The sequence below is a fragment of the Rhodopseudomonas palustris HaA2 genome, assembly GCF_000013365.1.
Taxonomy (GTDB): Bacteria; Pseudomonadota; Alphaproteobacteria; order Rhizobiales; family Xanthobacteraceae; genus Rhodopseudomonas; species Rhodopseudomonas palustris_J.
The window spans coordinates 3482720-3540390 of the sequence record NC_007778.1 but is presented as its reverse complement, the minus strand read 5'-3'; the positions used below and the strand labels follow the sequence as shown (position 1 = coordinate 3540390).

53 protein-coding genes and 3 pseudogenes (2 of these 56 running past the window's edge) are annotated in these 57671 nt (G+C 61.6%); 33 read left to right on the top strand and 23 right to left on the bottom strand.

What is annotated here, in order from left to right:
- Positions 1-318, top strand: partial view of an aldehyde dehydrogenase family protein gene (locus RPB_RS15665; RefSeq protein ID WP_011441989.1) — the final stretch only. The gene continues 1074 nt to the left of window position 1, outside the view; only the last 318 of its 1392 coding nucleotides appear in the window; its start codon lies beyond the left edge, outside the window; the stop codon is at positions 316-318.
- A 23-nt stretch (positions 319-341) separates the two neighbouring features.
- On the opposite strand, the gene RPB_RS15660 is transcribed toward RPB_RS15665, so the two are convergent.
- Both RPB_RS15660 and RPB_RS15655 read right to left on the bottom strand, forming a co-directional pair.
- The gene (locus RPB_RS15660; protein ID WP_011441988.1) at positions 342-1259 is read right to left on the bottom strand and encodes an alpha/beta hydrolase; all 918 of its coding nucleotides are present in this window, start codon (positions 1257-1259) and stop codon (positions 342-344) included.
- 12 nt (positions 1260-1271) lie between these two features.
- Positions 1272-2225 (bottom strand): amidohydrolase family protein, encoded by a 954-nt coding sequence (locus tag RPB_RS15655; protein ID WP_011441987.1) that lies wholly within the window; start codon positions 2223-2225, stop codon positions 1272-1274.
- A gap of 98 nt (positions 2226-2323) precedes the next feature.
- On the opposite strand from RPB_RS15655, the gene RPB_RS15650 reads away from it, so the two are divergent.
- The 8 genes from RPB_RS15650 to RPB_RS15615 all read left to right on the top strand — a co-directional run bounded on the left by RPB_RS15650 (position 2324) and on the right by RPB_RS15615 (position 10369).
- Complete coding sequence (locus RPB_RS15650) at positions 2324-3265, top strand: FAD binding domain-containing protein (protein WP_245258238.1); 942 nt, start codon at positions 2324-2326, stop codon at positions 3263-3265.
- Between the two features lie 10 nt (positions 3266-3275).
- A complete protein-coding gene (locus RPB_RS15645; RefSeq protein WP_011441985.1) occupies positions 3276-3746 on the top strand; it encodes a (2Fe-2S)-binding protein in 471 nt (156 codons plus the stop codon).
- Positions 3743-6046: a xanthine dehydrogenase family protein molybdopterin-binding subunit gene (locus tag RPB_RS15640; RefSeq protein ID WP_011441984.1), complete on the top strand. Its 2304-nt coding sequence runs from the start codon at positions 3743-3745 to the stop codon at positions 6044-6046. Before RPB_RS15645 ends, RPB_RS15640 begins: the two co-directional genes overlap by 4 nt.
- A gap of 147 nt (positions 6047-6193) precedes the next feature.
- Positions 6194-6829 carry a TetR/AcrR family transcriptional regulator gene (locus RPB_RS15635; RefSeq protein ID WP_245258237.1) on the top strand — a complete coding sequence of 212 codons (636 nt, stop codon included), beginning with the start codon at positions 6194-6196 and terminating at the stop codon, positions 6827-6829.
- Between the two features lie 260 nt (positions 6830-7089).
- On the top strand, positions 7090-7920 hold the full coding sequence (locus RPB_RS15630) for an ABC transporter ATP-binding protein (RefSeq protein ID WP_011441982.1): 831 nt from the start codon (positions 7090-7092) through the stop codon (positions 7918-7920).
- Entirely contained in the window at positions 7917-8702 is a 786-nt protein-coding gene (locus tag RPB_RS15625) for an ABC transporter permease (protein WP_011441981.1), read from the top strand. Before RPB_RS15630 ends, RPB_RS15625 begins: the two co-directional genes overlap by 4 nt.
- A 34-nt stretch (positions 8703-8736) precedes the next feature.
- Positions 8737-9831 carry an ABC transporter substrate-binding protein gene (locus tag RPB_RS23850; RefSeq protein ID WP_011441980.1) on the top strand — a complete coding sequence of 365 codons (1095 nt, stop codon included), beginning with the start codon at positions 8737-8739 and terminating at the stop codon, positions 9829-9831.
- A gap of 94 nt (positions 9832-9925) precedes the next feature.
- Positions 9926-10369 (top strand): CoxG family protein, encoded by a 444-nt coding sequence (locus tag RPB_RS15615; RefSeq protein ID WP_011441979.1) that lies wholly within the window; start codon positions 9926-9928, stop codon positions 10367-10369.
- A gap of 108 nt (positions 10370-10477) precedes the next feature.
- Here the strand turns inward: RPB_RS15615 and RPB_RS15610 are convergent, their stop codons facing one another.
- The 7 genes from RPB_RS15610 to RPB_RS15580 all read right to left on the bottom strand — a co-directional run bounded on the left by RPB_RS15610 (position 10478) and on the right by RPB_RS15580 (position 18916).
- Positions 10478-12826: a xanthine dehydrogenase family protein molybdopterin-binding subunit gene (locus RPB_RS15610; RefSeq protein ID WP_011441978.1), complete on the bottom strand. Its 2349-nt coding sequence runs from the start codon at positions 12824-12826 to the stop codon at positions 10478-10480.
- Between the two features lie 3 nt (positions 12827-12829).
- Entirely contained in the window at positions 12830-13324 is a 495-nt protein-coding gene (locus RPB_RS15605; protein ID WP_011441977.1) for a (2Fe-2S)-binding protein, read from the bottom strand.
- A 28-nt stretch (positions 13325-13352) separates the two neighbouring features.
- Positions 13353-14213, bottom strand: coding sequence for an FAD binding domain-containing protein (locus RPB_RS15600; protein WP_011441976.1), 861 nt, complete (start codon positions 14211-14213; stop codon positions 13353-13355).
- 122 nt (positions 14214-14335) lie between these two features.
- Positions 14336-15115 (bottom strand): ABC transporter permease, encoded by a 780-nt coding sequence (locus RPB_RS15595; RefSeq protein ID WP_011441975.1) that lies wholly within the window; start codon positions 15113-15115, stop codon positions 14336-14338.
- Positions 15116-15119: 4 nt separating this feature from the next.
- Positions 15120-15947, bottom strand: coding sequence for an ABC transporter ATP-binding protein (locus RPB_RS15590; RefSeq protein WP_011441974.1), 828 nt, complete (start codon positions 15945-15947; stop codon positions 15120-15122).
- Entirely contained in the window at positions 15944-16879 is a 936-nt protein-coding gene (locus tag RPB_RS15585) for an ABC transporter substrate-binding protein (protein ID WP_198135116.1), read from the bottom strand. Before RPB_RS15585 ends, RPB_RS15590 begins: the two co-directional genes overlap by 4 nt.
- A gap of 255 nt (positions 16880-17134) precedes the next feature.
- Positions 17135-18916, bottom strand: a complete 1782-nt coding sequence (locus RPB_RS15580) for an FAD-dependent oxidoreductase (protein ID WP_011441972.1) — start codon at positions 18914-18916, stop codon at positions 17135-17137.
- Between the two features lie 252 nt (positions 18917-19168).
- On the opposite strand from RPB_RS15580, the pseudogene RPB_RS15575 reads away from it, so the two are divergent.
- A pseudogene (locus tag RPB_RS15575) lies at positions 19169-19557 on the top strand (ATP-binding protein); the annotation flags it as partial.
- A 243-nt stretch (positions 19558-19800) separates the two neighbouring features.
- Here the strand turns inward: RPB_RS15575 and RPB_RS15570 are convergent.
- A complete protein-coding gene (locus RPB_RS15570) occupies positions 19801-20268 on the bottom strand; it encodes an Lrp/AsnC family transcriptional regulator (protein ID WP_041798283.1) in 468 nt (155 codons plus the stop codon).
- Between the two features lie 216 nt (positions 20269-20484).
- Between RPB_RS15570 and RPB_RS15565 the strand changes: the two genes are divergently transcribed.
- From RPB_RS15565 to RPB_RS24220, 13 genes and pseudogenes are all read left to right on the top strand, one after another.
- Positions 20485-21702, top strand: coding sequence for a PLP-dependent cysteine synthase family protein (locus RPB_RS15565; RefSeq protein ID WP_011441970.1), 1218 nt, complete (start codon positions 20485-20487; stop codon positions 21700-21702).
- Between the two features lie 40 nt (positions 21703-21742).
- Positions 21743-22912, top strand: a complete 1170-nt coding sequence (locus RPB_RS15560) for a M20 aminoacylase family protein (RefSeq protein ID WP_011441969.1) — start codon at positions 21743-21745, stop codon at positions 22910-22912.
- A 202-nt stretch (positions 22913-23114) separates the two neighbouring features.
- The gene (locus RPB_RS15555) at positions 23115-23978 is read left to right on the top strand and encodes a VOC family protein (RefSeq protein WP_011441968.1); all 864 of its coding nucleotides are present in this window, start codon (positions 23115-23117) and stop codon (positions 23976-23978) included.
- Positions 23979-24041: 63 nt separating this feature from the next.
- On the top strand, positions 24042-25055 hold the full coding sequence (locus RPB_RS15550) for a quinone oxidoreductase family protein (protein WP_011441967.1): 1014 nt from the start codon (positions 24042-24044) through the stop codon (positions 25053-25055).
- Positions 25052-25489 (top strand): PaaI family thioesterase, encoded by a 438-nt coding sequence (locus RPB_RS15545; RefSeq protein WP_011441966.1) that lies wholly within the window; start codon positions 25052-25054, stop codon positions 25487-25489. The genes RPB_RS15550 and RPB_RS15545 overlap by 4 nt, the downstream gene beginning before the upstream one ends.
- Before the next feature lie 76 nt (positions 25490-25565).
- Positions 25566-27173: an ABC transporter substrate-binding protein gene (locus RPB_RS15540; RefSeq protein WP_011441965.1), complete on the top strand. Its 1608-nt coding sequence runs from the start codon at positions 25566-25568 to the stop codon at positions 27171-27173.
- A gap of 20 nt (positions 27174-27193) precedes the next feature.
- Positions 27194-28162: an ABC transporter permease gene (locus RPB_RS15535; protein WP_011441964.1), complete on the top strand. Its 969-nt coding sequence runs from the start codon at positions 27194-27196 to the stop codon at positions 28160-28162.
- Positions 28163-28164: 2 nt separating this feature from the next.
- Positions 28165-29016 (top strand): ABC transporter permease, encoded by an 852-nt coding sequence (locus RPB_RS15530; RefSeq protein ID WP_011441963.1) that lies wholly within the window; start codon positions 28165-28167, stop codon positions 29014-29016.
- Position 29017: 1 nt separating this feature from the next.
- Entirely contained in the window at positions 29018-30022 is a 1005-nt protein-coding gene (locus RPB_RS15525) for an ABC transporter ATP-binding protein (protein ID WP_011441962.1), read from the top strand.
- A complete protein-coding gene (locus RPB_RS15520; RefSeq protein WP_041798282.1) occupies positions 30000-31031 on the top strand; it encodes an ABC transporter ATP-binding protein in 1032 nt (343 codons plus the stop codon). The genes RPB_RS15525 and RPB_RS15520 overlap by 23 nt, the downstream gene beginning before the upstream one ends.
- On the top strand, positions 31028-32566 hold the full coding sequence (locus tag RPB_RS15515; RefSeq protein ID WP_011441960.1) for a class I adenylate-forming enzyme family protein: 1539 nt from the start codon (positions 31028-31030) through the stop codon (positions 32564-32566). The genes RPB_RS15520 and RPB_RS15515 overlap by 4 nt, the downstream gene beginning before the upstream one ends.
- On the top strand, positions 32563-33327 hold the full coding sequence (locus RPB_RS15510; protein WP_011441959.1) for an SDR family oxidoreductase: 765 nt from the start codon (positions 32563-32565) through the stop codon (positions 33325-33327). Before RPB_RS15515 ends, RPB_RS15510 begins: the two co-directional genes overlap by 4 nt.
- A gap of 455 nt (positions 33328-33782) precedes the next feature.
- A pseudogene (locus tag RPB_RS24220) lies at positions 33783-33980 on the top strand (transposase); the annotation flags it as partial.
- Between the two features lie 18 nt (positions 33981-33998).
- Here the strand turns inward: RPB_RS24220 and RPB_RS24650 are convergent.
- A complete protein-coding gene (locus tag RPB_RS24650) occupies positions 33999-34319 on the bottom strand; it encodes a transposase (protein ID WP_041798281.1) in 321 nt (106 codons plus the stop codon).
- 720 nt (positions 34320-35039) lie between these two features.
- Here RPB_RS24650 and RPB_RS15500 point away from each other — a divergent pair.
- The 6 genes and pseudogenes from RPB_RS15500 to RPB_RS24215 all read left to right on the top strand — a co-directional run.
- Positions 35040-35543, top strand: coding sequence for a hypothetical protein (locus RPB_RS15500; RefSeq protein WP_011441958.1), 504 nt, complete (start codon positions 35040-35042; stop codon positions 35541-35543).
- The gene (locus RPB_RS15495) at positions 35544-36389 is read left to right on the top strand and encodes a hypothetical protein (RefSeq protein ID WP_157038836.1); all 846 of its coding nucleotides are present in this window, start codon (positions 35544-35546) and stop codon (positions 36387-36389) included. It abuts the gene before it with no gap.
- A 26-nt stretch (positions 36390-36415) separates the two neighbouring features.
- Entirely contained in the window at positions 36416-36868 is a 453-nt protein-coding gene (locus RPB_RS15490; RefSeq protein ID WP_011441956.1) for an STY0301 family protein, read from the top strand.
- A 376-nt stretch (positions 36869-37244) separates the two neighbouring features.
- Positions 37245-37802 carry a hypothetical protein gene (locus tag RPB_RS15485; protein WP_011441955.1) on the top strand — a complete coding sequence of 186 codons (558 nt, stop codon included), beginning with the start codon at positions 37245-37247 and terminating at the stop codon, positions 37800-37802.
- A 5-nt stretch (positions 37803-37807) separates the two neighbouring features.
- Positions 37808-38611 carry a hypothetical protein gene (locus tag RPB_RS15480; protein WP_049824695.1) on the top strand — a complete coding sequence of 268 codons (804 nt, stop codon included), beginning with the start codon at positions 37808-37810 and terminating at the stop codon, positions 38609-38611.
- Between the two features lie 36 nt (positions 38612-38647).
- Positions 38648-38785: pseudogene (locus RPB_RS24215) on the top strand (IS5/IS1182 family transposase); the annotation flags it as partial.
- Positions 38786-39081: 296 nt separating this feature from the next.
- Here RPB_RS24215 and RPB_RS15470 read toward each other — a convergent pair.
- The 12 genes from RPB_RS15470 to RPB_RS15415 form a co-directional block, all read right to left on the bottom strand.
- Positions 39082-39372, bottom strand: coding sequence for a hypothetical protein (locus tag RPB_RS15470; RefSeq protein ID WP_011441953.1), 291 nt, complete (start codon positions 39370-39372; stop codon positions 39082-39084).
- Between the two features lie 106 nt (positions 39373-39478).
- Positions 39479-39949 (bottom strand): hypothetical protein, encoded by a 471-nt coding sequence (locus tag RPB_RS24645; RefSeq protein ID WP_011441952.1) that lies wholly within the window; start codon positions 39947-39949, stop codon positions 39479-39481.
- 79 nt (positions 39950-40028) lie between these two features.
- The gene (locus RPB_RS25180) at positions 40029-40160 is read right to left on the bottom strand and encodes a hypothetical protein (protein ID WP_283804829.1); all 132 of its coding nucleotides are present in this window, start codon (positions 40158-40160) and stop codon (positions 40029-40031) included.
- Positions 40161-40371: 211 nt separating this feature from the next.
- A complete protein-coding gene (locus RPB_RS15460) occupies positions 40372-40689 on the bottom strand; it encodes a hypothetical protein (protein ID WP_011441951.1) in 318 nt (105 codons plus the stop codon).
- Positions 40690-40985: 296 nt separating this feature from the next.
- Positions 40986-41639, bottom strand: a complete 654-nt coding sequence (locus RPB_RS15455; protein ID WP_011441950.1) for a response regulator transcription factor — start codon at positions 41637-41639, stop codon at positions 40986-40988.
- Positions 41632-44037 carry a HAMP domain-containing sensor histidine kinase gene (locus RPB_RS15450; protein WP_011441949.1) on the bottom strand — a complete coding sequence of 802 codons (2406 nt, stop codon included), beginning with the start codon at positions 44035-44037 and terminating at the stop codon, positions 41632-41634. Before RPB_RS15450 ends, RPB_RS15455 begins: the two co-directional genes overlap by 8 nt.
- 621 nt (positions 44038-44658) lie before the next feature.
- Positions 44659-46245 (bottom strand): AAA family ATPase, encoded by a 1587-nt coding sequence (locus RPB_RS24210; protein WP_011441948.1) that lies wholly within the window; start codon positions 46243-46245, stop codon positions 44659-44661.
- Positions 46242-46649: a DUF6634 family protein gene (locus RPB_RS15440; RefSeq protein WP_011441947.1), complete on the bottom strand. Its 408-nt coding sequence runs from the start codon at positions 46647-46649 to the stop codon at positions 46242-46244. The genes RPB_RS24210 and RPB_RS15440 overlap by 4 nt, the downstream gene beginning before the upstream one ends.
- A gap of 459 nt (positions 46650-47108) precedes the next feature.
- Entirely contained in the window at positions 47109-47888 is a 780-nt protein-coding gene (locus tag RPB_RS15435) for a hypothetical protein (protein WP_011441946.1), read from the bottom strand.
- 10 nt (positions 47889-47898) lie between these two features.
- A complete protein-coding gene (locus tag RPB_RS15430) occupies positions 47899-48468 on the bottom strand; it encodes an RNA polymerase sigma factor (RefSeq protein WP_011441945.1) in 570 nt (189 codons plus the stop codon).
- Positions 48469-48727: 259 nt separating this feature from the next.
- Positions 48728-49099: a hypothetical protein gene (locus RPB_RS15420; RefSeq protein ID WP_041798276.1), complete on the bottom strand. Its 372-nt coding sequence runs from the start codon at positions 49097-49099 to the stop codon at positions 48728-48730.
- A 944-nt stretch (positions 49100-50043) separates the two neighbouring features.
- Positions 50044-51669, bottom strand: coding sequence for a Fic family protein (locus tag RPB_RS15415; protein WP_011441943.1), 1626 nt, complete (start codon positions 51667-51669; stop codon positions 50044-50046).
- A 1260-nt stretch (positions 51670-52929) separates the two neighbouring features.
- On the opposite strand from RPB_RS15415, the gene RPB_RS15410 reads away from it, so the two are divergent.
- The 4 genes in view from RPB_RS15410 to RPB_RS15395 are tightly spaced (each overlapping or abutting the next) and all read left to right on the top strand, a layout consistent with a single transcriptional unit that may run on beyond the window.
- Positions 52930-54477, top strand: coding sequence for a type I restriction-modification system subunit M (locus tag RPB_RS15410; protein ID WP_011441941.1), 1548 nt, complete (start codon positions 52930-52932; stop codon positions 54475-54477).
- Positions 54474-55709 (top strand): restriction endonuclease subunit S, encoded by a 1236-nt coding sequence (locus tag RPB_RS15405; protein ID WP_011441940.1) that lies wholly within the window; start codon positions 54474-54476, stop codon positions 55707-55709. Before RPB_RS15410 ends, RPB_RS15405 begins: the two co-directional genes overlap by 4 nt.
- A complete protein-coding gene (locus RPB_RS15400; protein ID WP_011441939.1) occupies positions 55710-56915 on the top strand; it encodes an AAA family ATPase in 1206 nt (401 codons plus the stop codon).
- Positions 56908-57671, top strand: partial view of a type I restriction endonuclease subunit R gene (locus tag RPB_RS15395; protein ID WP_011441938.1) — the 5' portion only. The gene runs 2353 nt beyond the window's last position; 764 of the gene's 3117 nt are visible here — the first part of the coding sequence; the start codon lies at positions 56908-56910; its stop codon lies off the right edge, out of view. The genes RPB_RS15400 and RPB_RS15395 overlap by 8 nt, the downstream gene beginning before the upstream one ends.

Here is a 57671-nt window from a genome sequence, read left to right as displayed (position 1 = left end):
GCGCGGCTCATCCGCGAGGAGGTGTTCGGACCTGTCGTCGTGGTGCTCCGCGCCGCCGATGTCGACGATGCCATCCGCATCGCCAATGATTGCGAATTCGGCTTGCAAGGCTCGTGTTTCACCGCGAGCCTGTCGACCGCGTTGCGGGTCGCGGACGAGGTGCGTGTCGGATCGCTGTGGATCAACGAGGCCAGCCGGTTCCGGCTCGACAACTATCCGTTCGGTGGCATGGGCCGCTCGGGCGTCGGCCGCGAAGGGTTACCTTATGCGCTGGAGGAGTACACCCAGCTCAAGTTCACCGGAATGCGCGGGGTATAGTCCCGGTGTGCGGAGCAGGCGCGTCAGCTCGTAGACCGGATGAAATCGAGGCACGCGCGGCCGAGCGCGTCTTCGGCGGTGTTGAACTGGCCGATGATCGAGGTGTGGTTGTGGCCCTTGAGCCACATGAAGGGCGGCGCCTTTCGCTTCGCCGCGGCGAGCCGATAGGCCAGCTCGAAGCAATACACGTCGATCAGCGGGTTTTCGAATTCCGCGCAGGCGATGAAGGTCGGCGGGCTCGTTGCGTCGACGTGGTTGACCGGCGAGACGTCCTCGTGGACCGCGGCATCGCTCCCGTAATATTCGGCGACTCGGAGCGCGTTGGGGTTGTGGGCGTGGCTATCGGCGCGTACGCGGCCGCTGATGATCAGCACGCCGGCAAGCCCGTGACCGCCATCGGCCTGGTGCCGGCGGTCGAACGCGTAGCTGCCGACATGTGCCCCGCCGGCCGAATGACCCATCAGGAAAATCCGTTCCGGGTCGACTCCAAGATCCGTTGCGTTGGCGCGCATCCAGGCCACGATTTTGGCGATGTCGCGCGTCGCCCCGGGATAGCGCGCCTCGGGCGCCAGGCGGTAGCCGGCATTGATGCCGACGATGCCGTGCCGCGCGAAGTAATACAGGACGTTGGCGTAGATTTCGCTGCTGCGATCGCGTCGTCCTTCGGTGAACGCGCCGCCGTGAACGAAGATCAGCCCCGGCCGCGGCGTCTGGGATGGTGAATGCGGCCGATAGACGTCGAAGGCCTGGCGCTCGTGCGGGCCATAGGTGATGTTGGGCTCGACGTCGACGCCTTGCTTCGGCGAGTGCTTCAGCAACTCGCTGAACTCGTCGATCATCAGCTGGATGTGGCCTTTGGTGTTGGTCGCCCATTTCGGGCCGATCTCCGCCATCAGCGCGCGGAGTTCAGCCGGGATGTCCGGAGGCGCTACGTCCTGCATCGTCGTTTCCGGCTAGAGCTTGAGCAGACGGCGGGCGTTGCCGCCGACCAGCTTGCGTTTGTCGTCCGGTGAGATCTGCAACTGCTGGACCCAGTCGGTGCCGTCGCGGTTCACCACATAGGGGTAGTCGACCGCGAACATGATGCGATCGATACCGAGCTCCAGCATCGTGCAGATCAGCGCCGGCGTGGAGAAGAAGCCGCTGGTCGTGACGTGGAAGTGATCGCAAAATTGCTTGCGGAAGTCGAGTGGCGTCTGACCCGGCCGCGCCAGGGCCTGGTTGATCCGCCACAGCAGGAAGGGCAGGGTCTCGCCGAGATGGCCGAGGATGATCTGCAGCCGCGGATAGCTTTCCAGCGCGCGGCTCAGGATCAGCCGGATCGCCTGGGTCGCGGTTTCGACGGTGAAGCCCCAGGCCGGCCGGATCACGGTCGGAAATTCGCGCGCGTAGTCGTCGTAATAGTATCGCGTGACGTCCGCGTGGGGGACCGACGGATGCAGATAAATCGGCACGTCGAGCTTTTCGGCGACCTCGAATATCGGCCAGAATCGCTTGTCGTCGATGAATAGGCCGTTGGTCAGGCCGTGAATCATCGCGCCCTTGAAGCCGAGGTCGCGGACGCAGCGTTCCAACTCGCGCGCCGCGGCTTCGGGCGCCGGCGTCGGGAGGGCGGCAAAGGCGGCGAACCGGTTTGGAAAACGCGCGCAGGCTTCGGCAAGCCGATCGTTGACGCGCCGCGTCAGCTCGGGAGCGACATCCGGCGGCAATTTCTGCGCGGCGGGTGCGCCGTGCGACAGCACCTGCACGTCGATCCCGGCCTCGTCCATCGCGCGCAGCCGGACGTCGCCGAGTTCTGTCAGCAGCGTCGAGAAAGGCGAAGCGTTCTCCCCGGCGGGAAAACGAGCGACCATCTCCGGGTCCCAATAATGTTCCTCGATCGCGATCACGGGCGTCTCGTTCTGCATCTGAAAACCTTCGCGTCTTCGCTGTTGCGGCCGGACGATATCGATTGCATTGGCGTGTGATCATCACAAGGTATTCAAGTGTTGACCATATAGTCAACATGAGACACACTCGCGAATGCCGGGATGGTCGGACACGTGTTCGCACGTCTCTAGCGTGCGTGACAATCACCATCGGAGCCATCATGAAGCCACCGGCCTTCGACTATGCCTCTCCCAGTTCGATCGCCGAAGCCGTCGACCTGCTCGGTTCCCGCAACGGCAACGCAAAGGTGCTGGCGGGCGGCCAGAGCCTGATGCCGATGCTGGCCTTTCGACTGGCTGCGCCGGAACTGCTGGTCGATCTGAAGCAGCTGAAGGGCCTCGACCGGATCGATATCGGCGCCGACGGCGTTCGTCTCGGCGCCAAGGTGCGGTGGCGTGACATCGAGGCGGATCAGCGGCTGGCCACGGCGCATCCGCTGTTGTGCGAGGCGATCAAGCACGTCGCGCATTATCAGATCCGCAACCGCGGAACGGTCGGCGGCTCGTTGGCGCATGCCGATCCGTCCGCCGAAATGCCCGGCGTCGCCATCACCTGCGACGCGGAGCTGACGATCGTGGGCCGCGCCGGAACACGCGTCGCCAAGGCCGCGGACTTTTTCCTCGGTGCGCTCGAGACCAGCCTCGCGCCGGATGAGATCCTCACCGAGGTTCGGTTGCCGCCGTGGCCCGCGGCGCGGCGCTGGGGCTTCCTCGAATTCGCCCGTCGTAAGGGCGATTTCGCGATGGCGGGCATCGCGCTGCACTACGATTTGGACAACGACGGTCGCATCGTCGACGCGCATGTCGGCGCGATCGGGGTGGCCGATCGGCCGCTCCGATTGCCGACGGTCGAGCGCGTGCTCAACGGCGGCGTGCTGGACGAGGCGCTGATTGCGGCCGCTTCGACTGCGCTCCGCCAATCGATCGATCCGCCGACCGACATCCACGCGCCGGGCGCCTATCGTGCCTCGCTCGCAGCGACGCTGCTGGCGCGGGCGCTCGCCAAGTCCGCCGCCTAAGGAAACCCGCATGCACGTCCAATTCAAACTCAACGGCCAGCCGGTCAGCGCCGAGGTCGAGCCGCGCACCACGCTCGCCGACTGCATTCGGAACGATTTCGGCCAGACCGGCACGCATCTCGCCTGCGAGCATGGGGTTTGCGGGGCCTGCACCGTACTGGTGAACGGCGAAGCCGTGCGCGCCTGCCTGATGCTCGCCGCCCAGGTCGAAGGCGACGCCGTCACCACAGTCGAGGGGCTGTCGGGCGATGAACTCACGCCGCTGCAGAAAGCCTTCCGCAAACACCATGCTCTGCAATGCGGATTCTGCACGCCGGGCTTCATCACCACCGCGCATGCGCTGCTGAGCAGCGAGCCGGACGCGAGCGAAGAGCGGATCCGCGAGGTGCTGTCCGGCAACCTCTGCCGCTGCACTGGTTACGTCCCCATCGTCGACGCGGTAATGGAAGCGCGCGCCGCCTATGCCGAGGCGCAGCGATGAGCATGACGAAGGTCGCCAATTCGTACATTGGTCGCCCGATGGAGCGGGTCGAGGATCTGCGCATGGTGCGCGGGCGCGGCACTTATGTGGCCGACGTCAACCGGCCGAACCAACTTTATGCGGTCGTGCTGCGCAGCTCGGTGGCGCACGGCATCATCAGATCGATCGACGTGTCCGCTGCGCTGGCGCTCGACGGCGTTCACCGTGTCCTGACGGCGAACGATTTCGGCGCCGAGGTGCCGGTGATCCCGCTGCGCTTGCAACCGCTGCCGCAACTCGAGCCGTTCCATCAGCCGGTGGTGGCCTCGGGCAAGGTCCGCTATGTCGGCGAACCCGTCGCGGTGGTGATCGCCGACAGCGCGGCGATTGCGGAGGATGCGCTGGAGCGGATCGTGGTCGACATCGACCCGTTGCCGGCGATCGCCAACCGACAGCAGGCGGAAGCGATGGACGCGGTGCTGTTCGAACAGCATCAGTCGAATGTCGCCATCACCTGGACGGCGTTTCGCGGCGACGCCGACGACGCGTTCGAGACCGCCGACTATGTCCGCCGCGATCGCTTCAAGATCCAGCGACACGCGGCGATGTTCATGGAGCCGCGCGGCTTCGTCGCCGATTGGGATGCGGCTGCCGGCAAGCTCACCGTCTGGGGCGCGGCGAAAACGGCGTGGTACAATCGTCGCGTGCTCGCCGCGGCGCTCGGGCTGGCGCTGGAGGCCGTCGACCTGATCGAGGTCGATGTCGGCGGTGGCTTCGGCTCGCGCGGCGAATTCTATCCGGAGGACTATCTGATTCCGGCGGCCGCCAAGATCGTCGGGCGGCCGGTCAAATGGCTCGAAGATCGCCGCGAACACATGATGAGCGCCAACCACGCGCGCGATATCGAATGCGACGTCGAGTTCGCGATGTCGAAGGAGGGGCGCTTCATCGGCCTGCGTGGCCAAATCTGGGCCGACATCGGCGCCTATGTCCGCACTAACGGATCGGTCGGCCCGCGCAATGTCGCGCAATACATGTCGGGGCCGTACGCGATCGAGCACATCGATCTGAAAAGTTCGATGCTCACCACCAACAAGACCCCGTCGGGGACCTATCGCGGACCCGGGCGCTTCGAGACCGATTTCATTCGCGAGCGCATGATCGATCTGGCGGCTCGCGATCTGAACATCGATCGCGTCGAGCTGCGGCGGCGCAATCTCGTTGCCGACGCCCAGATGCCGTATCCGCTGGCGTCGATCACCCCCTATGACAGCTCGACCGAGCTCGACAGTGGCGACTACCACGCCGTGTTCGATCGCTGCCTGAAGGAATTCGCCTGGGCCGACAAGAAGCACCTCAGCGGCAAGCTGATCGATGGCTACTATCACGGGCTCGCCGTCGGCAGCTTCATCGAGGGCGGCGCTGCCGGCCCGAAAGAAGAGGTGCGGCTGGTGCTCGAAATTGGCGGCGGGCTGACGGCCTATCTCGGCTCGTCGTCGGTCGGACAAGGGCTCGAGACCATCATGGCACAGATCGCCGCGGACGCCACCGAGATCGCCTACGACAGAATCACGGTCCGCCACGGCTCGACTACCGACGTCAAGGACGGCTACGGCGCCTACCATTCGCGCTCGACGGTGATGGGCGGCTCGGCGATCCTGCTCGCTGCCGAAAAGCTGAAGCTGTTGATCCGGCAGACGGCTGCCGCCCGCTTCGGCTGCTCGCTGGAGCAGGTGACGATCGACGGCGAAACCGTGAGGCATGAGGCCAAGCATCTCGCGTTCGCCGATCTGGTCGAGACGCCGCTCGAAGTCGAGGCGGAATTTCTCAACAAGAAATACACCTGGGCCTACGGCACGCAGGCGGCGCATGTCGCGGTCGACCCGGGCACCGGACACGTCAAGGTTCTCGACTACATGTCGGTCGAGGATGTCGGCCGGATGATCAATCCGCTGACCTTGCACGGGCAGGCGATCGGCTCGATCGTGCAGGGGCTGGGCGGAACGTTCCTGGAGCATCTGGTCTACGACGATGAAGGCCAACTGCTCACCGGTTCATTCGCCGACTATTTGATGCCGACCGCCTCCGACTTTCCGAATATCCGGTCGATCACGCTGGAACTGAAGCCGTGTCCGAACAATCCGCTCGGCGCCAAGGGGGCGGGCGAAGGGGGGCTGATTCCGGTCGGCGGCATCATGGCCAACGCGGTTGCGGACGCGCTGTCTCACCTCGACGTTCAGCCGATGGAGCTGCCGCTGTCGCCGCCGCGAATCTGGCAAATGGTTCAGGATGCCGAGGGCAGGATTCGTGCAAAGTCCTAAGTTCGATTGATTTTTCCTCGCGGCCCAGCATAGTTGCGGACGGGCAGGGCCGCCTATTTCGGCCGCCGCTCGGCCATGGAGGATAGCGGCTTGGCGCGCAGAAGCAGTGATCCGGCTCGCGTTCGCGAGAAGATACTCAAGCTCGCCATGGAGGAATTCGCTCGCACCGGCTTCGACGGCGCGCGGGTCGACCGGATCGCGGAGCGATCCAAGGTCAGCAAGAACATGCTGTATTACTACTTCAAGTCGAAGGAAGGGCTGTTCGTCGCGGCGCTGGAGCGGATGTACGAGGAGGTGCGCGACCAGCAGCGCGAGCTGTCCGTCCGCGCCCATGACCCGATCCTGGCGATGAAGCAACTCGTCGAACACACCTTCCAGGCGCTCGAGAGCAATCCGAACGCGATCCGGCTGATGAACGAAGAGAACAAGCAGCGCGGCCGGTTTCTGCGAAAATCCAAGCGGATCCGCGATCTCTACAATCCGCTGGTGGAAACGATCAGCTTCATCCTCGAACGCGGCCGGGTGGAAGGCGTGTTCCGGCCTGGCCTCGACTCGGCGGTCGTCTACATGACGCTGTCGTCGCTGTGTTATCATTATCTGTCCAACCGCTACACGCTCGAAATCGCGTTGGGCAAGGATCTCGCCTCGGCAGCCTCGCGCAAGGCCTGGGTCGAACACGTCGGCAACATCGTGCTGCTGTACTGCACAGCAGAAGTGCCGAGCACGACCGCGGCGAAGACCGCCGTGATGCGGCAACGCGCGACGTCCGACGCAGACGCGTAGTCTTTCAACGCACATGAATGCGGTCCGTGCGGCGCGTGCCGCTTCGGCATGCGACTGTGACGCCGTGCGCGCTGCGCGGCGTCCGAATTAGCAGTCGCTGCCCAGATTCGATGCACGCTTGATACATGCCTTCGACGTAAGACTTTTGACTAGACAAGTCCTGCGAATGACAGTTAACGGAATAGTCAACAACGGTCGCTCGCGCGAGAGCGAGCCTTGTCTCCGGTTCGGTCGGCTCCAACGCATCGCAGGAACTCACGATGGCCGCTGTTCAACCTTTGCGAAGCGGGATTTCTGCTCTGCCGGAGCAGCGACCGATCATCGAGATCGGTGGTCTGGAGAAGAGGTTCGCGACCCGCTCCGGCGATATCGTCAATGCGCTGACCAAAGTCGATCTCACCATTCGCGAGAACGAGTTCGTCTCGGTGGTCGGTCCGAGCGGATGCGGCAAGACGACGCTGCTGCGGATCCTCGCGGGCCTGGAGCGCGCGTCGTCGGGCGTCGTGCGATGCGACGGCACCGAGATTGCCGGCCCGCGCCCGGATGTCGGCGTAGTGTTTCAGCAGGCGACGTTGCTGCCGTGGAACACGGTGCTGTCGAACGTGATGCTGCCCGCACAGCTCAAGCACGACAAATCCGCGGAGGCGGTCGCGCAGGCGGAGCGCCTGCTCGCATTCATGGGGCTTCGGGACTTCGCGCAAAAGTACCCGTTCGAATTGTCGGGCGGCATGCAGCAGCGCGTTGCGATCTGCCGCGCCTTGATGCGCAACCCCCGCATCCTGCTGATGGACGAGCCGTTCGGCGCGCTGGACGCGATGACTCGTGAGTCGATGAACATGGAGCTGATGCGGGTATGGTCGGAGGAGCGCAAGACCGTAGTGTTCATCACCCACAGCATCCCGGAGGCGGTCCTGCTCGGCGACCGCGTGGTGGTGATGTCGCCGCGGCCGGGGCGGATTTCTGAGGTGATCGACGTCGATCTCGGTCGCCCGCGCACTCTTCACACGATGGCGACTCCGCGGTTCGGCGAGCTGTGCGACCGCATCCGCGCGATCTTCGGTGCGCAATCGATGACGGCGACCTCGCTATGAAGTCCAGCCGGAAGACGTCTCATCTGTTGCAATCGCTGCTGTTGGCGGTGCTGTTCGTCTCTGTCTGGGAAGGCTGTTGCCGGCTGTTCGGCATCTCGCAGCTGGTGCTGCCGCCGCCCAGCGCGATCGCGGTCCGGCTGCAGTCGCTGGTGTTCGGCGGAACGATCTGGCCGCATCTGTGGGCGACATTGTTCGAGATCCTCAGCGGCTTCGTCCTCGGTGTGCTGGCCGGTCTCGTCGTGGGCGCGCTGATCTCGCTGATTCCGGTGCTGGAGCGGCTGATCTATCCGTATCTGGTGGCGTTGCAGACCCTGCCGAAGGTGGCGATCGCGCCGCTGTTCATCATCTGGTTCGGCTACGGGCTCACCTCGAAGGTGGTGATCACCGCGCTGGTCTGCTTTTTCCCAGTGCTGGTCAGCGTGATCGCGGGCTTCCATTCCACCGACAAGGACCAGCTCGACATGATGAAGGCGTTCGGGGCGACGAAATGGCAGACGCTGGTGCGGCTGCGGATTCCGTCGGCGCTGGTGCTGATCTTCGCGGGGCTCGAGATCGCGGCGGTGCTCGCCGTGATCGGTGCGATCGTTGGCGAGTTCGTCGGCGCGCAGGTTGGTCTCGGCTATCTCGTGGTGACGCTGAACTTCAGCCTCGACGTCGCTGGCGTATTCGCGGTGCTCATCGTGCTGTCGGCGATTGGCCTGGCGATGCACGCGATCACCCGCTACGCCGCGCGCCGCTACATTTTCTGGATCAGGCGCAGCGATGCGCCGGTGATTCCCTGATCGAGCCGTCATCCATCCTGCATCGGAGATAGACATGCCTGGCCTGAATTTCGGACGAACTCTGGTCGCTGTGGTCGCGAGCGTCGCCGTCTGCCTGGGCGGCGTCGACACCGCCGCAGCGCTCGAGAAGGTGCGGGTGCTGATCCCGGTGAGGAACATCGACGAGGCGTTCTCACCCTTCGTGGTCGCGAAGGAGAAGGGCTACTTCGCCGAGGAGGGCCTGGACGTGACCTTGATCGCGGTTGGCGGCTCCAATGAGTCCGCCATTCAAGTCTCAGCCGGCAATGGCGATGTCGGCGCGGCGTCGCCCGGCGAGGCGCTGGTCGGCATTCAGGCCGGCAAGCTCGACGTGCGCTATTTCTACAGCCTTTACTATCAGAATATCTGGCACGTCGCCGTGCTGCCGGACAGTCCGATCAAGGCCATCGCCGACCTCAAGGGCAAGAAGCTCGGCGTGCAGTCGCTCGGCAGCGCCGGCACGACGTTCGGCAAGGCGTTCGTGCAGCAGGCCGGCCTCGATCCGCAGACAGACGTCGCGTTCCTGCCGGTCGGCGTGGGTGCGCAAGCGGTGACGTCGGTCCGCCAGAAGTTCGTCGACGCGGTGGTGTATTGGGACGCCGCGCTCGCCAAGTTCAAGTTCTCCGGGCTCGATCTGCGCGAGGTCCCGGCACCGGAAGGAATCCGTTCGCTACCGGACGTCGGGCTGCTCGCCACCAGCGACACGATCGCCAAGAAGCCGAAGATGCTGATTGGCGTCTCCCGCGGCGTTGCCAAGGGTTACGACTACTCGATGGCCAATCCGAGGGCCGCAGTGCTGATCACCTGGAAGGCGTATCCGGAGGCGAAATCGAAGAATCCCGACCCCGCGGCTGCGCTCGAGGAAGGCATCACCGTCAATCAGGCGCGGCTCCGCATCTGGAATTCGCCGAAGACCGAGGATCAGCACGGCCGCCTGATCGAAGCGGATTGGCAGCGCTTGGTCGATTTTTTCGTCGCCCAGAAGGTGCTGCCGGGGGCAGTTCCGGTGGACCGCGTCATCACCAACCAGTTCGTCAAGGATGCCAACAGCTACGACCGCCAGGCGGTGATCGCCGACGCCAAGAAGACAGACGTCTCAAAGCTGGACTGACGAGTCGTCGAACGCGCGCGACGCGAGGGACGTGAGCAAGATCTCTCGCGTCCGGGCGGACGGTGCTCTCGACGCATGATTGAGGACATGATTGATGGCAATGACGATGAGCGGCGAGTATCTGCTCGAGGCGCCGCGGGAGACGGTTTGGGAAAGGCTCAACGATCCGGCCGTGCTGAAGGAGTGCATTCCCGGCTGTGAACAGCTGGAGCGGACCGACGACGGCTTCGACGCGGTCGCGAAGATGAAGGTCGGGCCGGTGTCCGCGCGGTTCAAGGGCAAGGTAAGGTTGAGTGATCTCGATCCGCCCAGCGCCTACAAGATCTCCGGTGAAGGTGAGGGCGGAGTCGCCGGCTTCGCCAAAGGTGGCGCGTCGATGGCGCTGACGGAGCACGAAGACGGCACGCTACTGAAATATCTGGTCGAAGCTCACGTCGGCGGTAAAGTGGCTCAGCTCGGCCAACGGTTGATCAACGGCGCAGCGAAGAAGCTTGCTGACGAGTTCTTCACGAAATTCGCCGCCATCGTTCAGCGTTGAGTGCCGCTGAGGTGCGGCGATGCCACTTGCCGGGCGCCGCCGCTGCGTGTCTCGAAGACCACGGGAGCGGCGCCACATGAGCGAGATCTGGCGCCCTGGATTTGGTGATTATCCGAACGCTGTGACGATGTGCTCAGGCCTGATCGGCGTCGAATTGAATTCGACCTTGAGGTGAGAGAGTGCATCGGAGACCGCATTGGCGATGACCACCGGCGGCGCGATCGCGCTACCTTCTCCGACGCCTTTCACGCCATAGGGATTCAGCGGCGAGGGGAAGTGCATGTGCTTCAGCTCGAAATGCGGCACGTCGCTCGCGCCCGGTACTAGATAGTCCATGAACGATCCAACCAGCAACTGGCCTTCCGAATCGTAGCTTAGTTCCTCCAGCAGCGCGCCGCCGAGGCCCTGCACGGCGCCGCCGTTAATCTGCCCGTCGACCAGCATCGGATTCACCACCACGCCGCAATCATGCACGATGACGTATTTCTCGATCTCGACGCGGCCGAGTTCGACATCGAGCTCGACGATCGCGGCGTGCGTCGCGTAAGCCCAGGTCACGGTCGGCGGCTCGAAGTAGGCGGTTTCCTCCAGCCCCGCTGAAACACCGGCGGGTCGCTTGTTGTCCCAGCCGGGCATCGCCGCTTTGGCGATGCGGGCGAGGGGAATCTCTCTGCCCGGTACGCCGACGAGGCCGACGGTTCCGTTGCGCAGCTCGAGGTCGGCCGGCGAGCATTCGAGCATGTCTGCTGCGATCGCGAAGACCTTCTTCTGCAGCGATTGGCTCGCGGTGTGGATTGCGCCCGACAAGTTCACGGTGCTGCGGCTCGCGATGGTGCCGAAGCCGATCGAGATCACGCTCGTGTCCGCCAATGCTACGACGACGTCATCGGGTTGAACCTGCCAGGCATCCGCGACGATCTGCGAGAAGATCGTTTCCATGCCTTGTCCCTGCGGGCAGGCGCCGCCTGCGAGATAGATCTTGCCGGTCGGGTCTACGCGGACGGTAGCGCTTTCGAACGGTCCGACGCCGGTGCCTTCGACGTAGCATCCGAGTCCGAGGCCGAAATATCGACCTTGCGCCCGTGCGGCCCGCTGCCGATCGCGGAAGGCGTCGACACCTCCTAGTGCCGCCAATGCCTGGCGCAGCGATTCCGGATAGTCGCCGCTGTCGTAGACGATCGGCTCGCCGTCCCGGTAGGGAAGGCCGAGACGATACGGCATCTCGGAAGCCGGAATCATGTTGCGCATGCGGACGTCGGCCGGATCGAGGCCGAGTTCGGCCGCGATCAGATCGATCACCCGCTCCATCGCGAACGTCGCTTCGGGGCGGCCGGCACCGCGATAGGGCGCGTTGGGCACTTTGTTGGTGGCGACGATCTTCGATCGCACCGCGAAGTGCTCGAATTTGTAGGGGCCGGGCAAATGCACCGCAGTGTTGTAGGCGATGCCGGAGCCGATCGGATTCCAGGCGCCGCAATCGACGAGGAATTCGTCCTGGAACGCTAGCAGACGACCGTCGTCGTCGAACCCGAACTCTACATCGTGGGTCTGGTCGCGGGAATGGCAGGCGCTCATGAAATGCTCGTGCCGATCCTCGATCCATTTCACCGGGCGGCCGACTTCGCGCGCAAGATAAGGAATCAGCAATTCTTCGGGATAGACGTGGCCCTTGACGCCGAAGCCGCCGCCGACGTCGAGCGCGACGCAGCGAATGCGAGCTTCGGGCATGCCGAGCACCGTCGACGCCTCGCGGCGGAGCCAGTGAATGACCTGGCACGCCGACCAGATGTTGATCGAATCCGTGCGTGCGTCGTAGTTGGCGGCGACGCCGCGGCCCTCCATCGGGATCGCGGCGTAGCGATGATGATAGAAGCGGCGCTTCATGCGGTGCGGCGCGTTCGCCAGCGCTGTCTCGACGTCGCCTTTGGCAATGGCGAAATCGCCGATCAGATTGGTGTCGTATTGTTCGTGCAACACGGCGCTGTCGCGGGTGAGCCCGGCTTCCGGATCTACCACGGCCGGCAGCGGCTCGATCTCCATGGTCACCAGCTCGGCGGCGTCTTCAGCGAGGTAGCGGCTCTCTGCGAGAATGACCGCGACGGCCTCGCCGACATGCCGGACCTTGTCGTAAGCGAGCAGCGGTTGCTGCGGATTGAGGAAGGTGTGCTGGACCCGCGTCGTCCATTTCTTCGGCAGCGACAGTTGCGTGTCGGGCACGGGTGGCAGCAGCTTGGCGAGATCCGGCCCGGAGATCGCATAGACGACGCCCGGTGACCGCAGGGCGCGCGACAGATCGACCGATTTGATCCGGCCATGGGCGACCTGGCTGCGAACGAACGCCGCGTGCAGCATCGACGGCAGCTTGAGGTCCGCGACGAACTCGCCCTTGCCGGTCAGAAGCCGCTTGTCTTCGCGCCGCGGAACCGACTTTCCAATGAATCCGCCCGTCTCGGCCATGGTCTACGCTCCCGCCTTTGCGTCGCCGCGCATGGCCGCAGCCGCTTCCAGCACCGCGGTGACGATGTTCTGATAGCCGGTGCAGCGGCACAGCACCGCCGATAGCGCCTCGCGCACTTCCTGTTCGGTCGGGGAAGCATTGGTGTTGAGAAAATCGATCGCGGTGGCCAGCATGCCCGGCGTGCAGAAGCCGCACTGCAGGGCGTGGTGATCGTGAAACGCCTTCTGGACCGGATGGTACGCGCCCGCCTGCGACAACCCTTCGATCGTCACCACGTCGGCGCCGTCGGCCTGCGCCGCCAGCATGATGCAGGAGCGCACCGCTTCGCCGTCGACCAGGATGGTGCAGACGCCGCAGACGCCATGCTCGCATCCGACATGCGTCCCGGTCAGGTTCAGGTGATCGCGCAGGAAATCGGCCATCAGCGTCCGGGACTCGCAATGGCCCACATAACTCTTGCCGTTGACCTTGAGCTTGACCTCGATTGATCTCGACATCGTTCGTTGCTTTCCGGCAGTGGGGCTATCAGGCTTGTTGTTTGGCGCGCTGCAACACCCGCCTGGTCAGCACCTTGGTGAGGTGCCGGCGATAGCGTTCGCTGCCGTTGCGATCGGCACTTGGTTCGACGGCCTCGGAGGCGGCCTTTGCGGCGCGCTCGATCGCTGCCTCGTCGAGCGCTGTGCCTTCGAGCAATTGCTCGGCTGCGCGCAGGCGGCTCGAAGCCGGCGACACGCCGGCGGTCGCCAGTCGCGTACTCCGGCAAATGCCATCCTGCATCACCACCATCGCGGCCACCGCTGCGATCGCGAAATCTCCGCGCCGTCGCGAGAATTCCTCGACCGCAAACCGCGCTCCTTGCGGCATCACAGGCACGCGGATTTCGACGAGCATCTCGTGCTCGGCCAGGCTCGTGGTCATGGCATCGACCACGAAATCGGCCGCGGAGCTGGTTCGTTCGCCGTGCGGTCCTCGCACCAGCATCTCGCCCTCCAGCACCTGCAGCACCATCGGAATCTCGGCGGAGGAATCCGCATTGGCGAGCGACCCGCCGATCGTCCCGCGCGAGCGGGTGGGGAGATGGCCGACCATCTTGATGGCCTCGTGCAGCAGCGGAAGGTCACGCGCGATGACGGGCGAGAACTCCAATGCGCGCTGCCGCGTCATCGCGCCGATCCGGACATGCCTGCCGTCGGCTTCGATGAAGGCGAGGTCGGGAATCCGGTTGAGATCGATCACCACTTCGGGCGCGACCAGGCGAAAATTCATCATCGGCAGCAGCGTCTGGCCGCCGGCCAGCAGCCGCGCGTCGCTGCCGTGCTGTTCGAGCAGCACCAGCGCCTCCGCGATCGTGGTGGGAGCGTGATAGTCGAAAGCCGCGGGCTTCATGCAGGTTCCAGCAGGAGTGACATCGAGGACTCGAAGTGGATCGTCACGGCGCTTCGGAGCGCCGCTTTCGTGGAGGGACGGGCGCGCTCAGCCGTGATCGACCGGATTTATCGCCACCGCGATCAGTGTCCCGTTTTGGCGCGCTGCGAGACGTGCCAGGGGAGCATCCAGCGCTCGATCCATTCGATGGCGAAGAACATGATCGTGCCGAGGATGCCCAGCACCACGATCGCCGCGAAGGCGCGCGTGCTGTTGAAGGTCGCTTGGCTGGTGAGGATGACGTAGCCGAGCCCTTGTTCTCCGGCGACGAACTCGCCGACGATCGCGCCGATCAGCGCGAATGAGACGCCGATCTTGGCGCCCGCGAACAGGCTCGGCAGCGCGTTGGGAAAGCGGACCTTCATCATGATGTCGAGCCGCGAGGCCCTCGCCGATCGCGCGAGGTCGATCATGTCGTGGTCGATCGCCCGCAGGCCGACGGTGGTGTTGATCACGATCGGGAAGATCGCGATGATCGCGGCGATCGCGATCTTCGGCGCGCCGCCGGTCCCGAGCCAGATCACGAACAGCGGCGCCAGTGCGACCTTCGGGATCGAATTGGTCGCCACCAGCAGCGTGTAGAAGGTGCGATCGATGAAGCTCGACGACACGATGGCGATCGCAGCCAGCACGCCGCCGATCAGCGCGATCAGGAATCCGGCCGTGGTGACGTACAGCGTGTACAGCGACTGCCGTCCGAAAAACACGGGATTGGCGACGATGTCGGCAATCACGATGGACGGCGCGGGCAACAGGAAGGCGCGGATCCCGAACAGGTGAACCGACAGTTCCCAGATCGCGGTGAGAACCGCCAGCACCACGACGATGGTTCGCGCGGGCTCCGTCCTGCGCCAATAGCTCACACCATTACTCAGCTTTGACGAGCCCCATCGATGCGAAGAGATGACGGATGTGCTGGACATATTTGCCGAAGTCCTCGGTTTGACGAATGCTGAGCGGGCGCGGTCGCGGAATATCGATCTCGACGATCTCGGCGATCCGGCCGGGATTGCGCGCCATCACCACGACGCGGTCTCCGAGATAGACGGCCTCGTCGATCCCGTGAGTGATGAAGACGACGGTCTTGCGCGTCTCGTACCACAATCGCTCGAGTTCCGCGTTCAAGTCGTCGCGGGTCATCGCGTCGAGCGCGCCGAACGGCTCGTCCATGAGAAGCAGGTCTGGATCGACGATTATTGCGCGGCAGATCGCCACGCGCTGGCGCATGCCTCCGGACAGTTCCCACGGAAAGCGCTGCGCGTAGCCGTCGAGTCCGTACTCGCGCAGCAGCTTGAGCCCGCGTTCGTGATAGTCCTTGCGCCGCAGTCCCTTGAATTCGACCAGCATCAGTACGTTGTCGAGCACAGTGCGCCAGTCGAACAGCACGTCGCGCTGGAATACGATCGCCATATCCTCCGGCGGCGCGTTCACCGGCTGATTGCGGATCGAAATCGATCCGGCGCTGATCGGCTGCAGGCCGGCGATGCATTTGAGCAGCGTGCTCTTGCCGCACCCAGACGGGCCGACGATGCTGATGAATTCGCCGGCCTTGATATCGAGATTGATGTCCTTCAGCGCGGCGATGGGGCTCTCGGCGCCATAGCTTTTGTCGACGTCGGTGATCGAGATGTAGGCGGAGCCGCCAGGGGCGCCGAGCCGTTCGACCGACCGGGCACCGGCAGGCCGCGCCGTCATGCCCCGACCAGATCGTTGGTGAAGAATCCGGAGACGTCGGCGTCCGCCTTGGCCTGACCGGCTTCCGCCATCATCGCGATCGTGGCCTTCCAATCGGCAGGCGACTGCCAGCCGAGCGGCTTGCCCTTGGTGTTTTCGGTGTCGACGAACTCCTTGCAGAGTGCGGTCTGCCCCTTGAGGATGTCGAAGTTGAGCTGCTTGTCCGGACGGTTGGCGATGATGGCGCGCACGCCTTCGTCGATGTGGGACGGGTCCGCGAAGATGTAGTCCCAGGCCCGACGCTGATTGGCGACGAGCTTGGCGAGCAGATCCTTGCGTTTCGCGAGCGTCGCATCGGTGGCGATCAGACCGTAGCTCGGAAACGCGATGCCGACATCGGCCGCCAGCAGCGAGCGAGCAGGCCGGGCCTGTTCGACATAAGGCTCGCCGAATTCCTTGAGCGACATGAAGCCGTCCGCCGCGCCCGACGCATAGGTCGAAACCATCGCCGCCGGCGACACCATGACGACATTGACCTTGTCGGGTCCTTCGCCGCGCGAAAGGCCGATGCGCTTCAAGTACACGTCGACGAACGGCGCCCAGGGGCTGTTGGCGAAACAGACGATCTTCTTGCCGGCGAGGTCCTGCGGGGTCTTCGGCCCGGCCTTGGCGTCAACCAAGGTCGCGAGATCGCCCTTGCGCAGGAAGCCGGCGAACGACGTGACGGGCAGTCCCTGCGACCGCGCGATCGCCAGCATCCCGAGCTGAACCAGTCCGACATCGACATTGCCGGCGGCGACCAGATTGATGGTGTTGAGCGTGCCGGTTCCGTCCTGCAGGTCGACGTTTAGGCCGTCTTCCTTGAACCATCCCTTCGCTTTCGACAGATGCAAACCGGAGTGCACCCCCCAGGGTGCGAAGTCGACGCGAACCGACAGGGGTTCGTCGGCCAACGCCCGTCCGCTGCGCAGCACAAACGGAGCGGCGAGAGCGCCGCCGATCAGTGTGCGGCGTGACAGGCGCGCGTTCGATCCGGAACTAGCGGGCACGGCTCCCTCCCCAAACAACCCAGTTGATGGTGATTTCACGGACTTCGAGATCGTCATCGGATCACCTTGCCTCCATCCTATGGCTTGACTGTCTAGTTAGTCAACTCATGTCCACCTTGCTAAGCAACAACCATGCCATAGAAGAGATCAGGCGAGACGTCATGCCGCAGCGGCCGGCTCAGTGCCTGCGGTGACGCGGCTCGCGATATCCCGAATCGCGATATGCGCGAATACGATCGCCGGGCCCAAAGTGATGCCGGGCCCGGGATAGTTTCCGCCCATCACCGAATGCATGTCGTTGCCGCAGGCGTAGAGCCCTTCGATGCGGCTTCCATCCTGACGCAGCATGCAGGCGGTCTCGTCGGTCACGAAGCCTGTCGCAGCGCCGATATCGCCGGGGAACAGACGCACGGCGTAGAACGGCGCGGTCTCCAAGGCGCCGAGGCACGGATTCGGCCCGTGGCTCATGTCGCCCGCGGTGATACGCTGATAATCGGTCGATCCACGGCCGAAGTCCTGATCGATCCCGGTTCGGGCGAACTGATTGAAGCGGCGTACTGTCTCGGTGAGGTCGGCGGGTGAGATGCCCAATTTGGTGGCAAGCTCGGCGAGAGTTTCGGCACGCGTCAGGTAACCATCCCTGATGAACAGAGCGCGACCCCAGCGACCCGGCCTCACGATGCCGAGTCCATATTTCCGCAGCGCCGTCTCGTCGGCGATCAGAAATGCCGGGATCGACGGTGAGATTGGATCGGCGTCGAGCATCGCCTGCGTGAAGGGATGATAGGACAGGGCCTCATTGACGAAGCGGCGTCCGCTCTGGTTGACGGTGATCGTCCCCGGCCGTCCGCGATCGAAGATGAAATGAGGGAACACTGCCGTCTCGCCGTCGGCTCGCTTGCGAACCGACACCGGCGCCCAGAACGCGCTGTCGCGGTCGTCCGCTCCGTAGTGCGCGCCCAGTTCCGACAGCAGATCGTGCAGCTGTCCGGTGTGCCCCGGCGCGCCTGGGCAGTACTGCGCCACGGGCTTTCGAAGCAGCTCAGTCCGCAGGCGCGGATGCCGGTTGAAGCCGCCGGTGGCACTGATCAGGCCGCCGCGACAGGTCAGCGTGCGGCTCAAGCCGCCCTGCACGATCGTCACTGATAACGGACCGCCATCGCGCGTCTCGATCGCCGTGACCGACGTGTTCAACAGCATCGGCACTGCGCGATCCCGCAGCGACAGCAACAGCCGTGCTGTCAGCGCATTGCCCATCATCAGCCGCGTGCCGCGACGATGCGAGCGGCGATCGATCGCGTGCCGGGCGAGCAGGGCGGCAGAGTGCCGGAACGCCTTCCAGGAGCGGCCGGCTGCGAGGAAGTTCAGCACGTCCTCCTGATTGACCATCATGCCGCCAAGCACCGTGAATTCCGGGATCGGTTCCCGCACCAGATCGAACAGATCGCCGAGTTTGCGGCCGTCGAACGGCGCGGCCTCGAGGACGCGTCCCTTCAGCGTGGCTCCCGGCAGGTCGCTGTTGTAGTCAGGGTGCAATTTGCGGGCGCGGAATTGCACGTGGGAATGCTGCTCCAGATCGGCGACCGCTCTCGGTCCGTCGGCAAGGAACGCCAGGCGCATCGATTCCGGAGATTCCTTGCCGACGGAATGCCGCAGATAAAGAGCGGCCTTGTCGATGCTGTCGTCCGCGCCGACTAACGCTGCGTGATGCGTATTGGGAATCCAGGCGCTGCCGGCCGAATAGGCGCTGGTGCCGCCGATCCGGTCGGTACGCTCGACCAGCAGCGGCTTCAGCCCGGCCATCGCCGCGAACAACGCCGCCGACATTCCCGCCGCGCCGGCGCCGACCACGATCACGTCGAATGAGCCGCTCTCGGCGATGTCGCCGAGCTGATGAGGGCTCGCAATTGTCCTGACGGTCCGATCCACAACTGCCCTCATGTTGTTGTCCTGTTGAATGGGTATTCAACAGAAGTCTTCGGTCGAAGGCAATCGCGGGTCGGGAATTGAGGCTGATTGTGATTTTTCATGGAATAGGGACCCCGCTACGGGGCTGATTTTCATCCAATCGGGACCCCGGTCGCGACGGGTCCACACTGGCCTTCAGGACATCTGGAGGCCGCGATTGGGATGCTGGTTGTGGAGACGATCGCCAAGACTCGCCGGGGCGTATTTCAGCCAAGGCTCAAGGACACGCCGATCAACGAGATGCTGGTCCGCGACCTCGCAGGCCGCGGCTTCATCGCCAGCAGCGCAACGTCGTGCTGATCGGCGGCACCGGGACCGGCAAGACCCATCTGGCGATCGCGATCGCCCGCAATTGCATCCGCGCCGGCGCCCGCGGCCGCTTCTTCACCACCGTCGACCTGGTCAATCGGCTGGAGACCGAGGCCCGCTCCGGCCGCCAGGCGAGGCTCGCCGACTATCTCACCCGCCTGGACTTCGTCATCCTCGACGAACTCGGCTATCTGCCCTTCGCCCAGGCCGGCCAACTCCTGTTCCACCTGATCAGCCGGCTGTACGAACGCACTTCGATCATCGTCACCACCAACCTGGCGTTCGGCGAATGGCCGACCATGTTCGAGTCCCTCTCTCGCTACAAATTTTATACACACTCCGTGTCTTGAATGGCCCGCCGTTGCGGGCTTTTCGTTTTGCGGTTGGCCTTCCGCGCCGGCTGCTGCAGCAGCGCGGGTGGTTTCGGGCGACCATCTCGGCGACGCGGCCGTTCAGGCCCTGCGAGGTGAGCGAACGCAGCGCCGGCCGCCGAACGCAGCCAGCGTGCCGCACGCAACTGGCGCGGAGCCAGTCACAACCAGCGTGCCTCAGCGTCCGATCGGAAGCGGCCGGCCGTCGATGATGGCTTCCATCGAGAAGTACGACGTCACGGTTTCCAGCTCGGTCTTGTTGATGATGGTCTGATACACCTTGTCGTAGTTGCCCATATCGCGGGCGGCAATCTTCAACATGTAATCGAAGTCTCCGCTGATCCGATAGAACGCGACGATTTCTGAGATCGATTCGATCTGCGCCCGGAAGCGCTTGAGCCATTCGGCGGAATGCCGCCGGGTTCGAACCATCACGAAGACAGTCATCGGCACACCGACGGCTTCCTGTGAGACGCGTGCGCCGTAACCGGTGATCGCGCCGCTCGCCTCGAGCGCCTTCAGGCGCCGCCAGAACGCATTCTGCGACAGACCGACTTCCTCCGCGAGCTCGCGTTGCGAACGCGAAGAGTCAGCTTGCATGGCGGCAAGAATGCGAAGATCGATTTGATCGATTTTTTGGGTCATTATTGGGTCAAACATACCAAATTGAGTCTGCTAGATGGTAAAATAAGTGAACATTCTTGCCATTTCAATCATTAATCTCACCCCCATGATGGCCGCTGCAGCAAGCGACGCAGCGACCTCGGGGCGATGATCGAGGCGTACCTCGTCTCGCCGATGCAGACGTCAGGCGTTCGCGCCTGGCTCGCTGTTCCGAAGGCGCTTGGGGTGCGTGGACTGATGACGATTATTCAAGTTGCGACAGCGCGAAATCTTCCCGCGGAGCCCAAGCGGGTCTTGGGTCTGTTCGGCGGTGAGATCGCCGAGCAGGAGTGGGTGAGAAACGCTGTCGACATTCTCGAAGCGGATGCGAGGCGCTCGGCCGACACGCATCTCTTCAAGCTGCGCTTTCCGGGCCTCGACGGCATCGACGTCTATTTCAAGGACGAGAGCACGCATCCGACCGGCAGCCTGAAGCATCGCATGGCGCGGTCGCTGATCATGTTCGGACTGTGCAATGGTTTGATCGGACCGGGGACCGCTCTGGTGGAGGCGTCATCGGGGTCGACGGCCGTATCGGAAGCATACTTCGCCGAGCTGCTCGGCCTGCCCTTTATCGCCGTGGTGCCGCGTTCAACGTCGCGCCAGAAGGTCACGGCGATCGAACGGTTCGGCGGCCGATGCCACTTTGTCGACAGGTCGTCGGAGGTTTACGGCGCGGCCCAGATGATCGCCGCCGATCTCGGTGGTCTGTATCTCGACCAGTTCACCTATGCCGAGCGCGCGATCGACTGGCGCACCGGCAATATCGCCGAGAGCATCTTCAAGCAGATGGCCGGCGAGCGTCACCCGGTGCCCGAATGGATCGTGATGAGCACCGGCACGGGCGGCACTTCTGCGACGATCGGCCGCTACATTCGATTCAGCAGACAGAAGACGCGGCTCTGCGGAGTCGACGTCGAGAACTCCTGCTTCTTCGAAGCCTATAAGTCGAGCAGCCGCACCGCCAATTGCATCCGTGGCTCGCGCATCGAGGGCGTCGGACGTCCGCGCGTCGAGCCGTCCTTCGTGCCCTCCGTGATCGATCAGATGATGCGAGTCCCCGATGCCGCGTCGATCGCTGCGACGCGGGTGCTGACGTCGCGGCTGTCGCATCGGGTCGGCGGATCGACCGGCGCCAACTTCATCGGATTGTGCTGGTGCGCGGCCGCGATGCTGCGTGAGGGGCTTTCTGGATCGCTGGTGACTGTTCTGTGCGACGACGGCGAGCGTTATTCGGACACGTACTACAACGACGACTGGTTGAAAGAGCAGGACATCGTCATTGCGCCCTATGTCGCGGCGATCGAGCGGTTTCTCGACTCCGGCGTGTTCGAGATGCCGGCTGATGGCGCGGGATTTGAATGTGCGAGCCGGCCGACCCCACGCGCGCGCAATGCGAGCGAAGACGGCGTGTGAATTTGACCTTGCTGTGATTGGCGAACCTCAGGAACCTCAAATGCCGATTGAGAACTGGACCGCGCGCTACCTGGACGAACTCAAGGAGTTTCGTCACGATCTGCACCGCAACCCCGAGTTGCTGTACGACGTTCATCGCACCGCCGAGCGGGTCGCGGCGCGGTTGCGCGAAGCCGGCGTCGACGAGGTGCACGAAGGCATCGGCGGAACGGGCGTCGTCGGAATCATTTACGGCCAATCGCGTAGTTCCGGCCGGATGATCGGGCTGCGCGCCGATATGGATGCTTTGCCCATTCTCGAGGCAACTGGCGCGGAATGGGCCTCGCAAGTCCCCGGCAAGATGCACGCATGCGGCCACGACGGCCACACCACCATGCTGTTGGGTGCGGCGCTTGGCCTCGTCGAGAGCCGGGCCTTCGACGGCGGCGTCGCGCTGATCTTCCAGCCCGCCGAAGAAGGCGGTGCGGGCGCCAAGGCCATGCTCGATGATGGCCTGCTGCAGCGCTTTCCGATCCAGGAATTCTACGGGATGCACAACCGCCCGGGACTTCCCTTGGGGACGTTTGCGACGGGCCCAGGGCCGCAAATGGGTTCGGTCGACGAGATCATCATCTCGATCGAAGGTCGCGGCGGCCACGCCGCTCAGCCGCATGCCACGGTCGATCCGGTGGTCGTTGCCGCGGCGTTGATTCAGGCGACTCAGGCGATCGTCTCGCGCAATCTCGATCCACTGCAATCCGCGGTTATTTCGATCACACAGATGACCGCCGGTGACGCGTTCAACGTCATTCCTCAAACGGTGACATTGCGCGGCACGGTTCGCACGCTGGACGAGCCGACCCGCGACATGGTTGAAAAGCGGCTGCGCGAACTCACCGAGAGTATTTCGGCGGGGTTCAGCGCTGTCGGTACGCTGTCTTATCTGCGGCACTACCCTGTGATGAGAAATTCCGAAGTCGGCGTCGACCGCGCGGTCGCGGCGGCCGGAGAAGTGGCCGGCGTCGCGCACGTCGACGCCACAATGGCTCCGACGCTGGGCGGCGAGGACTTCGCGTTCATGCTGAACGAGCGGCCTGGCGCGATGATCATGATCGGTAACGGCGATAGCGCCCCGCTGCATCATCCGCGCTTCGATTTCAACGACGACGTCATCCCGTGGGGCTGTTCGTATTGGACCGCCTTGGTCCGCCAGCGCATGCCGTTGGTCTGAACGCGGTGCATCGAAGAACGGACATTCTGAAAAATGCAGCGCGCAGAGATCGTCTATCTCGGAACGCCGACAAATTTGGAGAACAGCGTCCTCGGATTTTTGCGATACCTCGGCGGCCTCCGTTCCTTGGGTAGGAACGAGTCGATGGCAACCGAACAAGAATGACTGCCGCATCACCCAGCCAACAAAAAAAGGAAGTCGAATGACTGACGTAGAGGATGGTCATCCGCGCAGACTGCCCGCCGAGCTCGATCATGTCATCGTGCTTGTTCACGGTGAGCTCGATCAAGCAGCTGCGGCCTACCAGGCACTCGGCTTCTATCTGACACCGCGTGGTCACCATTCGCTGGGGTCGTCCAACAATCTCGCGATCTTCAACAATAACTATCTCGAGCTGCTTGGCTACGAGCCCGGAAAGAAACAGCAGCGCCCCGAACAGTGGCACGATCCAAAAGGACTGTCCGGCATCGTCTGGCGCTGCCCAGATCCGGCCTGCGCGCAACTCAACGCGTCGCACGCCGGCGTGACCGCCGAAACGCCGCTCGATTTCGTCAGGCCGGTCGAGACCGGTGCGGGAACGTTCGACGCGGCATTCACGGTGCTGCATTTGCCGAAGCTCGGTTTCGACTACGGGCGGACCTTCTTCTGTCACCATAAAACGCCCGAGCTGGTGTGGCGTCCGGAATGGCAGACGCATCCGAACGGCGTGCAGAACATCTCCGAGTTCGTTTTCTGCGGCGACGATCCGCGTTCTGCGCTCGGTCTGTTCGAGCGGATGTTCGGCCCGGGGCTGCTGAAGGAGATTCCTGGCGGTTACGGCTTCGACGCAGCCGAAGCGCGCGTAGTCGCGCTGACGCGCGAGGCTGCGACGCAGCGTCTCGGAGCCGATGCGCCGCTTCCCGAACCAGGCAAGACGCAGATGATCGGGCTCGGCTTCAAGACCGCGTCGATCGCGCAAGCACAGGCGGCATTGCAGGCGGGCGGCGTGCCGTTCACCGCAACTGATGGCCGCTTGCGCGTCGGGGCGTCGTCCAGCTTCGGCGTGGTCATCGAGTTCTCTGAATAATCCAAGCCACCGCCTCCGGCGCGCCAGAGCGCCGCAACAGACAAAGCGAAAAAGGAGAAATGAATGCGTGCAGTGCTGCTTCGTGACCACGGCGGTCTCGACCAGATGGCTCATGTCGAGGATTTCGCCACTCCGGAGCCCGGCGAAGGCGACGTGCTGATCAAGGTCAAGGCGACGTCCTACAATTATCACGACATCTTCACGCGCCGCGGGATGCCCGGCATCCGCATTCCAATGCCTATCATCATGGGAATCGACATCGCCGGCGAAGTCGCTGCGCTCGGCGCGGGGGTCGAAGGCTGGAATGTCGGCGACCGCGTGTTGATCGATCCGATCAACCGGGTCGAAGGCGGTTTGATGGGCGAAACGCGCGATGGCGGTCTCGCCGAATACTGCGTCACGCGTGCGCACCAGCTGATCGCGCTGCCCGACGATATCTCGTTCGAGCAGGCATCGTGCCTGCCGGTGGCGTACGGCACCGCGCTGCGGATGATGACCACCATCGGCCATGTCTCGGCGGGCGAGAAGGTGCTGATCCTCGGCGCGTCCGGCGGCGTCGGCATCTGCTGCGTGCAACTCGCCAAGGCGGCGGGCGCCTATGTGATCGCCTGTGCTGGATCGGCGGAGAAGGGCGAGCGCCTGATGGAGATCGGCGCCGACGAGGTCATTCTCTACAACGAAGTCGACTTCATGCAGGAATGCCGCGCCCGCCACGGCAAGCCGCGTGCCGGCAAGGCTTCGAAAGGGGCGGGGGTCGACATGGTCGTCAACTTCACCGGCGGCGACAGCTGGGTGCCTTCGCTGAAGTGCCTGCGGAAAGGCGGCCGGCTGGTGACTTGCGGCGCCACCGCGGGGTTCGATCCGACCGAGGACATCCGCTTCATCTGGACCTTCGAACTGCAGATCCTCGGTTCGAACGGCTGGGAGCGCGAGGACATTCTCAAGCTGTTCGAGCTCATCCGCGCCGGCAAGATGAAGGCCGTCATCGATCGCACGTTCCCGCTCGAGGGCGCGATCGAGGCGATGGGCGTTCTCGAAGACCGCAAGGTGCTCGGCAAGCTCGTGGTGACACCATGAGCACCGCCGCGGTGAAGACGCTCGGCATTGCCGAGCTGCAGGTGATGGCCGACCGCGCCCCTTTCATCGCGTTCTGCCAGTTGAAGGTGACGGAGGCCGATATCGAGCAGCAGGTGCTGACGATGGAGGCGCCATTCCGTCCCGAATTCGAGCGTGGTCCGGGCACCAAGCAATGGCATGGCGGACCGCTGGCCTCGATCATCGACACCGTCGGCGATTTTGCGATCGCGATGCTGGTCGGCGGAGGCATCCCGACGATCAATTTTCGGGTCGACTATCTGCGCCCCGCCGTCGACACCAAGCTCGTCGCCAAAGCGACGGTGCGCCGCGTCGGCCGCACGGTGGGCGTCGCCGATATCGATCTATTCAACGACAAGGGTGTCCTGGTCGCGATCGGCCGCGGATCCTATGCGATCCCCGCGTCGGTCAACTGATCTTCAAATTATCCCCGCCGAGCGCTGCTCGGCGGCCAACTGACAACGTCCAACAGTTAGGGATCGGAGATTCGAGATGACTAGCCACATCAACAGACGAGTGTTTCTGGGTACGTCCGCCCTTGCGGCGATCGCCGCCGGAACGTCACTTTGCTTTCCACCTGCTGCACTCGCGCAGGAGAAGCCGAAGAAGGGCGGCGTGCTGGTAGCGACCTGGGGTGGCTTCGAGCCGCAGGCCGTGTTCGTTCCCGGCGGCGGTGGCTCCAGCCCGCTGATCAGCTCGACCAAGATCCTGGAGCCGCTGCTGCGCCAGGACAGCCAGGCCGGCTTCCTTCCCGTGCTGGCCACCGAGGTCAAGCCTTCGGCCGATTTCAAGTCGTACGACATCGTGCTCCGTAAAGGCGTGACGTGGCACGACGGCAAGCCGTTCACCGCAGACGACGTGGTCTTCAGCATCGAAAAATACTGGCTGCAGACGATCGCCAAGGCGGCGCTGAAGAATTTCTCCGGGGCCGAGGTGACCGAAGGCGGGGTGCGCGTGAGCTTCAAAGAGCCGACGCCGGAGTTCTTCTTCAAGTCGGTGCTGGCGACCTCGCTGGTCATTCCGAAGCACGTCTACGACGGCTCGGAGATCGTTACCAACCCCGCCAATAACGCGCCGATCGGCACCGGTCCGTTCAAGTTCAAGCAGTGGGTGCGCGGCAGCCATATTGAATATGCCGCCAACGACAAATATTGGGATGCGGGCAAGCCCTATCTCAACGGCCTGGTGATGCGCTACTGGCGCGACGCCGCATCGCGCACCGCGGCCTTGGAAGCCGACGAACTGCAGCTCGGCATCTTCAACCCGATCCCGACCCCGGACATCGACCGGCTGTCCAAGTCCGGCAAGTTCGTCGCATCGAACGACGGCTATCTCGGCGCGGCCTGGGCTTCGACCATCGAATTCAACAGCCGCCGTGATATCGTCAAGGACCCGGCCGTGCGCCGCGCACTACTCACCGCCATCGACCGGGCGACCATCTCGGACGTTGTGTATTTCGGCCGCGCCAAGCCCGGCACGTCCTTCGTCAGCTCGACAAACCCGAAATTCTACAATCCGAACCTGCCGCGATACGAGTTCGACGCGAAGAAAGCCGCCAAGATGCTCGACGATGCCGGCTACCCGAAGAAGGGCAAGTCGCGCTTCAAGGTTCACTTGCTTGCGGCCGGCTGGTTCGAGGAGAACGGCAAGGTCGGCCAGTTCGTGAAGCAGAATCTGGAAGACATCGGCGTCGAAGTGACGCTCACCGTGCCCGACCGAGCGACTTCGCTGAAGCAGATCTACGGCGATTACGACTACGACATCGCGCTGTCGAACTACGCGGCGCGGGTCGAGCTGGTTCCCCAGCAGACCGACTACCTCAGCACGAGCGGGATTGTGAAGGGCGCGGCCTTCCGCAACGCCACCGGCTATTCCAATCCCGAAGTCGACGACATCGTCGCCAAGATGTCGGTGGAGTCCGACGAAGCCAAGCGGAAGGACTTGGCCTTCAAATTGCAAGAGATTGCAGCGCGAGATCTGCCGATCACCGTTCTGGTCGAACTGATCCCGACGACGATGATGTCGAAGAAGGTCAAGGGCGTCGGCAATCGCGCCGATATTTCGGCGGACAGCCTGTCGGACGTTTGGCTCGACGTCTGATTTGTAGAGGAGATGACGTGATGAAACGTTCGATCGTGCGGCGACTGTTTCAGATCATCTCGCTCATCCTCGGCGTCATCGTGATGAATTTCACGCTCATCCAGATGGCGCCGGGATCGCTGCTCGACATCATGACGTCCGAGCAGCAGGTCACCGATCCGGCGACGTTGCAGCACCTCAAGCATTTGTACGGCCTCGATCAGCCGGCGATCGTGCAGCTGCTGCGCTACACCTGGTCGGTGTTCAGCTTCGACCTCGGCTATTCGTATCGCCAGAACGCGCCGGTGTTCGACATCATCATGGCGCAGCTGCCCTCGACGCTGCTGCTGATGCTGACGTCGCTCGGGGTGGCGGTGACGCTCGGGATGATCGCCGGCGTCATCGCGTCGGTGAAGGTCAACACGGCCTGGGACGTGGTGATCTCACTGGCAGCGGTGTTCTTCTTCGCCGCGCCGACGTTCTGGCTCGGAATCATGCTGATCATCTTCTTCGCCGTACATCTCGATTGGCTGCCGGTTGGCGGCATGACCACGATCGGTGGGAAGTTCGGGCCGGTCGGGCAGGTGGTCGACGTGATCCGCCACCTGATCCTGCCGGCGCTGTCGCTCGGCCTGTTCTACGCCGCGATCTACACGCGGGTGATGCGTGCCTCGATGCTCGAGGTGTTCTCGCTCGACTTCGTCCGCACCGCGCGCGCCAAGGGCCTGAGCAAGACCCGCGTGATCCTGGCGCACGTCTTCCGCAACGCGCTGCTGCCGGTCGTCACGCTGCTCGGCCTGCAGCTCGGGACTGTCCTCGGCGGCTCGGTGGTGATCGAGGCGGTGTTCTCCTGGCCGGGCATCGGCAGCTTGATGCTCGATAGCGTGATGAGTCGCAATTACCCGGTCGTGTTGGGCGTCTTCGTTCTGTCGGCGGTCGTCGTCGCCGTCGCCAATCTGCTGGTCGATCTTGCCTACTACCGGCTTGATCCGCGAATCCGGAGCCGATGAACATGAAAGATCGATCCGCTTTTGCCGAGTTTGCCTTGCGCTTCGCCCGTAACCGCGGCGCGCTGCTCGGAATTATCATCATTGTCGTCGTGTTGGGACTCGCTCTCGCCGCACCCTGGCTGATCGAACAGAATCCGCTGCGCATCGTCTCGCGGCCGGAGGTCTGGCCGTTCACCAACCCGCGCTACCCGCTCGGCACCGACTCGATCGGCCGGAACATTCTGGCGATGATAGCCTACGGTGCTCGAACGACGCTGATGATCGGCATCGTCGCGGCGCTGACTGCGACCGCCATCGGCGTCGTGATCGGTGCCGCCGCGGCATGGTTCGGTGGCTGGATTGACGAGGTCCTGACCCGGATCACGGAGCTGTTTCAGACGGTCCCGAACATCCTGTTGATCATGACGGTGGTGGCGATCCTGGGCCAGACCATCGACAACATCACGATGGCGATCGGCGTCACGATGTGGCCGGGCATCGCCCGGCTGACGCGAGCCGAATTCCTTACGCTGAAGAACCGTGAATTCGTGCTGGCGTGCCGTTCGATGGGCATGAGCAACATCAGGATCATGGCGGGCGAAATCCTGCCCAACGCGATTCCGCCGGTGATCGTGCTCGCCTCGGTGATCATCGGCAGCTCGATCCTGTTCGAGAGCGCGATCTCGTTTCTCGGTCTCGGCGATCCCAATGTCGCGAGCTGGGGCGCGCTGATCGGCGACGGCCGCACGTTGATCCGCCGCTCCTGGTACATCTGCGCGATCCCCGGCGTTGCGATCATGCTGACGGTGCTGGCGATGAACCTGATCGGCGATGGGCTGAATGACGCGCTCAATCCCAAGCTGAGGGACCGCTGAGATGGCGGCGCTGCTCGAAATTCGCGATCTCGAAGTTGATCTGTTCACGCGGCGCGGCGTGATGCGCGCGATCGACCGCTTTTCCCTCACCGTCGAACACGGGCAGACGCTTGGCCTGGTCGGTGAGTCCGGCTGCGGCAAATCCATGACTTCGCTGGCGATCATGGGGCTGCTACCGATGCCGCCGGCAAAGGTGACGGGCGGCGCCATTCTGCTCGAAGGCCGCGATCTCATCGGCTTGAGCGACACCAGGATGCAAGCGGTGCGGGGACGCGAGATCGGGATCATCTTCCAGGACCCGATGAGCTCGCTGAACCCGGTCTACACCGTCGGCTATCAGCTCACCGAGGTGCTCCGCCGGCATTTCAAGCTGGATCGACGCGCCGCGGACAGGCGGGCGTTGGAATTGCTGGACCGGGTGCACATTCCGGATGCCCGGCGTCGCTTCGATGCCTATCCGCACGAATTGTCCGGCGGCATGAATCAGCGCGTCGTCATCGCCATGGCGATCGCGTGCGAGCCGAAGTTGCTGATCGCCGACGAACCGACCACGGCGCTCGACGTCACCATCCAGGCACAGATCATCGAACTGCTCAAGGACATCCAGCGCGAATCCCGGATGGGGATGATCTTCATCACCCACGATCTCGGGGTGATCGCCGATGTCGCCGACCGCGTCACCGTGATGTACGCGGGCAAGAAGGCCGAGGAGGCACCGGTTGGCGTACTCTTCGACGATCCACGCCATCCCTATACGCGGGGTCTGATCGGCGCCACGCCGAAGCCGGGCGAGGAACGGCGGCGGCGGCTCGTCGAAATTCCCGGGACCGTGCCGGGCTTATCGGACCGTCCGAAAGGCTGCGCTTTCGCCAACCGCTGTCCGCTGGTGTTCGAGCGTTGCCGCGTCGAACATCCGGCTTTGATCAATCAGGGTGCGGGCCACGAGGCTGCCTGCTTCCTGGCTACCGAAACGGAGGACTACAATGTCGCTTCTGTCGGTGCGTAGTCTCGTCGTCGATTATCAAACGTCGTCCGGCGTCGTCCACGCGGTGAACGACGTCAGCCTGGAGATCGAGCCGGGTGAAACGGTGGGCCTCGTCGGGGAATCCGGCTGTGGCAAATCCACGCTGGGCAAGGCCATCATGCACCTGATCCCGGCCAACAACGGGCAGATCGTGCTGGACGGCCAGAACATCACCAGCCTGTCGCCGTCGGCGATGCGTCCGATCCGCTCGAAGATGCAGATGATCTTCCAGGATCCGCACAATTCGCTCAATCCGCGGCGCACGGTCGGCAATTTGATCGCGCAGCCGTTGCAGGTCGCGGGCTACGACAAGGCCGCCATCTCGGCGCGCGTCGCCGAACTGATGACTCAAGTCGGTCTGCCGCCGGATGCGGCATCTCGCTATCCGCACGAGTTTTCCGGCGGCCAGCGGCAGCGCATAGGCATCGCCCGTGCGCTCGCGTTGAAGCCCAAGCTGGTGATCTGCGATGAGCCGGTGTCGGCGCTCGACGTATCGATCCGGGCGCAGGTGATCAACCTGCTGCAGGATCTGTCGGACAAGCTCGGCGTGTCATACCTGTTCATCTCGCACGACCTGACAATGGTCCAGCACATCGCCAACAAGCTGATCGTGATGTACCTCGGCCGGATCGTCGAGACGGGCTCCGCCGAGACGATCTGGAAGCACCCCGCACATCCATACACCCAGGCGCTGCTCGCCGCCGCGCCGGTGGCAGACCCGCACGTCATGCGCAGCCGCAAGCGCTTCGTGCTGCAGGGCGATCTGCCCAGCCCGACCGATCTTCCGGAAGGTTGCGCGTTCTCGACGCGTTGTCCGTTCGCGACGGATCACTGCCGGCAGGAGAGGCCGATCCTCCGGCCGCTCGGCGAAAATCGCAGGACGGCCTGTCACTACGATCTCGTCGATCAGATCGAGAGCGCGGCGAGCGCGTCTGTTTCGTCGCTCAGTCGGAAAGCCGAAGAGAAGTACAAGGTAGGAGCACGAGCATGAGCTTCCGATGGAAGAACCTCGGAGATTTGGTGGATCGCTCGCGCGGTCTCGATCGTCCCGCGATCATCGATCTGCGGTCCCCGGAGCCGAGGGTCTGGACCCATAGCGAGATCGATAGGCTCGGAAATGGCGTGGCGTCTTATTTGACCGGGCTTGGCTTGGCGCGTGGAACGACGGTCGCCATTCTCTCGCTCAACCGTGCGGAGTACATTGCGGCGTATTTCGGCATCATGCGCGCCGGCTTCGTCGCGCTGCCGGTCAACACCAAGCAGCCGGCCGAAACGATCGATTTTGTGCTGCGCGACTCCGACACCAAGTTTGCCTTCGTCGATACAGCCTCGCGTCAGCTTCTGCCGGCGGGCTTAGCGTTCCTCGACTTCGACGAGGCGGGACCCGAAGGTTTTGCCGCGCGCATCGTGCCGGGCGAATTCGAAACGGTGGAGGCGCAGCGGGGCGAACTTGGACAGATCCTCTACACCTCCGGCTCCACCGGACGGCCGAAGGGCGTCGAGCTCAGCCACGACAGCCAACTGTGGGCGCTTGCCGCCAAGGGCGTCAGCGCCGACACCTGCGACGAGGTCTACATCATCGCCCAGCCGCTGTTCCACATGAACGGTCTGTTCGGCGCCAAGAGCATCTTCGCCAGCAATGCGAGCATGGTTCTGATGCCGGGCTTCGACAGCCGGCGCTATCTGCAGGCCATGGCGGATCATGGCGTCACCGCGGTTACTGCGGTGCCGACAATGTTCGCGCGGCTGCTGCGCGAGCCCGACCTCTTGGCCGCCAACGATTATAGCCGGCTGAAGCGGCTGGCGCTGGCCTCTGCGCCGATCACCAGGGCCATGGCCGACAAGATTCAGGCGGCGTTTCCGCATGCCATGCTGACTCACGGCTACGGCACCACGGAGGCCGGCCCGTCCGTGTTCGGCCCTCATCCGGAGGGCAAGCCGCTGCCGCCGCTCACGATCGGCTATCCGATCGACCCGTCGATGGTGAAGCTGGTCGACGGCCCGAACGACAACGAGGGCGTGCTGCTGATGCGCAATCCGGCGCTGATGACGCGCTATCGCGGCATGCCGGACAAGACCGCCTCGGTGATGCGTGACGGCTGGTACTACAGCGGCGATGTCATGCGTCGCGACGAGGACGGCTTCTATTATTTCATCGGCCGGGCCGACGATATGTTCGTCTGCGGCGGCGAGAACATCTATCCCGGCGACGTCGAGAAGATGCTGGAGACGCATCCGGCAGTGCGCCAGGCCGCGGTCGTTCCTCTCGCCGACGAGGAGCGCGGACAGATGCCGGTGGCTTTCCTCGTGTTGGCCGACGGCCAAAGTGCCACGACCGAAGACATCAAGGCCTACGCGCTGCGCAACGGGCCGACCTATCAGCATCCGCGCCGCGTCAGCTTCGTGGCCGATCTGCCGTGGGCCGGCACCAACAAGATCGATCGCGCGGCGCTGATCCGCGAGGCCAAGCAACTGGAAGCCACCAATGGCTGGTCGGTTTCCTCCCACGCCGAAGCCGCCGCATGAGCGGGGCATTGGTTGGTAAGACGGCGCTGGTCACCGGCTCGAGCCGCGGCATCGGACGGGCGATCGCGATCGCTGCTGCGCGCGAAGGCGCGGTTGTCGGCGTGCACTATGCCGGTGGCGCCGATGCGGCCGGGGAGACTCTCGATGCGATCCGGGCCGGGGGCGGCGACGGCTTTCTGCTTCAGGCCGATCTGTCCGAGCGGGGCGGCCCCGACGCGCTGGCGGCGAAATTTCTCGACGAAGTCGAACAGCGCACCGGACAGCGCAGCTTCGACCTATTGGTCAACAATGCCGGTTATGGCGGGCGCTACCGGATCGACCAGGTCGACGACGAGATCTTTGATCGCATGATCGCGGTCAATTTCCGGGCGCCGTTCTTTCTGACCCGCGCGCTTCATCCAGCGATCAGAGACGGCGGTCGCATCGTCAACGTCTCGTCAATGGGAACCCGGGCGGCGTTTCCCGATATGAGCATTTACGCGCCGTCGAAGGCGGCATTGGAGACTCTAAGCGTGGTCCTGGCCAAGCAGCTGGGTCGCCGCGGCATCACCGTCAATGCTGTCTTGCCCGGCGCGACGGTGACGGACATGAACCCGCTCGACAAGGATCAGGCGCGTGCTGCCGCTGCTACCGAGACAATTACACTCCAGCGCCTCGGTCGACCGAACGACATTGCGGGAGTGGTGCTGATGCTGCTGTCGGATGCTGGTGGATGGATCACTGGCCAGCGAATCGACGCCTCGGGCGGGCAAAGGCTCTGATCTAGTATGGGGTAATCGCGGGTTGGAGAAACTGCCGTACCGGCTTTTACCCATGTTCGATTGAGACTGCCCGTTGGATATTTGGGTGGCATTAGAAACATCGTAGTCACGGCCTTTGATCGTGAAAGTCGTGACTACGTCGCTGCTCAAAAGACTTCGCGACAACGCTCCAATCGAGCATCACAGCATTGATCGATGCGTCAGTGGGGTGGACTGCGGTCATTCGTGAATCACTCATGCTCGTCGTTGGTGTCATTCTCTCTGCTGTTGGACAGTAGTGCCTGTGGCGCCATCTCGGCCACTAAGCGGTGGGGCGCGACTAGGTGACCTGAGCGCAGTTTTGGGACGACCCTTGCGAAATCCCATCTCGATGCTTTGGGCGAGAAGCGGCTCGTCCTATCCGTTTGAACCGCCCCGGGTTTGCCGGAGGCTCCAACTCCTGAGAGGATGGAGCCATGACGAGCAAAACGACGAACAAGTTCTCACCCGAAGTTCGGGCCCGTGCGGTTCGGATGGTGCTGGACCATGCGAGCGAGCATCCGTTGCGCTGGGTGGCGGTGACGTCGATCGCGGCCAAGATCGGCTGCACGCCGCAGACGCTGCATGACTGGGTCAAGAAGGCGGAAGTCGACAGCGGGAAGCAGGCCTGTTTGAATCTCTTCGGGCGCCATTTACGGACAAAACTGCAAGCCTCCCGCCTGGCCTGTCCGCTGGCGATAGCGGTCTGCTCGAGGGGCGATTACGAGCCGTATCGCGCAGGTCTTGGTGGTGACCGCCAAGCTCTCCTGCAGCAGCGCCTGCAGCCGCTCTTCGCCCATCCGATTGCGCCAGTGGGTCATCGAGGAACGGTACAGCGGCAGCGGTGCGGAAGAAATCCTCGCCGCAATAATATTGGTAGTAAGGGTCTCCAGCCACGATTCGCACAACACCTCGTCGCTGACATTGTAGGAGTGCTTGAGGATCGCGAGTCCCGCCACTAGTCGCGTCGGCATCGGCGCGCCGCCCGGGATCGTCGTCGTAGACCGCGCCACATTAGTCTTCCAGAAATCGCCAGTCGATCGTCCGCGCGAGTTTCACTAGCGCGCGCTCCATGCCGATCACCTAATCGAGCCGCGACCGAAACAGATCCTGCTCGCCGCTCTCCCGCCGCCGCATCGAAATCCTTCCGCCAGATCCCTTTAGCGAAGGAAATCACAACTTCAGATTCGAGGGAATCGCCAACCTGAACTTGCAATAAAATCGCTGTTCAGACGGCGATTTCCCGGGAATAGAGCGGTTCATCTTACATCTTAGGCGCTTGGGAATATTTCACGGCCGACCAGCTACCCATCATTTCTTTTCGCGGCGATTGATTACGTTTCAGAACCCTCATAAGATTGGAACTCGGGAGCGCTAGCCGAGCGAGCGAAGGTGCCATGCGGCAGGCGAGGGGGACGTAGAATGATGCCTTTTAGTTAGGCTGGTCAACTTGACCGCCGTATGCGGGCCTTTGCCCGCCTTATCTAAGCAGGCCGGTCTGCACCATCGACTGCGTGTATCGGCATGTCACCACGAGCTGCAATCTGCATAGGAACAGGCGCAAGCTGGTTCAGCGGCTCACCTCCCGCCTTCCGATTTCGAAGCGGTGCTTTGGCATACGCTACAGCACATCCCTGATTGTTCACGACCCGCCCTTCGGCGGACGATCGTCCGCATGCACCAGGAGAACTGAAGTGAAAACCGCAGCCGCCGTGCTTGGAAGTCTGATTGCCGCCGTCATGATGTTGTCGTTCGCAGCGGTGCCGGCGTGGTCGCAATACGCGGAAAGAACCGTGCAGAAGATCGGTCCATTTACGATCGACAGTATCAACGAGAACGGCCGCTTCGATCGCTGCGCGGCAACTCTCAAGGGCAAGGTCGGCATGTTGCGGATCGCCCAGAATCTCGCCCAGAAATACAGCGTCAGCGTGCCGCCGACGCCGGGACTCAAAGGGCCGATCGCGATGACCATCAGTTTCGATTTCACCCGCAAGAAAAGCTATCCCGGCACTACCAACGGCATTCGCTCCTGGGCCGTGATCGACATGGCCGGATTTCAGTCGGCTCTGAAGATCAAGAACAACATCCTGATCTCCACCGGCCTGAAGAGCTTTGCATGGCCGATCGGAAACACCTCGATGGAGAGCGTGATGAACGGTCTCGACAGTTGCGTCGCTCGGGCTTCCGGTAATACCTGATTGTTTCGACCGATCGCGCAATTCCATCAAAGCCCTGCTCGCCGCGGCGCACGCCACACCATCAGTGAAGCTATGAAAATCATGCTGTTTCGCAATCTCGTTGGGGTCGCCTTCGCTGCGGCGCTGCCGTTCGTTGCCGCGTCGGTGCCGGCGCAGGCCCAACAATACACGCTGGGATGGATCGAGGTCGGCGGTTCATACGCCAGCAAGCCGTATAAGAGCAACCAGCCGTTCTGCGTGCTCAGCAATCCCAAGACCTGCGCCTGCAACAACAGTTGTGGCAAGAAAGTGCCGCTCAACAACGAGGTGGCCTGGTTCAGGGACGGCTGTCAAAAGCCGCCGACAACGATTCGCTGCGTCGCAGTCGGCGACAATACCCAGAACCGAAAATTGATCAGCGGTCAGCAAGTCACCTGGTCGAGCGTGGGCGCATGGAAGGTTCAGATCCAGACCGACAAGACCGGCCAATTCAATTCCTGTTTTGCCGATCTGACCGCGGCGCCGAGTTGGAAATTGCGGATTTCACAGAGCTACAAGGCCGGTCCGAACTACACCAGGGTGCTGACCGGCAAAGAAACCTACGTGTTCGACAAGAGCGGCGCGGCGCGCGCTGGCGGTGGCCAGCAGCCGGCCAGCTTCAGCATCGGCAATGGTCCGGTGCGCCAGGTGATGGCAACGATCGAACACGCCGGCGGCTCGCTGCGAACGCCATGGTCCGATGAACTTCTGAACGGCCCGGTCCTGCACTGGCAGGAGCGCGGCAAGAAGGTTGATTTCCAACTCGGAAACGTCCGCCGCGTGGTGCAAGATCTGGGAGCCTGCACGATGCAGAGCGGTGAGCACTGAGCCTGTCGGTCAGAGTTGGAGGAGCGATGCCGTCGTTGCGGCGAAGCACGCGCATCATAGCGCTCGTAGCGGCGTTGATCGGAGCGGCGCCGGGGGCGTTGCATGCCCAGAGCGCAATCGCGTGCCCGGAGCGGTTGCAGACACTTTCGGTGACGCTCGCGAAGCCTGAGCAGATCGCCGGCTTCACGCCGGTGATCGGCGGCGACACCTCGTCGCAAACCTGGCTGCAGGACGTCGCGGTGTTCGGCCGGACCGCCGGTCAGACCGTGCTCGTGCCGGGGACCCCCAAAGGAAAGAAACGTCTCGACTGGCGGTTCGACGGGCAGATCGAGGTCTGGATCGGTTGCGTGTACGAGGCCGGCGTCACGCTGCACCGGTCCGTCGGACGGCCGAAGAGCTGCACCGCGGCGATCCTGCGCAGCAAGGATCCAGGCGGCGGCAGCTGGGGCATGGATCTGGCATCCTTCAAATGCAACTGACAGCATCGATGAAATGCACAAACGGTTTCGCGGCACTAGCCGCGACCGTCGTTCTTGGCGGCCTGTCGGCCAAAGCGGACGAGGTCAACTGGCAGCCGGCAAGCGGCCGGCCGTGCGACGTCACCTGCGGCAAGGCCGGCCGCTCCGATCTCGTCCGGTCGTTTCCAGCCGAAGGGAAGCGGGCAGGGCGAGGCTTACTACGTCTGCGCGGCGAACAGCGAAGGCATGCGCCCCGGCTACAATCTCGCGCCGAACTGGAATAACGCCTGAATGGTACCTTGGGGCGGCAAGGAAATCCGCGTTACCACCTACATGTGCGACTGCAAGTATTCACCGGCGGTCGCGGCCGCCAGACCTGACCAGCCAGGAGCCGACCATGGCCCGCATGATCATCTGTTGCACCTCAGTGCTTGCAATCGGCATCCTCGGCGGCGCTGTGCCCGCGCAAGCGCAGGACGGCGGCGCGACGATCGCCTGTCCGCCGACGATCGAGCTGACATATACCGCGATCAAACGGCTGCCGTTCGAGGGCAAGGAATACGATCTGAACGGTATGCAGCCGAGCTTCGGGCCCACTATCGTCCGGCTGATCGATCCAGATGTCACACCGCTGGCGGACAACAAGAACGAGATGATGAGCGGCATGGCCGACAACGGCGAAGAGGCGAAGGCCGGCGAACCGTTGGTTTACACATTGTGGGGCGAGGGCCAGCCGGCCCCGGAGTCGCCGTCGGCGATCACCTGCCGCTACGAAGGCGGCTATGCGCTGCAGAAAGCACTGCCGGCCACCACCCGCGCCTGCACGCTGCGCTATCAGAGGGGCAAGTCGCCGGTGACCGACACACCACGCGCGAGCTCTACACCAGCGCGGTGTTTTCGTGCCGATGAAGCCCGTGTTACAGGCGTAGAGCTGCCAAGGAGGGCACCGAAATGAGAGCTATGACCGCAACGACGATGCTCGCGGCGTGCGCGGGCCTGTTCGCCCTTTCGGTGGCCGGTCCCGCCGTCGCGGCGCCACGTCCAGCCGATTGCACGCTGGTGGTGAACGGCAAGACCTATATCAGTGGGGTCTGCGACTTCGACGCCGACAAGGACGGCTCATTCCGGATCAGCGGCGGCGATTACTTCGCCTATGTCAACGTCACCGGGAAGAACCGGGCGGAAGCGAGCTGGAACGCGGATCCGGCATCGATCCACGCGCACGCTCCACTCGGCGAACTGACGCGCAAGGGCGCCTGCTGGGTCGGTCGCGGCGTCGAGATCTGTGCTCGCAATCTGTCGCCGGAAAAACTTGCCGCGGCGCAGGCAAGCCGTCCAGGCGGCGAGATGATCAATCCGGATTTGCCCGGCGCATCGTCGAGCTGTGTCGGCGCGCGCGACCAGCGCTGGGAGGCCGGCGTCGACCTGGTGCTGCGCAATTGCAAGCTGCCCGCCGACAAGGTTTTCATTCGCGCCGACGGCGCCTTGACGCTCGACCAGCATCCCGGCCTCTGCATCGACGCGCAGTCGGCGCCAAACGGAGGCGCCGCGAAACTGGTGCTCGAAGCTTGCGACCGCACGGCGGCGCGGTGGCAGTCGAAAGCCGCCTCCACCGATTCCGCGGCCATCCGCTCGGCCGAGGGGCTGTGCTGGAAGGTCGATGCGCCGAAGGACGAAAACGCGCCGTTTCCATTCGCGATGCTCGCTGCACCTTGCGACGCCGACCCGGCGCAAGACGCGAAGTTTATCTTCGCGAAGGAATGACACTGAAAGAAGGATGGCGGCAAACTCTCGGTCGATCCGTGTATCTATCGCCAGCGCAACCTGATCGAACGCTTGTTCTGCGAGCTCGAATACTTCCGGCGAATTGCCACGTACTTCTACAAGCTCGCGAGAAACTTCCTCGCTGATGTCCTGATGGTCTCTACGAGACTTTGACACAGAGCTTATAAGTCCACGACTCGAGCATGATGACGTATCGACGAATCGTCATCATGCTCAAACTACTTGTTTGAGTATGATCGTTTCCGAAAGCCGGAATTCACTTTGCGTGATCATGTTCTATAATTCAATCGACCCAAGGGGCTTGCCACGCCGATCGGCGCCGGGACCCCGCACCGATCCACACCGTGTATGCCAATCACGGTGACGGTGGATTAGCTTCCACCGTGCCGTGTCATCTCGGGTGGCGCGTCGCATCCGGGCTGCATACCATCGATGGCTTGGAGCGCTTGCTACTTGATGCCGAAATTCTGCATTGGCTGCGACGTCGTCTGTTGGAGGTCCAGCTGAAGTTGTTGCTGGTTGTTGGGCGACGGATGAGCGCCGATAGAATTGGAATTTTGCGACGGTGCCGAGAATTTAGTGCCCATGTGGATGATCGGCGGTTCTGGGACGACATTGCTCTGGGGCGTCCCGACGCCGCCCTGTTGTGGCGTGGATTTGAGTCCGGCGGCGATGCCGGAGACCGCCGGCACAAGGGAGAGCAGGGCAACGAAAGCGAGCAGGATGAGCTTGGCGGGCATCTGTTGGTCTTTCAATTGGAGACGGTCAGGAGTCCGGGTATGCGCCGAAACAAGCGATCGGGCGGTATCCGCCCGTCGTGTAGGTGATTATTCCGGCTCGACGAAGTTATCCGAGAAGATTCCAGTAATAGGCGTCCTCGCGGGGATCCGGCTTGTCTGGTGAGCAGTCCAAACCGTCGGGATTGATGTGCAGCCAGCAGTTCGCACCGACATTCTGGATCTGATAGCCCTTGCCGTCTCGATTGAAGGTCTTCCAGATCATGGTCTTGTCCGATGGATCGTTGGGCTGCGCGTAGCAGCCCATCTTGCCGTCGAACCAGCTGAGCATGCACATCGCCGTGGGATTGCGGAATTTGACCGGTTTACCGTCCTCAAATGTGCCGACGATTGTGAAGTCTATTTTCTTGTTGGGGAATTTCTTGTTTGGCTGGCAATCGACTCCCGATCCACCTTTGGCCGTAACGTAGCACTGCGCATTGGCGTGCATTATCTGGGTGGTTGCATCGGCGAAAGCCAGCGGCGCGACGGTTGTAAGGCACGCGAAGGCGCCGACGGCGAGAGCAATGCGAAGTTTCATCTGGTGGGTCCTCGTTTCGACGACAGTTTTCAGCGACTCCGAGCCTTCACGCAATCTTCTATCTTGACGAATATCTCGATCATGTCGGTTCGACTGATCGACCAAGCATAATGATGGCGACCAGCTCGACCACGATCGAACCTTTGGCGTTCATCAGGGCTTCGACGGCGTGGTTGTCGAGCACCGACTGGGCGCGCCGGCCGTTGGTCACCGCATTAAGTCCCTCGTTTTAGTCCCTGACGTACGCACTTTACGCAATTTCGTCGAGTCTCAGCAAGGCGTCCCGCGTGATAGGAAAGTGAGATCGGCTCTGCAATCTCCCTTGCGGGCAAGCGTCGACGGCGTCGAATTTCGGGGCAGGCTCGAGTCGCGCAGCGCACTTGCCGGGCACGTCCCGGCAAGTACGTTCAATACATATCGGCTTACTTGGCCTTGGTCCAGGTCGTGTTGTTGTCCCACTTGATGACCTTGCCGTCGAAGGTGGCCTTGATCGTATGGTCATCCGGGAAATTGACGGCCAGTTGGTTGCCGTCGCAGGTGCCGTAGGCGTTCGGGCGGGTGCCGTTGGCGACAACGACATTCACGGTCTTTCCGTCAGCGCCGACGACGATTGCGGTGTTGGTGCCGTAATATCCGCTCACGCCATTACAGCTTCCGGCCTTGGCGAGAGCCACGCCGGACGACAGGACGACGCCGAGTACGGTGCCGGCGACGATCGCAGCATTCCAAGAGAGCTTCATCGAGATTTCCTTTCGAGTTGTTGTGATGTTGTGTGCGGATATACGACGAACCCTTTCGACCAGCGGGGCCGAAAGAGAGTTGTCCGACGTCGATCCGACCGGGCAATCAGCAAGGGTGAACCGCGCCGCCCGATCAACCTAATTCGGGGGCGGGGGGACGGGAATGAGACGGTCGGCCAGTTTGGACTGTACGAAGATAGAGGGCCTCATCGGCGAGGCTGGCGACGGCCTCGCGGTAAGCGTCGGGAGCAGGCGACGGGCGTCGAGCGGCCCTCATCCGCCAGCCCCCAAGCGGGTCAATAATCGTCGGCCCCAACGATGTTCAAGCGGACCGCCAATCCCGCTGCTTCGGCTCGGTTCGAGGCTCCCAACTTCACCAGAATTGCGCTGACGTGATAGCGCGCGGTCGGCAGCGAGATGCCGAGCCGCTCGGCGATCTCGGAATTGGTGAAGCCCTTGACGAGTAGCGCCAGCACCTTCTTCTGCTGGCTGCCGAGGGTGATCTCGCTTTCCGCTGCCGCCGTTCGTGCCCGGGGTGCGCCCTTCTGCAGCAGGGGGTCGAGGACGATGCGGCCCGCCAAGACGTCGCGGATCGCGGTCTCGAGTTCGTTCACGGTGCAGGTCTTGAGCAGCAGCCCGCTCGCCCCCGCGTCGATCATCTGGGACACCGTGGTCGTATCCGCCTCGGTCGTGAGACCGAGAACCCGGGTGCCGGGGTGATAGGTCTGGCAGATCGCGCGGGTGGATGAAGTGCCTCCGATGCCGGCCATCTTCACGTCCATGATAACGATGTCTGGACGGTGCTTTGAGCACAAGTAGAGGGCTTCCTCTCCAGATTCCGCCTCCGCGACGACGGACAATCCGGAAATGGTGCCGAGCACGAGGCGCAGGCCGGCCCTTACGACCGGATGATCGTCGGCGATCAGCAGGCGGATCGAGGTCTCAGGCATCGTTTTGATTCCAGATGAGCGTGATCTGCGTCCCGTGGCCCGGACTCGACGTCGTCTCGAGAACGGCGCCGATCTTTCTTGCCCGCTCCGCCATGATCTGCAGGCCCATGCTGCCTTCGCGAAGGTGAGCGGTGTCGAATCCGTTGCCGTCGTCCTCGATCGTCAGGATTGCCTGACCTTCGAGCGCCTCGTAGAACAGCCGCACGGTCGAGGAGGAGGCGTGTTTCATGACGTTGTTCAGTCCTTCCTGTGCGATCCGAAAGAAGGCGATCTGAACGTCTTCGTCCAGGCGAGCGTCGCTGCCTACCGTCAAGCTGATTCCGAGAGCGTGGCGTTCCTCGAACCGCGCGACGAGGCCGCGAAGGAGCGTCCCGAGGACAGGGTCGATGAGATCCCGCGACCGGACGCGGCTCAGGAGGTCGCGCATCTCATCAAGTGCCGAACGGTTCAGCCGGGCGAGGTCGGTAAGCAGAGCCTCGGCCTTGGTCCTGTCACGCTTCCACTGCTCGGGCAGGGTTTCGGCAATCAGCACTGCAGAAAACAGGGTCTGGCTGACGGCGTCGTGGAGGTCGCTCGAAATCCGGCTGCGCTCCTCGAGCCGGGCATTGCGGTCGGCCAGGATCGTGACCTCCGCGGTGCGTTCCGTGACGCGGTCTTCCAGACCGTTCAGCAGATCGTTCTGCTTCTCGGCCATCTCGTTGAAGGATCGAGTCAGATAGCCGATCTCGTCGGGGAAGTGGATCGGCAGGCGCCGGGAGAGCGTCCCCTCGCGAAACCGTCCGACGCCGGCGAGCAGCGCGTCGAGCGGACGCACGAGGTTGGTCCGGAACAAAGCTTGAAACACCAGCAACGTTGCCGGCGAGGTGACCAGGATCAGCCAGGCGAGAGGGGTGTAGATCCCGTTCAGATAGGCGAGGTAGTCCAACCGAAAGTTCTCGATCAGGCCGGTCCCTGGCGGTCCGTGCAAGGGTTGTCCCCGCTGGAAGTGTACGAGCCGCGTCTCGCCGTTGGAGAATCCAGGGGTCACTCCCATGAGCATCGGCACCCGGTTGGGCATGAACAGATCGTTGAGCAGAATCCGCGGTAGCTCCTGATAGGAGAATTGGATCTCGCCCGATGGCCGCAAGATCATTTGGAACACGTAGTGATCGCCCGTCTCCCCGGCGCGGGACCAGCCTGACCATGTGACGACCACCTCCTCCGGAGAGGTGGACAGGTGAATTCCCTCCTCCGCGGACACGTTCGACGCCGGCTCGGCGAGATCGACCGCTAGTGGAAAGATCGCCGGTTGCGCGCCATTCCGGAACACCGTGTCGGGCCAGGTTGGGACGGAGTCGAATCCCACCATGCCGTCCTCGCGGATGAAGGCCTCGCGGTGGACTTTCGAAAAGAACGGAAAGTCGAACGGCAACTCGATTCGGAAGGCTCCGGGCTGGCGGACCTGTGCCTCGACCGGGACGAACGCATAGTCGACGCGAGAAACGTTGTAGCCGCCCTCGGCCGTGGGGCGGAAGACGTGGGTCTGATATCTGAGTCTGGAAGTGTCGCCCTTGTAGGCGCCGGAAAAGTCGAAGCCGATGATCCAGGCGACGCTGGTGAAGCCTCCCAGAACGAGAGCGAGCGCGGTGCTGCTCAGTTTGATCGAGAACGACCCTTCGGTCACGAAGTAGTTCAAATAGAGAAGAAGGAAACCGAGAAGCCCCGCGAGGTTCAGCAAGGCGGCGGCAACCTCCCGCGTCTCGACACCGATCAGGTGATAGGCCTGCAACAGGGTGACGATCACCAACAGCAAAGGCACGATGGCGAACAGCAGCACCGCGCGGGCGGCAGCGGCCGGATTGTTCGACCATTCGCGCTTCGGCGCGTCCGGTGGACAGCTTCGATCGCGATCCGTCGCAGCGCGAAGAGCCCGACGAAAAGCCAGTACGAACAGCCAACCCATCGCCGCGAAGGCGGGCAGATCCATGAACGCCGGCCGGTACTCGACATGCCCGAGGCCGAGTTCTTGGTAGCGATAGATCGCGAAGCCGACCTCGACGGCGACGAAGACAATGGACAGAGCCGTTACGATGCGGCGCTCGACCCGCTCGCGCGCGAACGGTTCTGGGAAGTGATGAGCGAATTGGACGAAGAGCACGATCGCGATGGACGACAGGACGCTGATCGGTGGTTCGACCCAGGCTTGGAGGTCCGTGCGCAGTATCGCCCGAAGGAAACTCAAGACGCTGTAGCTGCCATAAAAGCCAAAGCTGCTCGCCAGCAGGATGGTCGAACGTGGCGTCTCGGCGTGCGAATCTCGCCTGAGCTGCGTCTTGACGAGCAGGGCCGCGATCACCAGCACCAGGACCAGCTGGGTCAGATAGGTCAGCGAAATCGGATTCCAGAAGAAGATCGTCATGGTCTGGAATCCGTCACGGAGCCGCCTTGCGCCTGGAGTGGTCGAGAGCCGAAGATCCGGGAGGGCGCTGTTCGTCGGTCCGAACGGTCGGCTCGTTCTATGTAAAGAGCAGAAGCCGCGTCGTCCACATCGGCGGCGCACCTGTCCTTACGCGAAACTTTATTCGAGATGAATGATCGCTGCCATGATTGGATTCGACAGTGCAAAGGGCCGACAGGAACGAAGGAGGCGGCTCGTCGGCGCTCGGACCGGAGGACTAAACGTTCGTATAGCGCCGAGGGTCGTCCGGCCAGTGGCGTCCGACGAGCGAAACGGATAGCGTGCTTCACGAGACTTGCAGCGCGGCCCCGAAGCAAGCTACTTTAGTTGGCCAGACGCTCGTCTGGATGACTCCAAACTGCAACTCCGCAACACAATCCATCCTATGCGAGCATTTTCAACAACCCCAGTCAGCCGGCATAATCAGGAGCACCCAGTTGTACTTCCGTAGCTATAGCACTTCAAACAAGTGCCAGTTTGCAACGTAGCTCGCCGCGCCTGGCCGTGTTTGTCGGCGGCTGCTTGGTCTTAGGCAGGTCGCTAAGCTTCGACTTTGATGTGCTGCCGGGGTTATAGAGTCGATCAATGTCTCGGCGCGGTGCGATCTCGCTGCTGAAGGATAAATTCGACAGCCCGGCGTAGCCGGCGCACCGATCCGCCGGGCCAAACAGCGGCGATTGCAGCGCAATCATGGGCGTCCAGGGGGGCAATCCAACGTCCGTCGACACCACGGTCCTCAGCAATGGCCTCAATCAAACCCGGCAACAGGGCATTGAGATCGTCCAGGGTCGGCTTCGGGAACGCGATGATCCGGAGACGGTCCAGCAGCGGTGATGGCAATGGATCGAGAGTGTTTGCCGTGGCGACGTAGCTGACGTGGCTGAGGTCGAGGGGAGTTTGCAGCGCTGGATCGGGATATCGCGCGTTGGTCTCTGGCTCCAGAAGGCCGAGCAGGCAGTCCCAAAGCCTACCATTGTCGCTGCGCGTGCCGGCTTTTTCGATCTCGTCGATTATGACGATCGGGTTCGCAATCTTGCCGCGTGCGATTGCGAGCAGCGGATGGCAGGGTTCGGCCGAATTCCAACGCCGGTCTGTGCCGGCAAATACGTTCCCGTCGGATTGAGATGCGTCGGTCCGCCAGATTGCGACTCCCAGCAGTTCGCCAAGTCTGCGTGCGAAACGTGATTTTCCACTGCCGGGTGCTTCGACCAGCAGCAATGGTCGCAGCCGTATAGTCGGACGGCCAATCAAGTCGGTGAGCATGAAGTCCACCACTTCGACAGCATAAGGAAACTCGGCCGCCAAGGTGGTGCGGACCCGGTCGAGAGCGGTTGCCTCGACCAGCGGCAGGGCATTGTTGAGCACATGTCGGAACGGCTCGATGAACTTGAGGTTCTTGAGCTCCGTCTGTTCGATCCGGGCCACAATGACGTGGTTGGGCGCTATTGGTTCGTTGACTGGCGGATGGGGCGTGGTGGCGTCGATCGAGGGAGTATCTTTTGGTTTCTTCGGCTCCGTTTGCCGTTCTATCTGACGTCGGACGCTCTGGGAGGTTCTCACGACAACTGCCCGCAGGCGGTGACGCACCGATTGCTCGCCCAGATGCGCGGCGCTGGAAATAGCCGGCCATGAGCGGGCGCTGTCGTTTGCCCCGATTGCTGCCGGCAATGCCGCAAAGCCATAGACAATTCGCTCAAGCTCGGCGCAGCGCTCGTCGTCGAGGCTCGCCTCGATCTGGCGGAAGGCAAAGATCATGGCCCGCGCCACGCGCCGATACGCCCCGAACCGTTTCGGGTCGCATGGCAGCGTCAGGGTGAGCAACCGAACGCAGTCACTGAGGCTGCGCAATAAGGGCAGGTCACGGACCACTGCCAGCTGATCGAGTTCAGCAGCAAGGGCAAAGCCGGTTTCGGAATTCTGCGCGGCCGCCCAGTCGGCGTTCTGGGGCAGCTTCGGCGAAAGCTCATCGATCTCCGCGATCAGGCGATGCACGACGGTGTCGTCGACGTTGTCCCTGGCCAGCATTGCGTAGCGCAGCAGCCTCGGCAGTCCTTGAAAGTGCTCTTGGTCGCTATCGGCCGAGTCTGCTGCGGCACCGTCGACGGTAGCGTCCAGATCGACGGCATCGGGAGACGGCGGAACGTCACCGTCATCATCGTTTCCGATCAATCGTAATCTCCGGGCCAGCCGTCCAGGTCTCGGTCATCGTAAGTAAACAAAGACGTGCTTGTGATGTGCTCCCGACCATCGGGATCGGCGGGGCGGCCGAGGAGGTAGAAGCGCGACAACGTGCGAGCCCAGCGGCCCTCGGGATCGGCCCACCATAGCTGCGAGGTGACGATCTTGCGCGATCCCAGAAGCGGATGGTGCGTGACCTGGCCGACCAGATGCAGGCCGAGGGGCGTCAGCAGAGGGACATAGAGATCCAGAGTTGGCGCCGTCCACAATCTGGATTCGACGAAGGAAAGGTCGTGTTCGAGAAGGGCGCAATCCCTAGCCAATGAATTCAGCCGCTCGGAGAACTCGTGGGTGATCATGCCTGGGTCGAGAAAAGGGAAGACGCGAGTCAGCATTGCGTGCTCGTGGGTTTGTGGTGGAAGATTGGGGGATCGGCGCTGGTAGGAGGCGACGAAGGCAGACGGCCCGCCTCAAGACGGCCAACGTGCCGCCGGTGGTCGCGCGAGCCTTATCGCTAAGGCAGCAGTAGCGGAACGCTATTGGCGAGAGCCGGATGGCATCGAGTGGACGCACTCCCTGATATTCGACACCCCGGTCGCCGGACCGTCGTGCGTTCATGCGCGGCTCGCGGGCGCCGGAGCCAGCCATCCCGGTTGCCACTGCATTGAAAGGCCCCGCCGGGGTGGCCGTGGCTTGGTCGGTCTCGGGACGGCGGACCCATGTTCCAGAGTTGGAAGGGGCTAATGCAACCTTGCCCTCCCTGAACGCGAGGGCATCGGCTCAAGCCAACGCAGCACCCCCCAACCTCTGCTCTGGTGACCGATCTATCGAGGCTAAAGGAGGGGGCCTGACGATCAGAGGTCATCCGCATCCTCCGTCGGTACGGTCATGCACGCGTCGGCGTGAAGGGCCACTGCAGCTGCAAAGATGCGGCAGCGCTCGAACAGTGTCGGATCCTGCCAAATGGGACGTTCAATCAAGAGGGCGGTCAGAGAGGCTCCGTCGAGAAACGGCACCTCCACAATGACTTCCCTTGGTTCGTCCGGCACGAACTCGCGCTCCGGATCGAAGTCGCGCAGCATGCCACTCAGAAATGCCGTCTGGCCGGCTCGTTCGCTGTCGGGAGCTATGGCCGCAAGCAACGTTGGCACCGGGGTGTCGCGATAACGCTGCGAATCGAGGATATGGCTGAAGCTGCGAACGGCCCAATCGATCTCGAGCACCGACGCCCGCACCGGGACGAGGATCACGGCACCATAGCGGATGGTCGCTGCGTTGCAGGCGCGTTCATGGCAGCAGAGGTCCACAACGACGTCGCCGTCTGCGCCGATTTCGGCCGTCGCTAGATCCGTCAGGGCAGTCATGAACCTTCCGTCGGCATCATGGATCGTCGTCGCTAACCCGGCGGTAAGATCGGCCGGAAGCTCGTAGGGCTTTGGCAGCGACAATTCGCAACAGGGCAATGGCAGCGTCGCTCCGATCGGGTCGATCGCCGAGACAGAGCCGGCGTAAGTCTGCCGCACCAACAGCGTTCGGCGAGCCTGAAGATGGAATCCGTACGCCAGCAACGCCGCCGTCAGGGTGCGGCCCGAGCCGCCGTTGAAGCCGGCGACCAGATGAACTCTCAGGGGCATCACGGCATCCTCAAGCCGCATGACGAAAAGGAACGCGCGGCCGCATCAGGGATGCGGCCGGAGGTGCGTCATACGTGGCGCGGAGCTTGGTCGTTGCACGCGAAAGGCGCGAGTAGACGCTGCCCGCGGCCAATCCAAGACGCGCCCCGATTTCCTCGGGCGATAAGCCGTCGACCCGGGCCAGCCAGATGATTTCCTGATCGATGGACGACAGCGTACTCAGCGCGGCCATGGCGTCCTCGAGGTCGAGTGCAAGTCCCTGCGTTGCGACGACGGGAAAGTCGTTCATCCCCGCGCCGCCGCCGGTTGCGTCCAGAGGCTCCAGGACCAAGTTGCGCCGGTTAGCTCGTCGACGCGCATTGCTGATGTGATTGCGCAGGATCGCAGTCAGCCATCCCGATAGACTTCCATCGTCGAAGCGATTGCCGTGCTGGAAGGCAGTGACCAGAGTGTCCTGGACAAAATCCTCCGGCGATCCAATGTCGGCACGACTCCCGATCAGGAAAGCGGCATGCCGAAGCAAGACGGGACGCAGCGCGATGATGCGGTCGATGAATTCGCCCGCAAGCTTGTGGGACATGGATGGCTCCTCTCGTGACGACGGCAACCTGGCAGGATCCCGGCTTCTTGTCGAGGATCTTTTTCCTATTTTGTGGACGGGCCGTTTGCTCTCCGGTTCAGGTCAACAAGCTTGGCACTGTCGCCGACAGCCTCGACGCCTCGCGATTGACCTTCGCCGGCGGCTCTTACACCGATTGGATGGTGAATTCCCAAGTGAAGGACGTGATGAGGTCTGTACCGCGCTTGCATCGCTTGTGGCTGCGGAGGTGCTAAGCGATTCAGACATCAACGGCGTTTGACGGAGTAATGGGGGGAATACAGTTTGATTGAGGTTGCCTAACGGTGTGCTGCGTCAAGTGCCGTTTGAGCTGGAAGCTCCAGCCATCGGCGTAGCGGTCGATGAGCTGATGGAGCCGATGCAATGTGGCTTCCGGATCGAAACCCTGTTCGACCAACCCGTTCGTCAAGGTTTCGCACCAATCGGCGAGGCTGCGTTCATGGCCATCCTTTAGCCCCTCTCTGATCATGAAGTACAGCGCTAGACGCGCGACGTCGTCACGGGTTGGTTTCCGAATCGCCTTCTGCTGCTCGCGGTATGCGCGCTGATAGTCTGCCTGATGGATGCGGCGTGTTTTGGTCGATTTACTCATCTCAACTCCTCGCGATCTGCGGTGCCGGTCGTTATGCCCCCTTCGCGAGACGCACTTCCAGCCTTTCCAGTCTGACGCAGGGCGTTGCAAGAGACAAATCCCGCCGGTGAAGTGATCCGTTTCCACCGAATATGATCACGTTTTGAGAACGAATGGTGCCACTATCGAGTGGTGACGTTCGTTGCTCACAAAGTGACGACGATGCAAGAAGCGGAGGCGGCCTCCTGTGAGGCACCTCGGCGCGCCGGTCTTCCAATTGTTGTTGCTGGGTTCTCACAACGCCGGTCTTTGAATCGAAAATATCGAACACCGAATCGGAAATTTAGAGCTTTGAATCAAAAATGCGCAACTGCATCGGCGTTGCCGGTAACTGCAAGCGAAGTACTTGGAACGTCTTCCAGATTGCCGATAACGCAAGTTGATGGGCATGAGGCGGAGGTGGGGCGACGGCAATGCCGGTCTTCCGTCCGTGCCGTCCTTGCAATACCCTTGGGGCTTGGCAATCGGTCAACGGCGTTGAGGTTTGCAACGTTAACTGAGGCTTTTGAATCGGAATTGTCGAAGTTCGAATCGCTGTTCGTGAAGATTGAAACGGAAATCTGGAGATCTGAATCAGTTTATCGCAACTGTTATCGCGTTGCGGACAACCGAAAAGACGTTGTGAGCAAGTTCTATCGTCGTCCTTCCCATCCTATTGATTGAGAGGTGGGGGGCGGTTCAGTGCCGTTCGCGTTGGCGCCGGTGGAGGCGAATCTCGAAGTATTTCGGCGTTGTCCGGGCAAGGTCTACTTTTCAAGCCATCGGAGCAGGCGGCGAAGATGACGGTGTCTTCGACGTCATGAGCGAGCATTTCTTCGATCGGTGGTCGTCTCAGCACCACCATGATGGTGCTGCTGCTGTGCGTCGGGATGACGGCGATGGTGTGCATCGCGCGCCCGCGCGAGTCATGGGCTTGGTGCTGCCGCGGCTTCTGGGATTTCTGCCTGGACTTCACCGGCCTTCAATCGCCGCGGTGGTGGAGGCTCGAGCCGCGCGCAGTCGGCCACGAATTGCGCGAACGGCGTGATGTCGCCTTGAACGCTCGCTTTCTCTAGGGCCTGCATGTACTCGTTGCGCCGATCGACGGGAATGATCGTCCAGGGATATCCGCCTTCCGCAAGCATGACGTTCATCAGGAAGCGTCCCGAGCGGCCGTTGCCGTCTGGGAGAGGGTGGATGAACGTGAACAAGAAATGCCCGAGAACGGCACGAACCCGTGGGTCCTTTTCCTCTCTGATGCATTCAAAGAACGTCTCCATCGCATCGGGCAAGGATTCCCAGGCTGTCGGCGAGTGTCCGGAATTCTTGATGAATATGAAATGTTGCCGGTAACCAGAAAGACGCTCTGCTTTGAGGAGACCCGCGGCGATGGACGGTTGGAACAGCGCACGAAACCATTTGAGGTGATCTTCTTCGGCGACCGTTGCCGCATCCGCACCCTCGAGCACCCGCCGAACCGATTTGACGGCCTCGTCGAATGCCAACTGATATCCTTTGGCCGCCATCGCGTCGGTCTGCTTCTTGTCACCTTCGTTTGTCTCAGGGCTCCATTGGCCCTTTTTGACTCTCTCGATGAGCTCTTCGCTGACCGAATATCCTTCGATGGATAGCGAATGGTATGCGTCCGACGTGTAGCGTTCGTTGACCGCATCGATATAGGCGTCGATGTCGTCGACCTTGCTGGGTTCGGCAGTGAAAACGGCGAGAACTGCATCCCGCATTTGAGCCCACATCAGGCGCACACGCGTCACGACTGGTGCGACGGGTTTGCCAGCGCCCAGAGTGATTTCGACAACGCCCCGGAAGGGATCCGCTTCTTCGCGAACCTGGTAGTCGGCACTTTTCATGGTGGCGACGATCTCGTCCGCGATCGCAGGCTTACCTAACTGGCGATACGCGCCTGCAATCCTGCCGGCTGCAGTGGTCTTTCCACTCCCGAGCAGAACTTTGAGGATAGACGAGCGGTCCCGAATTGAGCCAAGCAGGGCTACCATATCCGTTTTGTTGGTGCTCCAGAAGTTTGGGGCGGCGTTGCATATAGCTTCCACGGTCGGATAGACGCGCATGCCCGCGAAGGCTGCCGGAGCAGCTGTCGGGATCTTGGTTTTGTAGGCAAAAATGGAGGTGTCGTGCGGAAGTTTGACCGCAAGATTGTTTGCGTTTGGGGCCTGAACGACGATCTGAGCCGGAACGTTCGTGTTGCCGGCCAACAAGGGGATGGTGCTCTCGGGGGAGAGTACCCAATCATCCCCAAAACGCTCGTCGAGGTAGCTTCTGCAAAACTCCCAGTAAGACGAGTACCAAGATGTGCTGTCGCCGGTGCGGGCCAACATCAGCCAGCCGTTCATGACCTCTTTGAGGAACCCGTTTTTCACAAGCCGCTCACGGTCCGTGCGTCCGATCTCCGCCGTCTTAAAAACGCGTCGGGCCCCGTCGCTCGTCAGCTTTTTGAGAGCGGATAGCGACTTCTCCAGCTTTTCATTTGGAGCAGCCACGGATGGATTCGCCTTTAGAGGAACAACTTCTGGCATGATGCAATTGTTTTGTGCAGTGAAGAAACAATTATTTTGTGCGAGTGAGGGCAATTCTTTAGGCCGTAAAATTGCAATTATTTTCGGCTGAGTAAAGACAATTGATTCATGTGATTCGGAGTGGGGTGATCGATGCCGGCCGATGCTGCTTGAAAGGCTATAACGATATGCCGAATTAGGCCTCCACAATCGCAACCTGATTATCTCGAACTAGGAAGATCGGGTGCCGGACCAGATCTACTGTCCGCTATCGGGTTCCCGTGAGCGGCCGTAGGAGTCCGATCCGAGCGAACATCGCGTAAGCATGCGGTGAGGACCGCGGCTGGGCCAGTCAGGCGGCCATCCCGATTCTCCGATCCTCAAAGCGCAACGGTAGGGATATTCAAGAACGTTGCGGTTGGGGTGGCAGCCAACGATTCAGAGACGACCGCTCGGTTGCGGCAAAGTCGGCGCCGGAGAGATCCTCTGCAACAAGAAAACTTGTTGCAGCATTGTTGCAGGTCGAAATGCACTTTCGCGTTATGGTTGTAAAACGTATGTTTGCCCGTCAACAGATTTTGCAAATTACAATCAACAGTTTATGGCGGAAGGGGTGGGATGCACCGCCATTCTTCGTGTAACCCATTGATATCTGACGATAAAGCAGGAATTCGACGTTCGATTCTGTTACAAGCTTGTGTTCCATTTCGAGCGTCGAATGTCAACATTCTGAAGATGGTATTGTATTTTCCTGCAGAGGTGGGATCTGCTGTTCGTCGGCTGGCGAGTCGGGACGGGTAGCGCCCTGCTACGGAGACCGCCTTTGCGTAAGCAAATTTCGACCACCCGTTGAGCGGCAAAATCGACGCCGATTGGATCCACCATCTTGCCAAAGATGAACTCGGTTGTCTGTGCTTTACCCCGCCCAGATTCTGACTGACCGACATCTGTGGTAGTGCGAAAGAGCCTTCACATACGTGTATCCATTGGCTACACCGCTCACGCTATGAAGGATGTCGGTATCAGAATCAGGGTGCAGCGGGAATTGCGGGAGCAATTCGTTGCCGCTTGCAAGGCGGAAGACAAACCCGCCGCCCAAGTCCTGCGTGAGTTCATGCGCTCGTATGTCGGTGCACATGCGCCGCGAGCACGAAGCCACCACTCAGCCGCTCACGACAACAAACAGCCCAGGTTCAACGTTGGCGACACCGGGCGGTTTCTGCGTGTGAGTACTAAGGACAACATCAATCGAGTGGCCAGCGCGAAAAGGGATAAGAAAACATGACGGGGCAAGAACAACGCGCGGCGCTACAACGGAAAATCTGGGATATCGCAAACGATGTTCGCGGCTCCGTTGATGGCTGGGACTTCAAGCAATATGTCCTAGGTACACTCTTCTATCGGTTCATCAGCGAGAACTTCGCCGCTTATATCGAGGCGGATGATGAGAGCATCGATTATGCGGCTCTATCCGATGACGTCATCACCGATGACATCAAGGATGATGCCATCAAGACCAAGGGCTATTTCATCTATCCCAGCCAGCTGTTCGTGAATGTCGCGAAGAACGCCAACATCAATCACAGCCTGAACACCGACCTAGCGCACATCTTCGCGGCGATTGAATCATCGGCCAATGGCTACCCTTCCGAGCAGGACATCAGAGGTCTTTTCGCCGATTTCGACACGACCAGCACGCGTCTTGGCCATACCGTCTCGGAAAAGAACAGCCGATTAGCCAAGGTCCTGAAACGCGTTGCAGAGCTCGATTTCGGCGACTTCCACAACAGCCAGATTGATTTGTTCGGCGATGCCTACGAATTCCTGATCTCGAACTACGCCGCCAATGCGGGCAAGTCCGGCGGGGAGTTCTTCACGCCTCAACATGTCTCAAAGCTCATCGCGCAGCTCGCCATGCACGGGCAAACACAAGTTAACAAGATTTACGACCCGGCCTGCGGCTCCGGCTCGCTACTGTTGCAGGCGAAGAAGCATTTTGACGAACATATCATCGAAGAGGGTTTCTTTGGGCAGGAGATCAACCACACGACCTACAACCTCGCCCGCATGAACATGTTCCTGCACAACATCAACTACGACAAGTTCAATATCCAGCGCGGCGATACGCTGACCCAGCCGCATTTCCAGGACGACAAACCCTTTGACGCCATCGTCTCCAACCCGCCTTATTCGGTAAAGTGGATCGGCTCAGACGATCCGACCCTAATCAACGATGACCGCTTTGCTCCGGCGGGGGTGTTGGCACCCAAATCAAAGGCCGATTTCGCCTTTGTGCTCCATGCGCTTAGCTATCTCTCGGCCAAGGGCCGCGCGGCGATCGTCTGCTTTCCGGGCATTTTCTATCGCGACGGGGCGGAGAAGAAGATCCGACAATATCTGGTCGATAACAATTACGTTGAGACAGTGATAGCGCTCGCCTCCAACCTCTTCTATGGCACGACCATCGCCGTGACGATCCTTGTCCTCGCCAAGAACAAGACGGACACGGCCATCCAGTTCATCGACGCCAGCGGCGAAGAGTTTTTCAAGAAGGCCACCAACACCAATCTGATGACGGACGATCACATCGCGCGGGTGATGGAGATTTTTGATCGTAAGGAAGACGTCGATCATGTCGCCGCCTCGGTGCAGTATGAGATCATCGTGGAGCGCGGCTATAACCTCTCGGTCAGCTCCTATGTCGAGCCGCGCGACACGCGCGAGATTGTCAGTATTGGTGAGCTGAATGCGAAGATCAGAACCACGGTTCTGCGGATCGACCAGCTGCGCGCCGACATCGACGCCATCATTGCGGAGATTGACGCATGAGCGCGGCAGGGTTTCTGGAGGAGCTGCTGGATGGGGCTGATGTGGAGTGGGAACCATTGGGGGAGGTCACTCAACCAACAGCGAACATCAAATGGTCACAAGCCGACGGCGTTTACCAATATATTGATCTCACCTCCGTCGACATCAAAACCAAACGCGTTACCGAGGCAAGCGAGATTACAGCCGAGACCGCGCCAAGCAGAGCGCAGAAGCTCGTTAAAGAAAATGACGTCATTTTCGCTACGACGCGCCCCGCTCAACAACGATACTGCCTAATCGACTCCGAACTGGCCGGAAACGTCGCCAGCACGGGTTACTGCGTGCTCAGAGCAAAGAAGGATCAGGTACTACCTAAGTGGATTTTGCACTGGCTTGGCACAACAGAATTCAAGAATTACGTCGAGGAGAATCAGAGTGGGGCTGCATACCCAGCGATATCAGACGGCAAGGTGAAAGCGTTCAAAATTCCCATTCCATGCCCGGATGATCCGGAGAAGTCGCTGGCGATACAGGGGGAGATCGTCCGAATACTGGACACATTCACCGAGCTTACCGCTGAGCTTACCGCGGGGCTTGCCGCCGAGCTTGCCCAGCGCAAAAAACAATACAGCCACTACCGCGACCAGCTCTTGACCTTCAATGAAGATGAGGTGGAGTGGAAGACGCTGGGGGATATCGCGACTCTACGCCGAGGGCGAGTTATGTCGAAGGGCTACCTGCGAGATAACGCCGGTGTGTACCCGGTCTACAGCTCCCAAACTGCAAACAACGGCATGATTGGCCAGATCGACACGTTTGACTTTGACGGTGAGTACGTCAGTTGGACCACAGACGGAGCAAACGCCGGAACTGTATTCTATAGAAACGAAAAATTCTCGATTACTAACGTTTGCGGCGTAATAAAAGAAAATGGAACGTGCCCGCTGGACCTAAAATTTTTATCTTTTTGGCTTTCGACGGAGGCCAAGAAGCATGTTTACAGTGGAATGGGCAACCCGAAGCTGATGAGTCATCAAGTCGAGAAAATACCAATCCCGATTCCCTTTCCAGATGACCCTAAAATATCGCTAGAAGCCCAAAAGCGCGTCGCCGCCATCCTCGACAAGTTGGATGCGCTGACGACTTCCCTCACTGAGATCCTGCCGCGTGAAATCGAGCTGCGTGAAAAGCAGTATGCCTATTACCGCGATCAGCTGCTGAGCTTCCCCAAGCCGGACGCGGAGGCTTTCTAAATGGGACAGACGCTGACCGAAATTGCTAAAACGCTGCGAGATGCCGACAAGAAGGTGCAGCTGATCTATGCGTTCAATGCCTCCGGCAAGACGCGACTGTCGCGCGAATTCAGGGAACTGATCGACCCGAAGACCGAGGAACGGGACGACGATTATCGCCCGAAGGTGCTCTACTACAACGCCTTCACCGAAGACCTGTTCTATTGGGACAATGATCTGACTGGCGATGTCGAGCGGAAGCTTTGTATCCAGCCGAATGCGTTCACCAAATCCGCCTTTGAAGATCTTGGGCTCGACATCAACGTCATCACCGAATTTCAGCGTTACACTCAGCCGAATCTGACGCCCCGCTTCAACGAGGAGTACAAAGCCAAAGGCAGGGATGGCAACGAGGTCACCGTGCCTGCGTTTTCTGAAGTAACTTTCTCACTCGAACGCGGCGACGACGAAAGCGTCGGAAATCTGAAAATCTCGAAGGGTGAAGAAAGCAATTTCATTTGGAGCGTGTTCTATTGCCTGCTGGATCAGGTCATCAGTACTCGAAACGTCGTCGACGTGGACGAGCGTGAGACGGATCAATTCAATAACCTCGAGTACATATTCATCGATGATCCTGTCAGCTCCCTCGATGAGAACCACCTCATCCAGCTTGCGGTCGATGTAGCTCACCTCGTAAAAAGGAGTGCTTATGTCGAAGGCGTAGGTTTGAGGTTTGTCATTACAACGCACAACCCATTATTCTTTAATGTACTTCACAATGAATTAAATGGTGATGACAAAGCACTGAGCTACAAGGGAAAGACGTACTCAAAATACCGCCTTGAAAAAGAAGGAGATGGAACTTTCAGTTTGTCGCCACAGCCGAACGACTCCCCGTTTTCGTATCACCTGTACTTGCTCCGAGAGCTTCAAGCAGCTTCAGAAAATGGGGAAATAAAAAAGTATCACTTCAACTTCATACGGAATATTTTGGAAAAAAGCTCGACATTTCTCGGTCATAATCGTTGGAATGAACTTCTTCCCAAGACCGCCGACGGTAGGCCAAATCCTTATCAATCAAGAATTCTAAATATTTCGAGCCACTCCAAGCAATCTGGCGAAGAGATTCAGTACATAAGCGATGATGACAAGCGGGTTTTTCGATACTTAGTCAAGAATATTGCCAAGAATTATCAAAGTTGGCATTGGGAAGGTGAAAATGCCTGAGCAGACCACTCCCATAGCTGAGACCAATCGCTTCATCGTGCTCGATAAATATGTGCGCGCCTGGGAAGCCGCTGACAGCTATCAGTCCGAGGCCGATCTTGAACGCGAGCTGATCCAGGACCTACGCAATCAGGGCTATGAAGTTCGGGCCGATCTGAAGTCAACACACGCCATGCTGGCCAATGTGCGTGTTCAGTTGCAAGCGCTCAATGATGTTCAGTTTACTGATAAGGAATGGGCGCGCTTCGTCGAAACCTATTTGGACAATCCAAGCGACAGCGCAACGGACAAGGCCCGCAAGCTCCATGACGACTACATCTTCGATTTCGTCTTCGACAATGGGCGGATTCAGAATATCTACCTCGTCGACAAGGGCAATGTCAGCCGCAACAAGGTTCAGGTCATCAAGCAGTTCGAGCAGGCAGGAACGCATGCGAATCGCTATGATGTAACGATCCTCGTGAACGGTCTGCCGCTGCTGCAGGTCGAGCTGAAAAAGCGCGGCGTTGCCATCCGCGAAGCGTTCAATCAGATTCACCGCTACAGCAAAGAGAGCTTCAACTCTGACAGCTCGCTTTTCAAATATCTCCAGATCTTCGTGATCTCCAATGGCACCGACACGCGCTATTTTGCCAACACGACCAAGCGCGACAAGAACAGCTTCGATTTCACGATGAACTGGGCGCAGGCTGACAACAGTCTGATCCGGGACTTAAAGGATTTCACAGCGACCTTCTTCGAGAAGCGCACCCTTTT

Excerpts from the sequence above, each read along its gene's own strand:
- RPB_RS15650 (WP_245258238.1), top strand. The coding sequence starts at position 2,324 with ATGAGACACACTCGCGAATGCCGGGATGGTCGGACACGTGTTCGCACG.
- RPB_RS15520 (WP_041798282.1), top strand. The coding sequence starts at position 30,000 with ATGTCGCTTCTGTCGGTGCGTAGTCTCGTCGTCGATTATCAAACGTCG.
- RPB_RS15625 (WP_011441981.1), top strand. The coding sequence starts at position 7,917 with ATGAAGTCCAGCCGGAAGACGTCTCATCTGTTGCAATCGCTGCTGTTG.
- RPB_RS15440 (WP_011441947.1), bottom strand. The coding sequence starts at position 46,649 with ATGCTGACTCGCGTCTTCCCTTTTCTCGACCCAGGCATGATCACCCAC.
- RPB_RS15655 (WP_011441987.1), bottom strand. The coding sequence starts at position 2,225 with ATGCAGAACGAGACGCCCGTGATCGCGATCGAGGAACATTATTGGGAC.
- RPB_RS15565 (WP_011441970.1), top strand. The coding sequence starts at position 20,485 with ATGACGATTATTCAAGTTGCGACAGCGCGAAATCTTCCCGCGGAGCCC.
- RPB_RS15415 (WP_011441943.1), bottom strand. The coding sequence starts at position 51,669 with ATGCCAGAAGTTGTTCCTCTAAAGGCGAATCCATCCGTGGCTGCTCCA.
- RPB_RS15490 (WP_011441956.1), top strand. The coding sequence starts at position 36,416 with ATGCCGTCGTTGCGGCGAAGCACGCGCATCATAGCGCTCGTAGCGGCG.
- RPB_RS15540 (WP_011441965.1), top strand. The coding sequence starts at position 25,566 with ATGACTAGCCACATCAACAGACGAGTGTTTCTGGGTACGTCCGCCCTT.
- RPB_RS15450 (WP_011441949.1), bottom strand. The coding sequence starts at position 44,037 with ATGACGATCTTCTTCTGGAATCCGATTTCGCTGACCTATCTGACCCAG.
- RPB_RS15460 (WP_011441951.1), bottom strand. The coding sequence starts at position 40,689 with ATGAAGCTCTCTTGGAATGCTGCGATCGTCGCCGGCACCGTACTCGGC.
- RPB_RS15600 (WP_011441976.1), bottom strand. The coding sequence starts at position 14,213 with ATGAAGCCCGCGGCTTTCGACTATCACGCTCCCACCACGATCGCGGAG.
- RPB_RS15615 (WP_011441979.1), top strand. The coding sequence starts at position 9,926 with ATGGCAATGACGATGAGCGGCGAGTATCTGCTCGAGGCGCCGCGGGAG.
- RPB_RS15470 (WP_011441953.1), bottom strand. The coding sequence starts at position 39,372 with ATGCCCGCCAAGCTCATCCTGCTCGCTTTCGTTGCCCTGCTCTCCCTT.
- RPB_RS15485 (WP_011441955.1), top strand. The coding sequence starts at position 37,245 with ATGGCCCGCATGATCATCTGTTGCACCTCAGTGCTTGCAATCGGCATC.
- RPB_RS15420 (WP_041798276.1), bottom strand. The coding sequence starts at position 49,099 with ATGAGTAAATCGACCAAAACACGCCGCATCCATCAGGCAGACTATCAG.
- RPB_RS23850 (WP_011441980.1), top strand. The coding sequence starts at position 8,737 with ATGCCTGGCCTGAATTTCGGACGAACTCTGGTCGCTGTGGTCGCGAGC.
- RPB_RS15530 (WP_011441963.1), top strand. The coding sequence starts at position 28,165 with ATGAAAGATCGATCCGCTTTTGCCGAGTTTGCCTTGCGCTTCGCCCGT.
- RPB_RS15430 (WP_011441945.1), bottom strand. The coding sequence starts at position 48,468 with ATGTCCCACAAGCTTGCGGGCGAATTCATCGACCGCATCATCGCGCTG.
- RPB_RS15645 (WP_011441985.1), top strand. The coding sequence starts at position 3,276 with ATGCACGTCCAATTCAAACTCAACGGCCAGCCGGTCAGCGCCGAGGTC.
- RPB_RS15560 (WP_011441969.1), top strand. The coding sequence starts at position 21,743 with ATGCCGATTGAGAACTGGACCGCGCGCTACCTGGACGAACTCAAGGAG.
- RPB_RS15405 (WP_011441940.1), top strand. The coding sequence starts at position 54,474 with ATGAGCGCGGCAGGGTTTCTGGAGGAGCTGCTGGATGGGGCTGATGTG.
- RPB_RS15660 (WP_011441988.1), bottom strand. The coding sequence starts at position 1,259 with ATGCAGGACGTAGCGCCTCCGGACATCCCGGCTGAACTCCGCGCGCTG.
- RPB_RS15455 (WP_011441950.1), bottom strand. The coding sequence starts at position 41,639 with ATGCCTGAGACCTCGATCCGCCTGCTGATCGCCGACGATCATCCGGTC.
- RPB_RS15550 (WP_011441967.1), top strand. The coding sequence starts at position 24,042 with ATGCGTGCAGTGCTGCTTCGTGACCACGGCGGTCTCGACCAGATGGCT.
- RPB_RS15535 (WP_011441964.1), top strand. The coding sequence starts at position 27,194 with ATGAAACGTTCGATCGTGCGGCGACTGTTTCAGATCATCTCGCTCATC.
- RPB_RS15605 (WP_011441977.1), bottom strand. The coding sequence starts at position 13,324 with ATGTCGAGATCAATCGAGGTCAAGCTCAAGGTCAACGGCAAGAGTTAT.
- RPB_RS24650 (WP_041798281.1), bottom strand. The coding sequence starts at position 34,319 with ATGCCGACGCGACTAGTGGCGGGACTCGCGATCCTCAAGCACTCCTAC.
- RPB_RS15510 (WP_011441959.1), top strand. The coding sequence starts at position 32,563 with ATGAGCGGGGCATTGGTTGGTAAGACGGCGCTGGTCACCGGCTCGAGC.
- RPB_RS15570 (WP_041798283.1), bottom strand. The coding sequence starts at position 20,268 with ATGACCCAAAAAATCGATCAAATCGATCTTCGCATTCTTGCCGCCATG.
- RPB_RS15590 (WP_011441974.1), bottom strand. The coding sequence starts at position 15,947 with ATGACGGCGCGGCCTGCCGGTGCCCGGTCGGTCGAACGGCTCGGCGCC.
- RPB_RS15435 (WP_011441946.1), bottom strand. The coding sequence starts at position 47,888 with ATGCCCCTGAGAGTTCATCTGGTCGCCGGCTTCAACGGCGGCTCGGGC.
- RPB_RS15410 (WP_011441941.1), top strand. The coding sequence starts at position 52,930 with ATGACGGGGCAAGAACAACGCGCGGCGCTACAACGGAAAATCTGGGAT.
- RPB_RS15555 (WP_011441968.1), top strand. The coding sequence starts at position 23,115 with ATGACTGACGTAGAGGATGGTCATCCGCGCAGACTGCCCGCCGAGCTC.
- RPB_RS15525 (WP_011441962.1), top strand. The coding sequence starts at position 29,018 with ATGGCGGCGCTGCTCGAAATTCGCGATCTCGAAGTTGATCTGTTCACG.
- RPB_RS15610 (WP_011441978.1), bottom strand. The coding sequence starts at position 12,826 with ATGGCCGAGACGGGCGGATTCATTGGAAAGTCGGTTCCGCGGCGCGAA.
- RPB_RS15635 (WP_245258237.1), top strand. The coding sequence starts at position 6,194 with ATGGAGGAATTCGCTCGCACCGGCTTCGACGGCGCGCGGGTCGACCGG.
- RPB_RS24645 (WP_011441952.1), bottom strand. The coding sequence starts at position 39,949 with ATGAAACTTCGCATTGCTCTCGCCGTCGGCGCCTTCGCGTGCCTTACA.
- RPB_RS15400 (WP_011441939.1), top strand. The coding sequence starts at position 55,710 with ATGGGACAGACGCTGACCGAAATTGCTAAAACGCTGCGAGATGCCGAC.
- RPB_RS15480 (WP_049824695.1), top strand. The coding sequence starts at position 37,808 with ATGACCGCAACGACGATGCTCGCGGCGTGCGCGGGCCTGTTCGCCCTT.
- RPB_RS15640 (WP_011441984.1), top strand. The coding sequence starts at position 3,743 with ATGAGCATGACGAAGGTCGCCAATTCGTACATTGGTCGCCCGATGGAG.
- RPB_RS15515 (WP_011441960.1), top strand. The coding sequence starts at position 31,028 with ATGAGCTTCCGATGGAAGAACCTCGGAGATTTGGTGGATCGCTCGCGC.
- RPB_RS15545 (WP_011441966.1), top strand. The coding sequence starts at position 25,052 with ATGAGCACCGCCGCGGTGAAGACGCTCGGCATTGCCGAGCTGCAGGTG.
- RPB_RS15580 (WP_011441972.1), bottom strand. The coding sequence starts at position 18,916 with ATGAGGGCAGTTGTGGATCGGACCGTCAGGACAATTGCGAGCCCTCAT.
- RPB_RS15630 (WP_011441982.1), top strand. The coding sequence starts at position 7,090 with ATGGCCGCTGTTCAACCTTTGCGAAGCGGGATTTCTGCTCTGCCGGAG.